This window comes from Streptomyces sp. NPDC053431 (assembly GCF_044544925.1).
In the GTDB taxonomy this organism is placed as follows: domain Bacteria; phylum Actinomycetota; class Actinomycetes; order Streptomycetales; family Streptomycetaceae; genus Streptomyces.
Map to the genome: position 1 here is coordinate 1 of NZ_JBITXX010000012.1, position 56,652 is coordinate 56,652.

A 56,652-nucleotide genomic window follows, 5' to 3' on the forward strand; every position below is an offset into this window, starting at 1 on the left:
GACTCGGCGATCGTGCACGCGTCGAAGATCCTGCCGATCGCCCGCTTCGACGAGGAGCAGGTGACCACGGCGCTCGACCTGATCTACGACCGGCGGACCGAGGGCTACGACCCGCTGCAGAAGCTGATGGCCCTGTTCGAGGGCGCCACGGCGAAGTCGCTGAAGGCGGGCAAGGCCGAGGAGCTGGCCGCGCTGCCGCTGGAGGAGCGGCTGAAGCGGCGGATCATCGACGGCGAGAAGAACGGCCTGGAGGCCGACCTCGACGAGGCGCTGACGACCACCCCCGCGCTGGACATCGTCAACAACACGCTGCTCGACGGCATGAAGGTGGTCGGCGAGCTGTTCGGCTCCGGCCAGATGCAGCTGCCGTTCGTGCTGCAGTCCGCCGAGGTCATGAAGACCGCGGTGGCCTACCTCGAGCCCCACATGGAGAAGTCCGACGCCGAGGGCAAGGGCACCATCGTGCTCGCCACCGTCCGAGGCGACGTCCACGACATCGGCAAGAACCTCGTCGACATCATCCTCTCCAACAACGGCTACAACGTCGTCAACCTGGGCATCAAGCAGCCCGTCTCCGCGATTCTGGAAGCCGCCGAGGAGCACCAGGCCGACGTCATCGGCATGTCCGGTCTCCTCGTGAAGTCGACCGTGATCATGAAGGAGAACCTGGAGGAGCTGAACCAGCGCGAGCTGGCCGCCAAGTACCCCGTGATCCTCGGTGGCGCGGCTCTGACCAGGGCGTATGTCGAGCAGGATCTGCACGAGATCTACCAGGGTGAGGTCCGCTACGCCCGCGACGCCTTCGAGGGCCTGCGCCTGATGGACGCGCTCATCGCGGTCAAGCGGGGCGTCCCCGGCGCGAGCCTGCCGGAGCTCAAGCAGCGCCGGGTCGCCAAGGGCGCCGCCACCCTGCAGGTCGACGAGCCGGAGCCCGGCGGCCGCTCGGACGTCGCCACCGACAACCCGGTGCCGACGCCGCCGTTCTGGGGCACCCGGGTCGTCAAGGGCATCCAGCTCAAGGAGTACGCGAGCTGGCTCGACGAGGGCGCGCTGTTCAAGGGCCAGTGGGGCCTCAAGCAGAACCGGGCCGGCGACGGACCGTCGTACGAGGAGCTCGTGGAGACCGAGGGCCGCCCGCGACTGCGCGGCTGGCTGGAGCGCCTGCACACGGAGAACCTGCTGGAGGCGGCCGTCGTGCACGGCTACTTCCCCTGCGTCTCCAAGGGCGACGACCTGATCATCCTCGACGAGGCCGGCAACGAGCGCACCCGCTTCACCTTCCCGCGCCAGCGCCGCGGCCGCCGGCTCTGCCTGGCGGACTTCTTCCGCCCGGAGGAGTCCGGAGAGACCGACGTCGTCGGCCTCCAGGTCGTCACCGTCGGCTCGCGGATCGGCGAGGCCACGGCCAAGCTCTTCGAGTCCGACTCCTACCGCGACTACCTGGAGCTGCACGGCCTCTCCGTGCAGCTGGCCGAGGCCCTGGCCGAGTACTGGCACGCCCGCGTCCGCGCCGAGCTCGGCTTCGGCGGCGAGGACCCCGCGGACGTCGAGGACATGTTCGCGCTCAAGTACCGCGGCGCGCGCTTCTCGCTCGGCTACGGGGCCTGCCCCGACCTGGAGGACCGGGCGAAGATCGCCGAGCTCCTGGAGCCCGAGCGGATCGGCGTCCACCTCTCCGAGGAGTTCCAGCTGCACCCCGAGCAGTCCACGGACGCCATCGTCATCCATCACCCGGAGGCGAAGTACTTCAACGCACGGTAACCGGGACGGGGGTAAATCCCTGCGCTTCGTGTGATCCGGACGTACACTGGTCGGTCCAGTGCAGGCCGGTCGCCCACCCCCGTACCGGGGAGGGGTGGCCGGCCTCTTCGTCCCTCCGTGGAGGTGTGCCGGATGACCAGTACGGTCCCCGCGTCCTTGTTCCGTGCCCCTGGCAGCTCCGCCCTGCAGGCGGTCTTCCTCGACATGGACGGCACCCTCGTCGACACCGAGGGCTTCTGGTGGGACGCGGAGGTCGAGGTCTTCGCCGACCTCGGACACCGCCTCGACGAGGCCTGGCGGGACGTCGTCGTCGGCGGGCCCATGACCCGCAGCGCCGGCTACCTGATCGAGGCCACGGGCGCGGACATCACGCTCGAAGAGCTCACCGTGCTGCTCAACGAGAAGTTCGAGCAGCGCATCGACCGCGGCGTGCCGCTGATGCCCGGCGCCGACCGGCTGCTCACCGAGCTGGCCCGGCACGACATCCCGACCGCCCTGGTCTCGGCCTCGCACCGCCGGATCATCGACCGGGTGCTCGCCTCCCTGGGGCGCGACCGCTTCTCGCTGACCGTGGCGGGCGACGAGGTCCTGCGGACGAAGCCGCACCCGGAGCCGTATCTGACCGCGGCCCGCGGGGTGGGCGCCGAGCCGGCGCTGTGCGCGGTCGTCGAGGACACGGCGACCGGGGTCGCGGCCGCCGAGGCGGCCGGCTGCCGGGTCGTCGCGGTGCCCTCCGTCGCGCCCATCGCCCCCTCGGCGGGGCGGGTCGTGGTGCGCTCCCTGGAGGAGGTCGACGTGCCCTTCCTGCGGACGCTCATCTCCTCGCCGACGGGTCTCTGAGCCCCCCTCGCCCACGGGTTTCCGAGCGCCTCGCCCAGGGGCCTCCGAGCCCCTCGCACGCGGCTCTCCGAGACCCGCTGGATTCGCTTCCGGAAACGTTCAGGCCATCCGCCGAAAAGAACCCTGAGTGAGCTTGGTCACCCAGAGTGCCGAACGGCGGGTGGCCTGTCTGCGTGCGGTGTCGGGATCATGGCGGTTCGGGGCCGACCTTGTGTCCCGATTCGCTCCCGCCCGTACGAATCATTCCCCCGCATGAGTATCGGACGCACCGTATTCAGGAGCGCGGCCTTCCGTTCGTGGAGGCCTTTGCCGTACGGCGGCACCGGCGGGGCGCACTAATCTTTCGCACGTACTCCGCCGCACCTTCCGCGTGCCCCGGCGGCCCACCCAAGTCGCCGTGTACACAGGACCGATCGCACCCCCGTACGGCCCGATCGACCGCCCCGACCGGGCGGCCGGCGGAGTGACCGAAGCCGCTGTAGAGATGCCGGCCGTCACCCCGCGCCGGCTGAGGAGAACGTTCCCCGATGAACCGCAAGACCCTGGTGCTGCCCGCCGTGGCCGCACTGCTCACCCCCCTGCTCGCCGGCTGCGGTGGAGGGGACAAGAGCAGAGCGATCGTCGTCGGCACCACGGACCAGTTCATCGCGACCGAGGACGCCCCCGCCCCGCTCGACCCGGCCTTCGCCTACGACACCGGCGCCTGGAACGTCCTGCGCCAGACCGTGCAGACCCTCATGCGCGTCCCGCGCGGCAGCGGTCAGCCGGTCCCCGAGGCCGCCCGGAGCTGCGGCTTCTCCGACAAGGAGAGCGAGAGCTACCGCTGCACCCTGCGCGAGGGCCTGACCTTCGCCGACGGCACCCCCGTCACCGCCGAGGACGTCAAGTTCTCCGTCGAGCGCGTGCTCGCGATCAAGTCGGACAACGGCACCGCCGCGCTCCTGTCGAACATCGACACCGTCGAGACCAAGGGCGACCTCGAGGTGATCTTCCACCTCAAGACCCCCGACGCGACCTTCCCGTACAAGATCTCCACGCCCGTCGCCGGCATCCTCAACAAGGCCAAGTACGACGGCAGGAAGCTGCGCGAGGGCTTCGACGTCGACGGCTCCGGCCCGTACACGATGAAGGCCGAGACCGACGGCGACAAGGTGACGAAGTTCGTCTTCACCAAGAACGCCAAGTACAAGGGCGACATCACCCTGCGCAACGACAAGGTCGAACTGCGCACCTTCGGCGACGCCGACGGCATGGACAAGGCGCTGCGCGACGACGCCATCGACGTCGCGGGCCGCGCCATGTCCCAGGCCCAGATCAGGGAACTCACCGAGAAGCCCCAGGAGGGCATCGACCTCACCGAGACCCCCGGCCTGGAGATCCGCTACCTCGGCTTCAACACCAAGGCCCCCGCCGTCGAGGAGAAGGCCGTCCGGCAGGCCATGGCCTCCGTCGTCGACCGCGGCCGGCTGGTCGACCAGGTCTACGGCCCCACCGCCGAGCCGCTCTACTCGCTGATCCCCTCCAGCATCACCGGCCACGCCACCTCGTTCATCGACACCTACGGCCAGCCGAACCCCGCCAAGGCCGCCAAGATCCTGCGCGACGCCGGTGTGCAGACCCCCGTCAAGGTCACCCTGCACTACACCACCGACCACTACGGCACCGAGACGGCCGAGGAGTTCGAGGCCCTGCGCGCCCAGCTCAACGCCACCAAGCTCTTCGACGCCCGGATCCAGGGCACCGAATGGTCCAAGTTCCGCCCGGCCCAGAAGCGCGGCGACTACGCCGTCTACGGCCTCGGCTGGTTCCCGGACTACCCGGACCCGGACAACTACGTCGCTCCGTTCCTCGACAGCGACAACTTCCTCAACACCCCCTACGTCAACCAGTCCGTCCGTGACCGGCTGATCCCGCAGTCGCGCCGCGAGGCCGACCGCAACGCCGCGACCCCCGTCTACGAGCAGATCCAGAAGATCGTCGCCAAGGACGTGCCCGTGCTGCCGCTGTGGCAGGGCAAGCAGTACGTCGCCGCCCGTGACGACGTCACCGGCGTCGAGTGGGCGCTCAACACCTCCTCGGACCTGCTCCTGTGGGAGCTCGGTCGCGGCACCGCCTGACCCCTTCGTCGTACCGGCCGCGCAGCCGTTGCGCGGCCGGCCTGGTAAGAGATCAAGAGGCAAGTTCTGTGAAGGCACACAACAAGTGGCTGACGGCCCCGCTCGCCGCGGGCCTGGCGGCCACCCTGCTCAGCGGCTGCGGCACCGAACAGGGCGGTGACGCCGGAGGCTCCGGGGGCACCGTGCGCGTCGGCATGTCGGACGAGATCCAGGCGACCGACCCCGCCGCCGGCTACGACCCCGGCTCGTGGCTGCTGTTCAACAACGTCTTCCAGTCCCTGCTCGCCTTCCCGAAGGGCGCCTCCGAGCCCGAGCCCGAGGCCGCCGACAAGTGCGGCTTCTCGGCCGGCAGCAAGGTGTACACCTGCACCCTGCGCGACGGCCTCACCTTCTCCAACGGCAACCCGCTCACCTCGGAGGACGTCAAGTTCTCCTTCGAGCGCGCCCTGAAGATCGCCGACCCCAACGGCCCCGCCCCGCTGCTCTCCTCCATCGAGTCCATCGAGGCCCCCGACGCGAAGACCGTCATCTTCACGCTGAAGGTCCCCGACGCCACCTTCCCCAGCAAGATCGCGTCGGGCGCCGGCTCCATCGTCGACCACCGCGAGTACGCGGCCGACGCGCTGCGCACCGACGGCAAGGCGGTCGGCTCCGGCCCGTACAAGCTCGACTCGTTCGGCCCGACCGAGGCCGTCTTCAGCGCCAACAGCTCCTACAAGGGCAACGCCAAGCGGAAGAACGGCGGCGTCACGCTCAAGCTCTACGGCGGAGACCGCGAGGCCCTCGCCAAGGCCCTCTCCTCCGGCGACGTCGACGTCGCCTACCGAGGCCTGTCCGCCGACGACATCGCCGCCCTGGAGAACGCCCAGGACGACAAGGGCATCCAGGTCGTCCAGGGCAGCAGCGCCGAGGTCCAGCACATGGTCTTCAACGTCAAGGACCCGGTCGTCGGCAAGCTCGGCGTCCGCAAGGCCATCGCCCACCTCGTCGACCGCGAGGCGCTCGTCCAGGACGTCTACAAGTCGACCGCGTCGCCGCTCTACTCCATCGTCCCGGCCGGCATCGCCGGACACTCCACCTCGTTCTTCGACACCTACGGCGAGCCCGACAAGGCCAAGGCGAAGAAGGCGCTGCGCGATGCCGGGATCACCGGCAAGGTCACGCTCACGCTCTGGTCCACCCCCAACCGCTTCGGCCCCTCCACCGACCAGATGATGGAGGCCATCGCGGGCCAGCTCAACGCCAGCGGCCTCTTCACCGCCAAGGTCGAGTCCGTGCCGTTCGAGCAGTACGAGAAGGACATCGCGGCCGGCAAGTACGGCGTGTACGTCCGCGGCTGGGTCCCCGACTACCCGGACGCCGACAACTTCACCTCCCCGTTCTTCGGCGACGAGAACGTCCTCGGCAACCGCTACAAGAACGCCCTGATCACCGGCGAGCTGCTGCCCGCGGTCGCCGCGTCCCCCGACCGGTCCTCGACCACCCCCACCTACAACAAGGTCCAGGACCTCGTCGCCGACGAGCTCCCGCTGCTGCCGCTGTGGCAGGGCAAGCAGTACGCCGTCGCCCGCGAGGGCGTCACCGGCCTGGAGTGGACCCTCGACGCGTCCACCGTCTTCCGCTTCTGGGAGATCAAGAAGGGCTGACCGGCACCCCGGTACGGCAAGGGCCCGGCACGCGACACGCGCGCCGGGCCCTCCCGCGTACGGTCACTGCGCGCCGGGGCGCACCAGACCGCTCTCGTACGCGTACACCGCCGCCTGCACCCGGTCGCGCAGACCCAGCTTCGTCAGCACATGGCCCACATGCGTCTTGACGGTCGTCTCGCTGACGAACAGGTCCGCCGCGATCTCCGCGTTCGACAGACCGCGCGCCACCAGCTTCAGCACCTCGACCTCACGGTCGGTCAGCGTGTTCAGCGTGTCCGGCACCTGCTCCTCGCCCGAGGGCAGATGCGCCGAGTACTTGTCGAGCAGCCGGCGCGTGATCGACGGCGCCAGCATCGCCTCGCCCGCCGCGACCACCCGGATCGCCTGCACCAGCTCGTGCGCCGGCGCGTCCTTCAGCAGGAAGCCGCTCGCTCCGGCCCGCAGCGCCTCCACCACGTACTCGTCCAGATCGAACGTGGTCAGCACCAGGACCTTCGCCGGACCGTCCCGGCCCGGACCGGTGATCTGCCGGGTGGCCTCCACCCCGTCCATCCGCGGCATCCGGATGTCCATCAGGACCACGTCGGGCTGCAGCGCCCGCACCTGGTCGAGGGCCTGCAGGCCGTCCCCGGCCTCACCCACCACCGCCAGGTCCTGCTCCGCCTCCAGAATCATCCGGAAACCGGTGCGCAGCAGCGGCTGGTCGTCGACCAGTAGGACGCGGATAGCCACGAACAACTCCTTCATCGGCCTGCGTGCGGCCCGGTCGGACCTCAGACGGCGGGCGGGACCTGATCCATTCTGCCCTGACCGGCACCGCCGGCCTCCCCCGACTCCGGCGGGCGCGGGGGCACCACCGGCAGCGGATACACCGGGGGAGTGCCGCCGAACTCCGGACACACCGCCCGGTGGTCGCACCAGCCGCACAGCTTCGTCGGCCGCGGACGCCAGTCACCCGTCTCCGTCGCCAGCCGGATCGCGTCCCACAGGGCCAGCAGCTTGCGCTCCACCCGCAGCAGATCGGCCTCCACCGGGTCGTACGTCAGCACGTCCCCGCTGCCCAGATAGACCAGCTGCAGCCGGCGCGGCACCACGTTCCTCAGCCGCCACACCACCAGCGCGTAGAACTTCATCTGGAACAGCGCGCCCTCGCTGTACTCCGGCCGGGGCGCCTTTCCCGTCTTGTAGTCCACGATCCGGACCTCGCCCGTCGGCGCCACGTCGACCCGGTCGATCACCCCGCGCAGCCGCAGCCCCGACGGCAGCTCCGTCTCGACGAACAGCTCACGCTCCGCCGGCTCCAGCCGCGTCGGATCCTCCAGCGTGAACCAGCGCTCCACCAGCGCCTCCGCCTCCGACAACCACCGCGCCAGCCGCTCCGCCCGCGGCTCCGAGGGATCCGCGGCGGCGTCGCCGCCCTCCTCGAACAGCTCACCGAGCTCCGGACGCGAGGCGAGCAGCCGGTCCCACTGGCCCGGCACCAGCGCCTTCGCCCGCGGCGCCGTGCGCTCCCCGGCCGGCGCGTCGAACAGACGCTCAAGGACCGCGTGCACCAGCGTTCCCCGGGTAGCCGCCGCACTGGGCTTCTCCGGCAGCCGGTCGATCACCCGGAACCGGTACAGCAGCGGGCACTGCATGAAGTCGCTCGCCCGCGAGGGCGACAACGACATGGGTGCCCGGGGCTCCACCGGCGGCTGCTCGCTCGTAGTCATGCCACAGACCCTACGACCCGCCACCGACAGCGACGGTCCACCGACCCTGATCCACTCGACGGGCCCGCGCGGAATACCATCGACGCAGGACCCCGTCGCGCTGCATGATCGAACCGTGACCGAGCGCGCGGACCGAGCAGCTCGGCGACGAAAGGAACCCGTGAACCAGGACGAGTCCAAGCCGCAGCGGACCGAGGAGCCGGGCGGCGGCATCCTCATGGGCCGGCCCTTCGGCGTGCCCGTCTACGTGGCGCCCAGCTGGTTCCTGGTCGCCGCACTGATCACCTGGGTCTTCGGCGGCCAGATCGAACGCGTCCTGCCCGAGCTCGGCGCCGCCCGCTACCTCGTCTCGCTCTTCTTCGCGATCGCCTTCTACGCCTCCGTGCTCGTGCACGAACTGGCCCACACCCTCGCCGCCCTCCGCTTCAAGCTCCCGGTGCGCCGCATCCAGCTCCAGTTCTTCGGCGGCGTCTCCGAGATCGACAAGGAGACCGAGACCCCCGGCCGCGAGTTCGTCCTCGCCTTCGTCGGCCCGCTGCTCTCCCTCGTCCTCGCCGGAATCTTCTACCTCACCCTCTACGCCGTCGAGCCCGGCACCGTCCCCGGTGTCCTCCTCGGCGGCCTGATGATCTCCAACCTGATCGTCGCGATCTTCAACCTGCTCCCCGGCCTGCCCCTCGACGGCGGCCGGATGCTCCGCGCCGTCGTCTGGAAGATCACCGGCAACGCCATGACCGGCACCGTCGCCGCCGCCTGGGTCGGCCGCGCGCTCGCCGTCACCGTCCTCATCGGACTCCCGCTGCTCACCCGCACCGGCCTCCTCGGCAACTCCACCGAGGACATCGACGGCTTCACCACCGTCACCGACGCCCTGCTCGCCGCCATCCTCGCCGCCATCATCTGGACCGGCGCCGGCAACAGCCTCCGCATGGCCCGGCTGCGCGAACACCTCCCCGAGCTGCGCGCCCGCAGCCTCACCCGCCGCGCCATCCCCGTCGAGACCACCACCCCGCTCTCCGAGGCCCTCCGCCGCGCCAACGAGGCCGGCGCCCGCGCCCTCGTCGTCGTCGACGGCCACGGCGTCCCCACCGGCATCGTCCGCGAGACCGCCATCGCCGGCATCCCCCAGCACCGCCGCCCCTGGGTCGCGGTCAGCGCCCTCTCCCAGGACCTCGTCGACGGCATGAAGGTCCCCGCCGACCTCACCGGCCAGCCGCTCCTCGACCACCTCCGCGCCAGCCCGGCCACCGAATACCTGGTCATGGAGGACACCGGCGAGATCTACGGGGTCCTCTCCACCACCGACGTCGAGAAGGCCTTCGTGAAGGCCATGGCGCGACCCGGTTCCTAGGCCCGGTACCCTGTTCACATGTCCGAACCGACCGGTGCCGCCCGCCGTCGCGGGCCCTTCAAGGTCGGGGACCAGGTCCAGCTCACCGACCCCAAGGGACGCCACTACACCTTCACGCTCGAGGCCGGGAAGAACTTCCACACCCACAAGGGTTCCTTCCCGCACGACGAGCTGATCGGTGCTCCCGAGGGCAGTGTTGTCCGTACCACGGGAAACGTCGCCTACCTCGCGCTGCGCCCCCTGCTCCCCGACTACGTCCTGTCCATGCCCCGCGGCGCCGCCGTGGTCTACCCCAAGGACGCGGGGCAGATCCTGGCCTTCGCCGACATCTTCCCCGGCGCCCGCGTCGTCGAGGCCGGTGTGGGCTCCGGCTCGCTCAGCTCCTTCCTGCTGCGCGCCATCGGCGACAGCGGCATGCTGCACTCCTACGAGCGCCGCGAGGACTTCGCCGAGATCGCCAAGGGCAACGTCGAGCGCTACTTCGGCGGCCCGCACCCCGCGTGGCAGCTGACCGTCGGCGACCTCCAGGACAACCTGTCCGACACCGAGGTCGACCGCGTCATCCTCGACATGCTCGCCCCCTGGGAGTGCCTGGAGGCCGTCTCCAAGGCGCTCGTCCCCGGCGGCATCCTCTGCTGCTACGTGGCCACCACCACGCAGCTCGCCCGCACCGTGGAGTCCATCCGCGAGTTCGGCTGCTACGCCGAGCCGCAGCCCTGGGAGTCCATGATCCGCAACTGGCACGTCGAGGGCCTGGCCGTCCGCCCGGACCACCGCATGATCGGCCACACCGGCTTCCTCGTCACCGCCCGCCGCCTCGCGGACGGCGTCGAGCCCCCGATGCGCCGCCGCCGGCCCGCCAAGGGCGCCTACGGCGAGGACTACGAGGGCCCCAACAAGGGCTGAGGCCCGCCGGCTGACGCCCCGACAACACGCGCGTGCCGCCGCCGAGTTCCCGCCCCCGGGCACGGAACTCGACGGCGGCACCCTCATGTTCGGACCCGCGACCCGCGCTGCCCCTCCGACCACCCCGGTGAAGCCGTACGACAAGGGCCGCCCCGCCTGTTCCACCGCCCTGTGACGTGTGGCACGATGCCCGCAACTCCTTCCGCACCACCTCACAGGAGACTTCTCGCGTGCAGACCTCCGCCGTCACGGACCTGGCGCACACCCACGCCCGGCCGGCGCACTGGCTGGCCACCGCCACCGCGATGGCCGGAGTCGTCGCCCTCGCCGGCCTCGTCCAGCCCGGACCGGCCGGAGCCGCCGCGGCACCCGCACCCCTGCCCGCACCCGACGCCGCCACCGCGCACTACCCGCTCGACTGCGGCGGAGCACCCAGCAAGATCGCCCAGCGGGCCAGCGGAGACCTCGACGGCGACGGAAACCCCGAGACCGTCGCAGTCGTACACTGCGAAGCCGGATCCGGAACGCCACCCAGCGGCATCTACGTGCTCACCCACGGCAAAGGCGCCGGCACCCCCGCCGCACGCGTCGTGGCCACCCTCGTCGAGCCCTCGCAGCTCAAGAACGTCAGCGACTTCGCCGTACGCGACGGCGCCGTCCAGGCCACCCTGCTCGGCTACTCGTCCCCCGACGTCCCCAGCTGCTGCCCCGACCAGCGTGAGCAGGCGAAATGGCGCTGGCGAGGCGGCAGGTTCGTCCGCACCGGCCAGGCCGACGCGCGCGCCGTCTGACCCGGCGCGCCCGTCACCGGACCGTCACTCGGCGTCGGGACCGTACACCTCGACGCCGTCCCTGACCCGCCGCACATGGATGCAGTCGCCCGGACACTCCTTCGCGGAGTCCACCACGTCCAGCAGCAGCGGCAGCGGCACCGGGGTCGTCGCCCCCGGCTCCTGCAGCAGCTCGTCGTCCGCGCTCTTCACATAAGCGAGCCCGTCGATGTCGAGCTCGAAGACCTCCGGAGCGTACTGCACGCAGATTCCGTCCCCGGTACACAGGTCCTGGTCGATCCAGACCTCGAGCGCCTCCTCGGCGCCCACGGCCGGGGCCTCCTGCTGCACGCTCATGTCTCCTGCCATTTCTGCGTCACGCGGGTAAGTCGGGCCAAGCCTGACGGGTGTTGACCACCCACGACGATACAACCGCGTGCTTTTGCGACGACCAGCGGTGGGTATTTCCCTGGCGTGAGGGGAAGCGCAAGGGTGAAGATCGGACACACCTCGGAGTCTTTTTGATCTAGGGGTTTCAATCATCACCCACCCAGGTAGGGTCAGGAAGCGTCCAGCTCCCCTTGGAGGAGGTGAGGACCGTGGCAGCCCACGACGACGACATCAACCGCGGCATCCGGCCGGGGCGGGGGTCTGAGGACCCCGCCGGTCAGGTTGCCTATCTCGAGCAGGAAATCGCCGTCCTGCGCCGCAAGCTCGCCGACTCTCCGCGTCACACGAGGATTCTCGAGGAGCGGATCGTCGAGCTGCAGACGAACCTGGCCGGCGTGTCCGCTCAGAACGAGCGACTCGCCAATACGCTCCGTGAGGCCCGGGACCAGATCGTGGCCCTCAAGGAGGAGGTCGACCGGCTCGCCCAGCCGCCGGCCGGCTTCGGTGTCTTCCTGCAGGCGAATGAGGACGGCACGTGCGACATCTTCACCGGGGGCCGCAAGCTCCGGGTGAACGTCAGCCCCGGCGTCGAGCTCGAGGAGCTCAGGCGGGGCCAGGAAGTCATGCTCAACGAGGCGCTCAACGTGGTCGAGGCCATGGAATTCGAGCGCGCCGGGGACATCGTCACCCTCAAGGAGATCCTCGAGGACGGCGAGCGCGCCCTGGTGATCGGGCACACCGACGAGGAACGGGTGGTGCGGCTCGCCGAGCCCCTGCTGGACATCACCATCCGCCCCGGCGACGCCCTGCTCCTCGAGCCCAGGTCCGGCTACGTCTACGAGGTCATCCCCAAGAGCGAGGTCGAGGAACTCGTCCTGGAGGAGGTCCCGGACGTCGACTACGACAAGATCGGCGGTCTGGGCAACCAGATCGAGCTGATCCGCGACGCGGTCGAGCTCCCGTACCTCTACCCCGACCTCTTCAAGGAGCACGAACTGCGGCCGCCCAAGGGCATCCTGCTCTACGGCCCGCCCGGCTGCGGCAAGACGCTGATCGCGAAGGCCGTCGCCAACTCCCTTGCCAAGAAGGTCGCCGAGGTGACCGGCCAGCCCGCCGGGAAGTCCTACTTCCTGAACATCAAGGGCCCCGAGCTCCTCAACAAGTACGTCGGCGAGACCGAGCGGCACATCCGCCTCGTCTTCCAGCGTGCCCGCGAGAAGGCGAGCGAGGGCACCCCTGTCATCGTCTTCTTCGACGAGATGGAATCCCTCTTCCGCACCCGCGGATCCGGCGTCAGCTCGGACGTGGAGAACACCATCGTCCCCCAGCTGCTCGCCGAGATCGACGGCGTGGAAGGCCTGGAGAACGTCATCGTCATCGGCGCCTCCAACCGCGAGGACATGATCGACCCCGCGATCCTGCGCCCCGGCCGGCTCGACGTCAAGATCAAGATCGAGCGCCCGGACGCGGAGGCCGCCAAGGACATCTTCGCCAAGTACCTGACCTCCTCCCTCCCGCTGCACGCCGACGACCTCGCCGAGCACAGCGGATCCAAGGAGGCCGCGGCCCACGGAATGATCCAGTCCGTGGTCGAGCAGATGTACGCGGAATCAGAGGAGAACCGCTTCCTCGAGGTCACGTACGCCAACGGCGACAAGGAAGTCCTCTACTTCAAGGACTTCAACTCCGGCGCGATGATCCAGAACATCGTCGACCGGGCCAAGAAGATGGCCATCAAGGCATTCCTCGACCACGACCAGAAGGGCATTCGCGTCTCCCACCTCCTCCAGGCCTGCGTGGACGAGTTCAAGGAGAACGAGGACCTGCCCAACACCACCAACCCCGACGACTGGGCCCGCATCTCCGGAAAGAAGGGCGAGCGGATCGTCTTCATCCGCACCCTCGTCACCGGAAAGCAGGGCGCCGACACCGGCCGCTCCATCGACACGGTGGCGAACACCGGCCAGTACCTGTAATGACCCGCAACCCGCAGTGACACGCACCGGCTGCGGATGTCCGGCGAAAGGACATCCGCAGCCGTCGCTTTCCACTCACGTATTCGCATTTGATCTCCCCGTACGCGCGCGGCCGCTCTAGGCTCGTGGGTACCGCCGAATCACGCACTGTGCGGGGAGCGGCGCCGGGCAAGGAGGGCCGCATGACCGTACGGCGAGTAATGGGCATCGAGACGGAGTACGGGATCTCCGTCCCGGGGCACCCCAACGCCAATGCCATGCTCACCTCGTCCCAGATCGTCAACGCCTACGCGGCGGCGATGCACCGGGCGCGCCGCGCCCGCTGGGACTTCGAGGAGGAGAACCCGCTGCGGGACGCCCGCGGCTTCGACCTCGCCCGCGAGGCCGCCGACTCCAGCCAGCTCACCGACGAGGACATCGGCCTCGCCAACGTCATCCTGACCAACGGCGCCCGGCTCTACGTGGACCACGCCCACCCCGAGTACAGCGCCCCCGAGGTCACCAACCCCCGCGACGCCGTCCTCTGGGACAAGGCCGGCGAACGGATCATGGCCGAGGCCGCCGAACGGGCCGCCCAGCTCCCCGGCGCCCAGCCCATCCACCTGTACAAGAACAACACCGACAACAAGGGCGCGTCCTACGGCACCCACGAGAACTACCTGATGAAGCGGGAGACCCCCTTCTCGGACATCGTGCGCCACCTGACGCCCTTCTTCGTCTCCCGCCAGGTCGTCACCGGCGCCGGCCGCGTCGGCATCGGCCAGGACGGACGGGAACACGGCTTCCAGATCAGCCAGCGCGCCGACTACTTCGAGGTCGAGGTCGGCCTCGAGACCACCCTCAAGCGCCCCATCATCAACACCCGCGACGAGCCGCACGCGGACGCCGAGAAGTACCGACGGCTGCACGTGATCATCGGAGACGCCAACCTCTCCGAGATCTCCACCTACCTCAAGCTGGGCACGACCTCCCTCGTCCTCTCGATGATCGAGGACGCCTTCATCACCGTCGACCTCGCCGTCGACCAGCCCGTCCGCACCCTCCACCACGTCTCCCACGACCCGTCCCTCCAGTACCTGATCACGCTGCGCAGCGGCCGGACACTCACCGCGGTGCAGCTCCAGATGGAGTACTTCGAGCTGGCCAGGAAGTACGTGGAGGAGCGCTACGGGGCGGACGCCGACGAACAGACCAAGGACGTCCTGGTCCGCTGGGAGGACACGCTCAACCGGCTGGAGAACGACCCCATGAGCCTGGCCGGCGAACTGGACTGGATCGCCAAGCGGGAGCTCATGGAGGGCTACCGCCGGCGCGACGGCCTGGACTGGGACGCCGCCCGGCTGCACCTGGTCGACCTCCAGTACGCGGACGTGCGCCCCGAGAAGGGCCTGTACAACCGCCTGGTGGCCCGGGGACGCATGAAGCGCCTCCTGGACGAGCCGACGGTCGAACGGGCCGAGACGAGCCCTCCGGAGGACACCAGGGCCTATTTCCGCGGCCGCTGCCTGGAGCAGTACGCGGACGACGTGGCCGCCGCCTCCTGGGACTCGGTCATCTTCGACCTGCCCGGCCGGGACTCCCTCCAGCGCGTTCCGACCCTGGAACCCCTCCGGGGCACCCGGAACCACGTGAAGGAGCTCCTGGACCGCTGCAGGACGGCGGAGGAACTCGTGCGCGTCCTTTCCGGCGGCTGAAAGACGCCGGGATTCGACGACCCGTTCCCGGGCACGGCTGAAATGCCCGGGGACTGGGAATCATGGAAGCAGTGCCCGGACGTTGGAGAAATGCGGGGCCGATGTCAGTCCCGGCTTGTAGGGTCGGATCTTGTAGAGACCCACACGAGCGGGCCGATTCGAGCGGGGTGAGGTTTATGGCGACCAAGGACACCGGCGGCGGACAGCAGAAGGCGACGCGTTCCACCGAGGAGGTCGAGGAGACCACGGCGGAGGCGAGCTCCGACCTCAAGGAACGCCAGGAGAAGCTGAGCGACGACGTCGACTCGGTACTGGACGAAATCGACGATGTGCTCGAGGAGAATGCGGAGGACTTCGTCCGAAGCTTCGTACAAAAAGGCGGCCAGTAGCCTTCGATTCGAAGGTGAAAGCGCAGGGGTGGGGGTATGTCGGAGGCTGTCAAGCACTGCCGTGGCTGTAGGCGGGACGTCCCGCTGACCGGATTCGCGCGGGACGGTAATCGCGCGGACGGATTGCAGCCGCGGTGCCGGGAATGCGTCGCCGCTTATGGGGCCGAACGTTTCCGGGCGAGACAGACGGCCACGGGCAAGGTCGTCCGAAGCAAGGCGGACGTGCCGGCAGGGCACAAGCTCTGCCGACAGTGCGGCGAGATCAAGCCGCACAGCGACCGCATCGCAACGCCACTGCGTCGGACGGCCTCGCCACCTGCTGCAAGAGATGCAAGAAGTCCCAAGGGCGAGCAGGTCATCTCAAGCGCCGGTACGGAATCACCGCAGGCGAGCGCGACGAGATGATCGCCTCTCAGAGGGGTCTTTGCGCGATCTGTCCCGCGGCTCCCGCCGTGCATGTGGATCACTGCCACGGGACGGGTAGGGTCCGTGGCGTACTGTGCTTCAACTGTAATTCGGCCATCGGCAAGTTGGGAGACGATCCCGACCGCATACGTCGGGCCGTCGCATACCTGGAGGGATCGCGTGGAAGCCAACACTCGTAGCATCGGGCGTCTCCCAGCAGCCTTCCTGACGCCGGGCTCGTCCTCCTTCATGGACTTCCTCGCCGACCACTCGCCGGAGATGCTCCCGGGCAACCGGAAGCTCCCCGAGGGGATCGTCGAGGCGCCGCACGGCACGACCATCGTCGCCGCGACGTTTCCCGGCGGGGTCGTGCTCGCCGGTGACCGGCGGGCGACCATGGGGAACATGATCGCCCAGCGGGACATCGAGAAGGTGTTCCCGGCCGACGAGTACTCCGCGGTGGGCATCGCCGGCACCGCCGGTCTGGCCGTGGAGATGGTGAAGCTGTTCCAGCTGGAGCTGGAGCACTTCGAGAAGGTGGAGGGCGCGACGCTCTCCCTGGAGGGCAAGGCCAACCGCCTGTCCACGATGATCCGCAGCAACCTCGGCATGGCCATGCAGGGCCTCGCCGTCGTCCCGCTCTTCGCGGGCTGGGACGAGGGCAAGGAGAAGGGCCGGATCTTCTCGTACGACGTCACCGGCGGCCGCTCCGAGGAGCACGGGTACGCCGCCACGGGCTCGGGCTCGATCTTCGCGCGCGGGTCGATGAAGAAGCTCTACCGGGACGACCTGACCGAGCAGCAGGCCACCACGCTGGTCGTCCAGGCGCTGTACGACGCGGCGGACGACGACTCGGCGACCGGCGGCCCGGACCTGGCGCGGCGGATCTTCCCGATCGTCACCGTCATCACCGACGAGGGCTTCCGCCGGCTCACCGAGGCGGAGTCCTCCGAGCTGGCCCGGTCGATCACGGAGCGGCGTCTGGAGCAGCCCGACGGGCCGCGTGCCGCCCTGCTGTGACCGCTCGTCGACCGTTGAAGCCCTTCAGAGCCTTTCAGACCGGAAGAAAGGGACGGTAGCCGGTGTCCACGCCGTTCTATGTCTCACCTCAGCAGGCCATGGCCGACCGGGCCGAGTACGCCCGCAAGGGCATCGCCCGCGGCCGCAGCCTGGTCGTCCTCCAGTACGCCGACGGCATCGTCTTCGTCGGCGAGAACCCGTCGCGTGCGCTGCACAAGTTCAGCGAGATCTACGACCGGATCGGCTTCGCCGCGGCCGGCAAGTACAACGAGTACGAGAACCTGCGGATCGGCGGGGTGCGCTACGCCGACCTGCGGGGTTACACCTACGACCGTGACGACGTCACGGCCCGTGGTCTGGCGAACGTGTACGCCCAGACGCTGGGCACGATCTTCTCCAGCGCGGGTGAGAAGCCGTACGAGGTGGAGCTGGTCGTCGCGGAGGTGGGTGCGGAGCCCGAGGGTGACCAGATCTACCGGCTGCCGCATGACGGCTCGATCGTCGACGAGCACGGCTCGGTGGCGGTCGGTGGCAACGCCGAGCAGATCAGTTCCTTCCTGGACCAGCGGCATCGTGACGGGATGTCGTTGGCCGAGGCGCTGAAGCTGGCCGTGCAGGCGCTGTCGCGGGACACCAACGGCACCGAGCGGGAGATCCCCGCGGAGCGGCTGGAGGTGGCGGTCCTGGACCGTACGCGTCCGCAGCAGCGGAAGTTCAAGCGGATCGTGGGCCGGCAGCTGAAGCGGCTGCTGGAGGCCGACGACGCGGCGGTGGCCAAGACGGACGATCCGTCGGACGAGGCCGCCGAGGAGTAGGCCGAGGGCGGGCCGCAGCTACGGCGGAGGGCCCCGGGACCACGTTCGCGTGGTTCCGGGGCCCTTGTCGTCGTGGGGGCGTCAGACGGTCGGTGCGGGGCCCGAGGAGGCGCGGGGGACCAGGGTGACGGGGAGGTCGCCGTGGTCGGGCTCGCGGCCGTCGAGGACGGCGAGCAGGGCGGTCATGCCTCGTTCGCCGATGCGTTCGGCGGGCAGTCCGACGGTGGTGAGCTCGGGTTCGACGGCGGTGGCGAGGGCGAGGTCGTCGAAGCCGGTGACGGAGAGGTCCTCGGGGATCCGGAGGCCGAGGCGTCGTGCGGCCTTGCAGGCGCCGGCGGCCAGGATGTCGTCGTCGCAGACGATGGCGGTGGGGCGGGGGCCGGGGCCGGTGAGGGCCTGCTCGGTGGCTTCGCGGGCGCTCTGGACGTCGAGGGGGGCTCGTACGGTCGTGACGTCGGTTTCGCGCAGGGCGTCGGCGAGGGCGGCGGCCCGGACGTCGAAGGTCCAGGACGGTACGGCCGAGGCGAGGTGCAGGAAGCGCCGGTGGCCGAGGGCGAGGAGGTGGCCGGTGACCTGGCGCATGCCGTCGGCGATGTCGAGGTTGACGTGGGCGGCGGCGCCGGTGTCGGACGGGTCGCTGTCGAGCATGACGAGGGGCAGGTCGGTGCCGCGGAAGGCCTTGAGGGCGTCGGAGGCCATGGAGGAGGCGATGACGCCGTCGAGGGCGGCCCGGGCGGAGGCGAAGGGGTCCCGGGCGGGGCCGACGCCGTCGGGGGAGGGGTAGAGCACGACGCCGAAGCCGTGGCGGGCGGCGACGGTGGCGGCGCCGGTGTAGACGCGGGCGAAGAATTCGTTGGTGAGGGCGGGGACGACGAGGAGTGCCGTCCGGGTGCGGCCGAGGCGGAGGTTGCGGGCGGCGAGGTTGGGGCGGTAGCCGAGGTCGGTGGCGGCCTGGCGTACGGCTGCGGCGGTGCGTTCGGAGACCCGGCCGCGCCATTTGTCGCCGAGGACGAGGGAGACCGTGGCCTGGGAGACCCCGGCCGCGCTTGCGACGTCGCGGCTGGTGGGGCGGCTTCCGCCGATGGGTTCCGGGTGGGGCACTCGTACCTCCGCGGCGGTGTGCTGCAGGACCGTTCCGGCGCACGGGGTGGACCGGCGCGCTGGGGTCATGGTACGTATGACGCAAGGAGTTATACGTAAAACCTCGGGCGCATGCCCCGGGAGGGGAGACGACATGGCCGGCGGGGCCACGCCCAAGGGCGGCTATCTGGACATTCTGCGCGCGCCCCATGCCGCGCGCCTGTTGACCGGCACCCTGGTCGGTCGCCTCCCGAACGGCACCGGGCCCGTCGCCATCACGGTCTTCACCCGCGCCGAGGGCGGCAGCTACAGCCTCGCGGGCGGCCTCATCGCCGTGTACGGCCTGGCCACCGCCGTCGGCCAGCCCCTGCTCGGCCGCGCCGTCGACCTCAAGGGCCAGCCCCGGGTCCAGCTCCCCGCCGCCGTGATCTCCGCGCTCGGCATGGCCGCCCTGGCCGTCACCGGCATCGGGAACCTCCTCCTCGCCTACGCGGCCGTCCTGGTCGCCGGCCTCTTCACCCCGCCCCTCGAGGGCGGCCTGCGCGCCCTGTGGCCGAGCGTGCTCGGCCGCGAGGACCGGGTGCACCGCGCGTACGCCCTGGACGCGGTCGCCCAGGAGGTCATGTTCACGGTCGGGCCGCTGCTGCTGACCCTGCTCGTCTCGCTCCGGTCGCCCGCCGCGGCGCTCGTCGTCATCAACGTGCTCGGGGTGCTGGGCGCCCTCTCCGTGGTCGTCTCCCAGCCCTCCCGGACCTGGCGCTCGGAGCCCCGGGAGGCCCACTGGCTCGGTGCGCTGCGCTCGCCCGGGCTGCTCGCCCTGCTCGCCTCGTTCTTCTTCGTCGGTCTCGCCCTCGGCTCCATCACCGTGGCCGCCGTCGCCTACGCCGACGACCGGGGCAACGAGGCCGTCTACGGCTGGCTGATGGCCGCCCTCGGCCTGGGCGCCCTCGTCGGCGGCGTCGCCTACGGGGCCCGCCAGTGGGCCGGTGCGCCGGAGCGGCGCCTGCGCGTCCTGGTGCTGCTGCTCGCGCTCGGCTACCTGCCGCTGCTGCTGGTGCCCGGTCCGGCCGCCATGACGGCCCTCGCGGCCCTCTCCGGCGTGTTCCTGGCCCCCGCCATCGCCTGCGCCTTCATCGTCGTCGACCGCCACGCCCCCAGCGGCACGGTCACCGAGGCCTTCTCCTGGCTGGTCACCACCTTCGGCGTCGGCGCCGCCCTCGGTTCCGCCGTCTCCGGCCCGGCCGTCGAACTCACCGGGACCCCCGCCGGTTTCGCCGTGGCCGGCGTCGGCGGCTTCGTCGCCTTCCTGGTGCTGCTCGGCACCGGCCGGGTCCTCGCCCCGCCCGCGCCGCGGGTGCGACACGCCGTCAGCGGGGGCACCGAAACCCCAGGGCCCGGTGCCGGGCGGACCGAAAAGAACCCGCACTCATCGGAAAATGATCGAAACGGGGCCGTCGAACCCGGTTTCAGCACAGGGCTTCAGGCGTAATGTTCAGACATGGACCGCCGCATTTTCGGGCTGGAGAACGAGTACGGCGTCACGTGCACGTTCAGGGGACAGCGCCGACTGTCTCCTGACGAAGTGGCGCGCTACCTCTTCCGCCGTGTCGTGTCATGGGGCCGCAGCAGCAATGTCTTCCTGCGGAACGGCGCCCGCCTGTACCTGGACGTGGGTTCGCATCCGGAATACGCAACTCCCGAATGTGACAACGTGGTCGAACTGGTCACCCACGACAAGGCGGGCGAGCGCATTCTCGAAGGACTGCTCGTCGACGCGGAACGCCGCCTGCACGAGGAGGGAATCGCGGGCGACGTCTATCTCTTCAAGAACAACACCGACTCCGCCGGAAACTCCTACGGTTGCCACGAGAACTATCTGGTGGCCCGCCACGGTGAGTTCTCCCGGCTCGCGGACATCCTGATTCCCTTCCTCGTCACCCGCCAGCTCATCTGCGGCGCCGGAAAGGTGCTGCAGACCCCGCGCGGCGCCGTCTACTGCGTCTCCCAGCGGGCCGAGCACATCTGGGAGGGCGTCAGCTCGGCCACGACCCGCTCCCGCCCCATCATCAACACCCGCGACGAGCCGCACGCGGACGCCGAGCGCTACCGTCGGCTCCACGTCATCGTCGGCGACTCCAACATGTCCGAGACGACCATGCTCCTCAAGGTCGGTGCCACCGACCTCGTGCTGCGCATGATCGAGGCGGGCACCGTGATGCGCGACCTCACCCTGGAGAACCCGATCCGGGCCATCCGCGAGGTCAGCCACGACATCACCGGCCAGCGCAAGGTCCGCCTCGCCAGCGGCCGCGAGGCCTCCGCCCTGGAGGTCCAGCGGGAGTACTACGAGAAGGCCGCCGACTTCGTCGACCGCCGGGGCATCCGCAGCGGCACCGTCGCCCAGGTCCTCGAACTGTGGGGCCGCACCCTCGACGCCATCGAGGAGGAGCAGCTCGACCGCATCGAGACCGAGATCGACTGGGTCATGAAGTACAAGCTCATCGAGCGGTACCGGGCCAAGCACAACATGACCATGTCGCACCCGCGGGTCGCCCAGATAGACCTCGCGTACCACGACATCCACCGCCGCCGCGGTCTGTACTACCTGCTCCAGAAGAACGGCCAGGCGGCCCGGGTGTGCAACGACGTGAAGATCTTCGAGGGCAAGTCCGTGCCTCCGCAGACCACCCGGGCCCGGCTCCGCGGCGACTTCATCCGCCGCGCCCAGGAGCAGCGCCGGGACTTCACGGTCGACTGGGTCCACCTCAAGCTCAACGACCAGGCGCAGCGCACGGTGTTGTGCAAGGACCCGTTCCGCTCGGTCGACGACCGGGTGGAAAAGCTGATCGCCGGAATGTAGGAACCGGCGCGGCGGCACAGAACGGCAGGTCGGCCCCGCACGTTTCACGTGCGGGGCCGACGGCGTCACGGTGTCGGTCCCCTAGAGTGTCCGGACAACTACTGTGCCGTCTGAGATCTGAGGAACTAGTGCGCCGACTTGCCGGCCTGCTCGTCGTCCCGCTGCTGCTGCTCACCACAGCGGCCTGTGGCAGCGACGACAAGGGCTCCGATTCCGGTTCGATGAAGAACGGTCTTCCCGCCATCACCGCAGGCGAGAAGTTCGGGGAGAAGCCGACCCTCTCGAAGGGCGTGGGCGACCCGCCGAAGGACCTCAAGGTCAACGTCATCAGCGAGGGCGACGGCGCGGTCACCAAGAAGGGCGACGCCCTCTCGGTGAACTACCTGGGTCAGGAGTGGGACGAGACCACCCCCTTCGACAACAGCTTCGACCGGAAGCAGCCCTTCTCGGTGACCCTCGGCGAGGGTCAGGTCATCCAGGGCTGGGAGAAGGGCCTGGAGGGCCAGAAGGTCGGCAGCCGCGTCGAGATCGGCATCCCGCCGGCGCTCGGTTACGGCGCGCAGGGCCAGGGCGACATCAAGGCCAACGCCACCCTGGTGTTCGTGGTCGACATCCTGAAGGCCGTCACCATTCCGAAGTCCGCCGAGGGCACTCCGGTCGCCCAGGAGAACAAGGACCTGCCGAAGGTCGGCACCAACACCGACGGCAAGCAGCCCTCGCTGACCGTTCCCAAGGTCGACCCGCCGGCCAAGCTGGTCTCCAACTACATCCTGGAGTCCAAGGGCGAGGTCGTAGCGGCCACCGACACCGTCGTCGTGAACTACGTCGCCGCCCTGTGGAAGGACGGCAAGGTCTTCGACTCGACCTACACCACCGGCAAGCCGGCCAACTTCCCGCTCAGCCAGCTGACCCTGAAGGGTCTCAAGGACGGTCTCGTCGGCAAGAAGGTCGGCAGCCGCGTCCTGATCGTCGCCCCGCCGTCCGAGGCCTTCGGCGACAAGGAGCAGCAGGGCATTCCGAAGAACTCGACCCTCGTGTTCTCCGTCGACATCCTGGCGAAGGTGTAAGACTGTCCTGGTCGCGCAGACCATCGTCTGGGCGGTTCATAGTTTTTGAGGAGCGCACTGCAGTGAGCATCGAGAAGCCCGAGGTCGACTTCCCGGGCGGCGAGCCGCCGGCCGACCTGGAGATCAAGGACATCTGGAAGGGCGACGGCGCGGTCGCCGAGGCCGGCGACATGGTCCAGGTCCACTACGTGGGTGTGTCCTTCGACTCCGGCGAGGAGTTCGACGCCTCCTGGAACCGCGGCGCGCCGCTGAGCTTCCAGCTCGGTGTCGGCATGGTCATCCCGGGCTGGGACAGGGGCGTCCAGGGCATGCAGGTCGGCGGTCGCCGTCAGCTGGTCATTCCCGCGCACCTCGCCTACGGCGACCAGGGTGCCGGTGACAAGATCAAGCCGGGCGAGACCCTGATCTTCGTCTGCGACCTGATGGGCGTCACCAAGCGCTGACCCGAGCCGTTCGCGGTCCCGAGGGCCCCCGCCTCTCCGGCGGGGGCCCTCGGCCTTGGTCCCGGCTTTTGTCCGGACACCCCGGGGCGGTACGGTCGGACGTCTCACGAAGTCAATCCGGCAGAAGAGGGTGCGGGGCGTCGATGGCGATTGCCAAGGCCGAGCGGCTGATGAATCTTGCGCTGTGCCTGCTCGGAACCCGCCGTCCGCTGAGCAAGCGAGAGCTCCGCGGCTCCATCGAGGCCTATATGGAGGCCACCGGCGAGGACGCCTTCAACCGCATGTTCGAGCGCGACAAGGACGATCTTCGCGAGCTCGGCCTCGTCATCGAGACCGTCGAGAACCTCGACGGCGAGACCGGCTACCTCGCCCGCCGCGACTCCAACCGTCTGCCGCCGATCACCCTGGACGCCGAGGAGGCCGCCGCCCTCGGTCTGGCCGCGAAGGTCTGGCAGCAGGCCCGCCTCGCCGGGGCCGCGAGCGGCGCCCTGCAGAAGCTGCGCGCCGCCGGGATGCCGGAGGCGGAGGACTCGTACGACGCGCCGCACAGCGCCCTGGAACCGCGCATCCCGGTGCACGAGACCGCCTTCGAGCCGCTGATGCTGGCCTGCCGCGACCGACGGCCGGTCGTCTTCGACTACCGCAAGGCCAACGCCGCCCGCCCCGAGACCCGGCACGTCGAGCCGTGGACCCTGGAGTGCTGGCGCGGCCACTGGTACCTGGCGGGCTGGGACCGGGACCGCGGCGCCGAGCGGGTCTTCCGGCTGTCCCGTATCACCGGCAAGGTGCGCTCCCGGGCCGGCGCCTTCACCGCGCCCGTGCCCGATGTCGTCACCGTCCGGGAGACCGTCGAGAGCTGGGCCGGCGAGACCGCCACCCGCTCGGCCCGGATCCGGCTGCGGGCGGGCTGCGGCTATCCGCTGCGCTCGCGCGCCCAGTCCGTGACCGAGGGCGCCGACGGCTGGGACGAGCTGGAGATCCCGTACGGGCACGGCCTGGACGCCTGGCTCGTGGAGTTCGGCCCCGACGTGGTCGTGCTCGAGCCCGCCGACCTGCGGGCCGACGTCGTGGAGCGGCTGCGCGCCGTGGCCAAGGGCTGAGGGGGAGAGGAACGACCATGGCTGCCAACGCCATCGACCAGACGAGGCGGATGCTCTCCCTCGTCACCTACCTCCGCGAGCGCCCGGGCGCGCACGTCGCCGACGTGGCCCGTGCCTTCGGGATCACCGAGGACGAGCTGATCTCGGACCTCGACGTGCTGCCGATGTGCGGCACCAGCTTCCGCGGCGGCGACCTGCTCGACATCGACACCGACGGCGACCGGATCTGGTGGCACAACCCGGACGACGTCGCGGCGCCGCTGCGGCTCGCCGCCGACGAGGCCACCGCCCTGCTGGTGGCGGCGCGCGCCGTGGCGACCCTGCCGGGACTGCGCGAGAGCGACCGCGAGGCGCTGCTGCGCGCGACCGCCAAGCTGGAGGCGGCGGCCGGCGAGGCGGCCGGGGCCAGCTCCCGCCTGTCGGTGACCTTCGAGTCCGAGGGCGGCGTCTTCGCCGAGGTCGACCGGGCGATCTCCGAGCGCCGGCGGCTGTGGCTGCGCTACTACTCGCCGGCCCGGGACGAGCTCACCGAGCGCGAGGTGGACCCGATCCGGCTGTTCGCCGTGGGGCACACGTACATGGAGGCGTGGTGCCGGCTCTCCGAGGCGCGCCGCACCTTCCGGCTCGACCGGGTCGCCGAGATCCGGATCCTCGACGCGCCCGCGGCGCCGCCGGAGATCGAGCTGCGGGACCTGTCGGAGGGGCTCGTGCAGCCCTCCGCCGAGGACCCGGAGGTCGTGGTGGAGGTCGGGCCCGGCGGCCGCTGGGTCGCCGAGTACTACCCGCACGACCGGGCGGACGAGCTGCCGGACGGGGGCCTGCGGATCACGCTGCGCACCCCGGCGCCCGCCTCGCTGCGGCGGCTCGCGCTGCGGCTCGGCAGTGACGGACGGATCGTCGCCCCGCAGGAGCTCGCGGACAGCGCACGGGACGCCGCGACCGCGGCCCTGGCCGCCTACGAGGGCTGAGCGGCGCACGCCGACGAGGGCCGGGCGGCGCGCGCCGACGAGGGCCCGAGCGGCGTCGCCCGGGAGGCCGGGCGGCGGTGCAGCAGGGGGGAACATGACGTTCCGGGTGGACCGGACGCCGTTCCCGGTGACGTACCCGAACCGCAGTGGGGAGAGTTGAGGGAAATGTCCGTGATGCCCGGTCTGACGGCGTCGGTCGCCCCGGTCCACTTCAAGGCCGCCTGCCCCGACTGCCGCTCCCGCTTCGAACTCTCCGCGGGCGCCCTCCGGCTCGCCATCGGAGCCAGCCGGCGCACCACCTTCTACTCCTTCACCTGCCCCGAGTGCGGCAGCGCCGTCCGCAAGCCCGCGGGGGAGCGGATCGTGGAGCTCCTCACCGGCGGCGGGGTCCGCACCCTGCGGCTGCACACCACCGGCTGACGGCCGCACCCCCGGCAACGTCTAGGCTCGGCACATGTTCTGGCCCATGCTCGCCATCGCCCTCGGCTTCCTCGGCATCGCCGTCCTCGGAGTCCTCGGCATCAAGGTCTTCCTGGAGGCCCAGCGCCTCGGCCGTCAAGTGGCCCACACCACACAGCGCATCAACCAGGCCGCCGAGGAGCTCGAACGAGCCGCCGTCGACCTGGCGCGAACGGGCGAGACGCTGCGCTGAATTCGTGCCGTACGCTGCGAGGAGGCCGGACGGCGCGGGCGTGCGGGAGGAAATCGTGCGTATGCACGGCCATTGCCGCCCGTTTACTCCTGCGGGTTACGATCGCTGCAAGCGCGGTGGCCGGACGCATGTCCGACCCGCCGGGCACGCACTCCAATGTCGCCTCGGTGAAGAAGGTAAACAGCTATGGGTAGGCTCGGCCCCACCGAGATCATTCTGATCCTCGTCGTGATCATCCTGCTGTTCGGCGCCAAGAAGCTCCCGGACATGGCCCGTTCGCTGGGCAAGTCCGCCCGCATCCTCAAGAGCGAGGCCAAGGCGATGAAGGCCGACGACCAGCAGAGCGCGCCCGCCGACCCGCCGCACGCCGGCCAGCAGGAGCAGGCCGCGCCGCGCACCATCCAGGCCGCCCCGGGCGACGTGACCAGCTCGCGCCCCGTGACCGAGCCCACCGACACCCCCAAGCGCTGACCCGGTCCGCCGCGGCCGCCGCACAGGGCGGCGGCCGCCGCACGAGATGAGGACGTGGGTTGCTCAAGTCTGCCCGCAAGCAGGAGAAGGATCCCGAGGGCCGGATGCCCCTCGTGGAGCACCTGCGTGAACTTCGCAACCGCCTCGCGAAGGGCCTCCTGGCCATCGCCGCGGTGACCGTCGTGGCCCTCGTGTACAGCGAGCAGCTGATGGTGTTCCTGACGAAGTCGGTGCCCAAGTGCGAGCCCGGTGTCACGAGCGACGGCGGCAACTGCGCCATCGTCTCCTTCAACACGCTGATGGCGCCCTTCAGCACGACCATCCAGCTGTCCCTGACGACGGGTCTGGTCGTCGCGAGCCCGGTCTGGCTGTACCAGCTCTGGGCCTTCATCGCGCCCGGACTGCACAAGCACGAGAAGAAGTACACGTACGCCTTCGTCGGCGCCGCGGTCCCGCTCTTCGCGGCCGGCGCCTACCTCGCGTACCTCATTCTTCCCGTCAGCGTGAAGGTGCTCATCAGCCTCACGCCCGACGGCTCCGCCAACATCCTCTCGCTGGGTGACGTCCTCGACTTCACCCTGCGCATGGTGCTCGTCTTCGGCCTCGCCTTCGAGCTCCCGCTCGTCCTGGTGATGCTGAACCTCACCGGCGTCCTCAGCGGCCGGCGGATGGCCCGCTGGTGGCGCGGCGTGATCATGGGCGTCTTCGTCTTCGGCGCCGTGATCACCCCCACCACCGACCCCGTCGGCATGCTCGCCCTGGCCGGACCGATCACCATCCTCTACCTGGCCGCCGTCGGCTTCGCGCTCCTCAACGACAAGCGGCGCCGGCGCCGGAACCCGGACGCCGAGCTGGCCGACGACGAGGCGTCGCACCTCGACCTCACCCCCGAGTCCGTCGGGCCGGTCGAGACCGTCAGTGCCGCCCGGGCCCTGCCCGAGCAGGCCACCGGAGAGGCGGACGACAGGTCGCACCGTCTCAACGGTTACGACGACATCACCTGATCTTGTAGGGTCCCCCCGCCGACCTTGTCCCGGGGGGACCGTCATGACCAGCGAGATCACCCTCTTCGTCAATCCCACCGCGGGACGCGGCCGGGGCGCGCACGCCGCGCTGCCGGCCGCTCGTGCTTTCCAGGACGCGCACGCCGCGCTGCCGGCCGCTCGTGCTTTCCAGGACGCCGGGTTCTCCGTCCGTACCGTCCGCGGCCACGGCGCCGACGACGCCCTGCGGTGCGCCCGCGAGGCCGTCGAGGACGGCACCGGGGCCCTCGTCGCCATCGGCGGCGACGGCATGGTCTCGCTCGCCCTCCAGGCCGTCGCCGGCACCGGGACCCCGCTCGGCGTGATCCCCGTCGGTACGGGAAACGACTTCGCGCGCTGCCTAGGGCTGCCCCTGCGCGACCCGGCGGCGGCCGGCCGGACCGCGGCCGAGGCGCTCAGCGAGGGCGGGGGAAGGCTCATCGACCTCGGGCGGGTCGAGGCGGGCGGCACGGAGGCGGGCAGGGGCGGGGCGCGCTGGTTCGGGACCGTGCTCGCCTCCGGCTTCGACTCGCGCGTCAACGACCGCGGCAACCGGATGCGCCTGCGCGCCGGACGCTTCACGTACGACCTCGCGCTCCTCTCCGAGCTCGCCGCCCTCCGGCCCATCCCGTACCGGCTCACCCTCGACGACGGCGCCGAGACCAGGATCGAGGCCACCCTCGTCGCCGTCGGCAACGGCACCTCGTACGGCGGCGGGATGCGGATCTGCGCCGGCGCCCGCCTCGACGACGGACTGCTCGACGTCACCGTCGTCGGCGCCTGCTCCCGCACCGAGCTGCTCAGGGTCTTCCCGAGGGTCTACCGGGGCACCCACCTCGACCACCCCAAGGTCACCGTCCACCGGGCCCGCTCCCTCACGATCGAAGCGCCCGGCATCACCGGCTACGCCGACGGCGAGCCGCTCGGCCCGCTGCCGCTCACCGTCCGCAGCGTGCCCGGCGCACTCCGGGTGCTCGCCCCGCAGACGTCGCTCCAGGCGCCTCGATAAAGATCGCGTCACTGTCAGAGGTGGCGGGTAGGCTCGAGAACAAGATGACAGAGGACCTCACACCAGCCGAAGCGTACGCCGCTGCCCGCGCCCGCAACGCGGAGCAGGCCACCGCGCTGGCCCCCTTCCGCGAGATGTACGACTTCGGTCTGGACCCCTTCCAGATCGAGGCATGCCAGGCCCTCGAAGCGGGCAAGGGCGTGCTCGTCGCCGCGCCCACGGGCTCCGGCAAGACGATCGTCGGCGAGTTCGCCGTCCACCTCGCCCTCCAGCAGGGCCGCAAGTGCTTCTACACCACGCCCATCAAGGCGCTCTCCAACCAGAAGTACGCCGACCTCGTCAAGCGGTACGGCAACGACAAGGTCGGCCTGCTCACCGGCGACAACAGCGTCAACGGCGACGCCCCCGTCGTCGTCATGACCACCGAGGTCCTCCGCAACATGCTGTACGCGGGGTCCCAGGCGCTCTCCGGCCTCGGCTACGTCGTCATGGACGAGGTGCACTACCTCTCCGACCGCTTCCGCGGCGCGGTCTGGGAGGAAGTGATCATCCACCTCCCCGAGTCCGTGACCCTGGTGTCGCTCTCCGCGACCGTGTCGAACGCCGAGGAGTTCGGCGACTGGCTGGACACCGTCCGCGGCGACACCGAGGTCATCGTCTCCGAGAGCCGGCCCGTGCCGCTCTGGCAGCACGTCCTGGCCGGCCGCCGGATGTACGACCTCTTCGAGGAGGAGACCGACCACGGCGGCCGCGCCGCCTCCCGCCGCGAGGTCAACCCCGACCTGCTGCGCCTCGCCCGCACCGAGAACACGCGCACGTACAACCCGCGCGACCGGCGCCGCGGCAAGATGGTCCGCGAGGCAGACCGCGAGCGCGAGCGCCGCCAGCGCTCCCGGATCTGGACCCCGGGACGGCCCGAGGTCATCGAGCGGCTCGACGCCGAGGGTCTACTGCCCGCCATCACCTTCATCTTCAGCCGCGCCGGCTGCGAGTCCGCCGTCCAGCAGTGCCTCTACGCCGGCCTCCGGCTCAACGACGACGAGGGGCGCCGCCGCGTCCGCGAGATCGTCGAGGAGCGCACCGCCGCGATCCCCACCGAGGACCTGCACGTCCTCGGCTACTACGAGTGGCTCGAAGGCCTGGAGCGGGGCATCGCCGCCCACCACGCCGGCATGCTGCCGACCTTCAAGGAGGTCGTCGAGGAGCTCTTCGTCCGCGGCCTCGTCAAGGCCGTCTTCGCCACCGAGACCCTCGCCCTCGGCATCAACATGCCGGCCCGGTCGGTGGTCCTGGAGAAGCTCGTCAAGTGGAACGGCGAGCAGCACGCCGACATCACCCCCGGCGAGTACACCCAGCTCACCGGCCGCGCCGGCCGCCGCAGCATCGACGTCGAGGGACACGCCGTCGTCCTGTGGCAGCGCGGCATGGACCCCGGTCACCTGGCCGGACTCGCGGGCACGCGCACGTATCCGCTGCGTTCCAGCTTCAAGCCCTCGTACAACATGGCGGTCAACCTCGTCGACCAGTTCGGCCGGCACCGCTCGCGCGAGCTCCTGGAGACCTCCTTCGCCCAGTTCCAGGCCGACCGCTCGGTCGTCGGGATCTCCCGCCAGGTCCAGCGGAACGAGGAGGGCCTGCAGGGCTACCGCGAGGGCATGACCTGCCATCTCGGCGACTTCGAGGAGTACGCGCGGCTCCGCCGCGAGCTCAAGGACCGCGAGACCGAGCTGGCCCGGCAGGGCGCCGCCCAGCGGCGTGCCCAGGCCGCCGCCTCCCTGGAGCGGCTCAAGCCCGGCGACGTCATCCACGTGCCGACGGGCAAGTTCGCCGGTCTCGCCCTTGTCCTCGACCCGGGCGTCCCGGCCGGGCGCACCAACGGCCACCGCGGCTTCGAGTACCACGACGGGCCGCGCCCGCTGGTGCTCACCGCCGAGCGGCAGGTCAAGCGGCTCGCCTCCATCGACTTCCCGGTCCCGGTCGAACCGCTGGAGCGGATGCGGATCCCGCGGTCCTTCAATCCGAAGTCCCCGCAGTCCCGCCGCGACCTCGCCTCCGCGCTGCGCAGCAAGGCCGGGCACATCAACCCGGAGCGGCACCGCAAGCAGCGCTCGGCGGCCGCCGACGACCGCGACATCGCCCGGCTGCGCACCGAGATCCGGGCCCACCCCTGCCACGGCTGCGACGAGCGCGAGGACCACGCCCGCTGGGCCGAGCGCTACCACCGCCTGCAGCGCGACACCAAGCAGCTGGAGCGGCGCATCGAGGGCCGGACGAACACCATCGCCCGCACCTTCGACCGGATCGTCGCGCTCCTCACCGAGCTCGACTACCTGCGCGGCAACGACGTCACCGACAACGGCAAGCGGCTCGCCCGGCTCTACGGCGAGCTCGACCTGCTCGCCAGCGAATGCCTGCGGGAAGGCGTGTGGGAGGGGCTGAACCCGGCCGAACTGGCCGCCTGCGTCTCGGCGCTCGTCTTCGAGGCGCGGCAGTCCGACGACGCCGTCGCGCCGAAGCTGCCCACGGGCCGCGCCAAGGCCGCGATGGGCGAGATGGTGCGGATCTGGGGCCGGCTCGACGCCCTGGAGGAGGAGTTCAAGCTCCACCAGACGGAAGGCGTGGGGCAGCGTGAGCCGGACCTCGGCTTCGCCTGGGCCGCCTACCAGTGGGCCTCCGACAAGGGGCTCGACGAGGTGCTGCGCGAGGCGGAGATGCCGGCCGGCGACTTCGTGCGCTGGTGCAAGCAGGTCATCGACGTCCTCGGCCAGATCGCGGCCGCCGCGCCCCGGGAGAACAGCACCGTCGCGAAGAACGCCCGCAAGGCGGTGGACGCGCTGCTGAGGGGCGTCGTGGCCTACAGCTCGGTGGGCTGACGCCCGAGGGGCGGCGCGGGCCCCGCAGGCCGACGCGCCGCCCTCGGGGGCTTTGTCCACAGGGGGTTTTCCACAGGGGTGGCGGAGTGTCGGTTCCTTCCGCTTCCATGAACTCGTACAGCAGAACGAGTACTTGGGGCACCGGGGCCATCACCACGCACCTCCTGCGGAAGGAAACGCACGTGACCACGCAAGCCGGTCCGTCCGCCGTCGCCACCACGACGGCGGACGGACGGAAGACCGTACCGGGACCTCGCGGCGTCCCGGGGCTGGGGAACCTGCCGGAGTTCGGCAAGGACCCGCTCGCCTTCTTCGAACGGCTGCGTGAGCGCGGGGACTTCGTCCGCTGGCGCTTCGGCCGCACCCCCGCGCTCTTCATCGCCCACCCCGAGACCATCGGCGAGCTCCTCACCGAGGTGGAGCGGACCTTCGACCAGCCCGACCTCGGCATCGCCTTCCGCACCCTGCTGGGCGACGGCGTCGTGGTCTCCAAGGGCGCCGACTGGCGGCGCAAGCGCTCCCTGGTCCAGCCCTCGGTCCGCCCCCGGCAGGTCAAGTCCTACGCCGCCACGATGGCCGAGTGCGCGGTCGACCTCGCGGAGCGATGGACCGACGGCGACCGGGTCGACGTCAAGAAGGAGATGGCCGCCCTCACCCAACTCATCGCCGTCCGCACCATCTTCGGAGTCGACACCGCCGCCGACGCCGAGGCCATCGGCCGCGCGATGGACGTCGCTCAGCACGAGATCGGCGCCGAGTTCAGCGGCATCGGCGCGATCCTTCCCGACTGGCTCCCCACGCCGGGACGGGCCCGCATCAAGCGGGCCACGGCCGTCATCGACGCCGAGGTGTCCCGGGTCGTCGCCCGGCACCGCGACGGCGACGGCGAGCGGCCCGACCTGCTCAGCCGGCTCCTCGCCGCCCAGGACGAGACCGGTACGCACCTCTCCGACCGCGAGATCCGCGACGAGACCGTCACGCTCTACATCGGCGGGCACGAGACCACCAGCTCCACGCTCGTCTGGGCTTGGTACCTCCTCTCCCGCAACCCCCGCGTCGCCGACGCCCTGGGTGCGGAGCTCGACAGGGTGCTCGGCGACCGAGACCCCGGCTTCGACGACTACGCCGAACTCGCCTACACCCAGGCCGTCGTGAAGGAGACCCTCCGCCTCTATCCGACGATCTGGCTGCTCACCGGCATAGCCAAGGAGGGCGCCACCCTCGGCGGCGCCCCGGTCCCGCCCGGCACGCGGGTCTGGAGCAGCCAGTGGGCGACCCACCGGGACGGGCGCTGGTACCGGGACCCGCTGGAGTTCCGCCCGGAGCGCTGGCTGTCGGCGAAGGACGGCGGGACGGAGGGGGAGACCGAGGAGATACCGGAGTACGCCTGGTATCCCTTCGGCGGCGGCCCCCGGGTGTGCCTGGGCACCCGCTTCGCCATGGTCGAGGCGGTCCTCATCCTGGCGGTCGTGGCCCGGCGCTTCCGCCTCGACCTCGACCCGGAGGAGATACGCCCGGTCCCGGGCCTGACCCTGCAGCCGGACCGGGACGTCCTGGCGACGGTGCGCGCACGGTAGCGGGCCGACCGGGAGCGAGGCACCTGGGGACGGCCGAGGGGCGGCCGGGTGGTGGCTGGGAGGCAGCTGCGGCAACCGGGCAGCGGGCGAGGGCGGCTGGGCAGCGGGGCGGGTAAGGCCGCGGCGGGCGCTGACTTGGTGGCCCTAGCCGCCCGCCGGCGGGGTATCGGCGGGGCCCAGGACCGCCTCCTGCGCGGCGAGTTCGCCCGGGGTGCCGAGGAAGGCGGCCCCGCAGTCGGGCGGAAGGTGATCGAGGACCATGGCGACGGCCTGCTCGGGGGTGTCGGCCGGACCCACGCTCTGCGCACGCGAGGGGCCGAGCACCCGGTAGCCGCCGCCCTGGGCGGGCGCGATGTAGGGGAGGTCCCAGGTCCAGCGCTTCTCGGTGCACCGGCTGAAGTGCAGCTCACCCATGCCGGTCCAGGGGAACAGGCGGCGGAGGCGGGGCTGGGCCCGGGCGGCGGCGAGGAGTTCGGGACGTACCCGTCCGTCGGCGCGGACCGCTCGCCAGCCCTCCACGACGGCGTCCTCGCTCGACCGCGCCAGCGAGCGTGCGAGCCGGCGCAGGTCGTCCGCTCGCAGCACCCGGTCGCCGGAGCCGGGCAGCGGCACGTGCAGGGCGCTCGTCCAGCGGTCCGGGATGGCGGCGGAGCCGTACACGGCGCCGGCGAGGATGCCCGTGACGGCGGCGACGGTGTCGGTGTCGCCGCCGAGGTCGATCGCGGCGGCGAGGGCCGCCTCGAAGGAGGAGGTGGTGCGCAGCGCCCACAGAGCGGAGCCGAGGCAGGGCCAGACGGCCCCGTTGAACTCGGTGGCGTCCTCGGGCCGCCAGTCCGGCGCGAGGACGGTGGCCCACCGCTCCCGCTGCGGCGGCGCCACTTCACCCAGGGCGGCGGGGACAGCGGCGAGCGGGTCCTCGCCGAGCAGTGCGACGCGTACGAGCTCGTGGAGCACCGCCGTGCCCTCCCAGGCGGCGGCGTCCCCGTGGGTGAGGGCGGCGATCCGCCGGGCCGCGGTCATGGTGCCGGCCCGTCCGGCGGAGGCGAAGTGGACGGCGGAGGTGGCGGCCCGCATCAGCGAACCGTTGCCCGCGCCGCGGCCGTTGACCTGGAAGTGCAGACCGGCGGCGAGGTCCCAGGGATCGCCGCCCAGCAGCACGGCCTCGGTCGTCAGCCCGATGTCCTTGGGCCCGGCCGCGGCCCAGCGCCGGAACCGGGCGAAGACGTCGGGCAGATCGAGCCCGCCGCGTTCGAGGAGCGACTCCCCGACGAGAACGGCCATCTGCGTGTCGTCCGTCGCCTCACCCGGGTCCCACCCGCCACCCCCGCACATCTCGCCGTCCCCGTCCGCGAACCGCTCCCGGAACACTCCCGGCAACCCGAACTCGAACGGCGCCCCGAGCGCGTCCCCGACGGCGGATCCCAGCACGGCCCCTATGGCGCGGTCTTCGTATCGCATCCGCAGAGGCTAGACGTTCTCAGGACTGGTCCGAGCCTGCTTCAGCGCGCGGATCGGGAGGAACAGGAGGAGGGCGAAGGGGGAGAGGAGGATGGTCAGGAGGAGGAGGGGGCCCGTCAGGAAGGGGGAGAGGGCCAGGCGGCGGGACTCGCGGTACATCCACTGGCCGAGCAGGAGGTCCCAGGCGAGGACCTGGGCCCAGACGGCGCCCGCTCCGTTCGCACGGGCGGTGAAGTCGCGGAAGGTGTCGATGTCGGGGGCGCTGACCGCCGCCCAGAGTTCCGGCAGGACCGGGACCGCGAAGACCAGGTAGAGCGCGAGGACCGGCAGGACGGTCAGGGGTGAGGCGGCCACGCGGTCCGTGAGCGGCTGGCCCGGCGCGAAGATCATCAGAAGCCAGACCGGCGCCACGAGGAAGAAGGTGACTTCGAAGAGGAAGCCGGTCATGCGGCGAGCTCCTGACGTGCGGCGGGCGTGGGGATGCGCAGGGCCGTGGCCGTGGCCGTGACGGTGAGGATCACGAGCGCACAGGCGGCGGAGAGGGTGAGGGCGTCGGGGGAGAGGAGCGCCTGGCCGCGCAGGGCCTGCCAGGCGACGAGGACGAACGTCGCGGCGTACGCGGCGGACGCGACCAGGACCAGGCGGAGCCGGACACGGTCGTCGGCGAGCCGGGCGTAGCGCGGGGCGAGGGCCGCGAGCACGAGCAGGACCAGCGGGACGAGCTGGAGCGCGTGCATGCCGAAGAAGTGCGCGATGCGCAGGTCGCCGCCGGTCGTCGACCAGCCCAGGAGCGGGATGCCGGGGCCACCGTCCGGGACCCCCACGCTGTGCGCGCCGACGACGGCCGGGTCCTCCACCGCGAGCTGCTCCGGGGTCGGCCGGACCATGGCGAAGCCGATCCCCGCCCCGGCCAGTGCGATGAACGAGGAGAGGCGTACCGCCCAGGCCGTCGCCCGGTCCAGGATGCGGGCCCGCAGCAGCAGGACCGCGATCACCAGGGCCGCCAGCCACAGGACGACGACCGTCGCGCCCATGATCTGGAAGACGGCGGCGTCGAAGGGGGTCGCGTTGTTGAAGTGGCTCCGCGTGCCGCGGACCACCTGCAGGGTGATCAGCACCATCTCGACGAGGCTGGCCACCGTGAGGACCGTGCCGGCCCACCAGCCGATCCGGCGGGCCCGGCCCGCCGGGAGCAGGGAGAGCATCCAGGCGAGCGTGAGCCCGTAGGCGATGAACGACAGCGAGAACTTGAAGGGCTTGGCCCAGATTGGCGCGCCGACCAGGACCCGGTCGTCGAGGACCAGCCCGCCGGCCGAGACCAGCGCCAGCAGGCCCATCGAGGCGACGAACCAGATCAGGGGCCGGTGGAGCGTGCGGAGCTGGGGTGCCGAGCGAGTCGAGGACATGGAGATCCCCCCGTGGGATGCGCCTCAGCGCAGAATGGATAGTGGCACTTGCTGCTATCTGATAGTCCCACTATCTATGATGGAGGGGCGGTCGGCAAGACCGGAGAGAGGTCGGATGGCGACCGGGAAGGTGAACACGCGGTGCGCATCGGAGAGTTGAGTCGCAGGACCGGAGTGTCCGTACCGACGATCAAGTACTACGTACGGGAAGGGCTGCTGCCGGCGGGCCAGTTGACGAGCCCGAACCAGGCCTCCTACGACGACGTGCACGTACGGCGGCTCCGCCTGATTCGCGCCCTGCTCGACGTCGGCGGGCTGTCCGTCGCGACGGTCCGCGAGGTCGTCGCGGCGGTCGACGACACCGACCGGCCGCTGCACGACATGCTCGGCGCGGTCGCCAACCACGCCGTTCCGCGCTACGAGGGTGCGGGCGACGAGCCGGGGGAGGCGCTCGTCGCCGCCCGCGAGACCGTCGTCGACCTGATCAACCGCCGCGGCTGGCACACCGATCCCGAGGGCCCGGCCGCGGAGGCCCTCGCCGTCGCCCTCGCCGCCCTCGAGAACGTCGGGCACGGCGGCTTCATCGAGGTCCTGGACGACTACGCCGAAGCGGCGGAACGGGTGGCCCGTACCGACCTGGACTACGTGGCCCGCAACGTCGTCCGCGAGGAACTCGTCGAGAGCGTGATCGTCGGCATCGTCCTCGGCGACGCGATGCTCGGCGCGCTCCGCCGCCTCGCCCACGCCGACGCCTCGGTCAAGATCTTCGGCGCGAACCGCTGACGCCGGCCGGCGGCCGCCACAGCCTCCGGTCGCGTCTGGCCGCTGACGCCGGGCTGTGGTCGCCGCTGACGTCAGGCGGCAGCGCTGTCCCCACTGGCCGCTGCGGCCCGCTGCTGGTGCTGGTGCTGGTGGCCGGCCGTTGATCTCCGCCGCGGCACCGGTTCGTGCTCCGGGAACGCCCGAGGGGCGGAGCCTGTCGGCTGCCGCCCCTCGGGTGTGGTCGTGTGTCGCGCGTCAGGACTCCTGCTCGCGCTCCACCTGCTCGTTCCACTCGCGCTTGATCGCGCGCCAGGCCTCGTCCGTCTTGCCCAGACGCCAGTAGCCGGAGATCGAGAGGCGCTCGCGCGGGATCGCGCGGTCCAGGCGGAGGTGGCGGCGGAGCTCCTTCACGAAGCCGGCCTCGCCGTGGACGAAGGCCTGCACGTCGCCGGCCGGGAAGTCGAGGGACCGGACGGCCTCGATCAGTGCCTCGCCCACCGGGCGGTCACCGCGGTGCAGCCACGTCACGTCCACCCCGGCCGCCGTCTCGAACTTCTGCTCCTCCGACGCGTCCGGGACCTCCAGGAAGGCGTGCACCCTGGTGCCCTCCGGCAGCCGCTCCAGCGCGGTCGCGACGGCCGGGAGCGCGCTCTCGTCGCCGACGAGGAGGTGCCAGTCCGCCGCCTCGTCCGGGGCGTAGCCGCCGCCCGGGCCGAGGAAGCGCACGGTGTCGCCCGCCTGGGCCCGCGCCGCCCACGGGCCGGCCAGGCCCTCGTCGCCGTGGACCACGAAGTCGACGGTCAGCTCGCGGAGCACCGGGTCCCAGGCCCGCACCGTGTAGGTCCGGGTCGTCGGCCACTGCTCGCGCGGGAACTCCGCCCGGATCCGCTCCATGTCGAAGGGCTCCGGGTAGCTCACGCCCTCCGCCGCGAAGAGCAGCTTCACGTAGTGGTCGGTGTACGCGCCGAGCTCGAAGGCGTCGAGCCCGGGTCCGCCGAGCACCAGGCGCACCATGTGCGGGGTGATCCGCTCCGTGCGGACCACCTGGGCCTCGTGGGCCCTCGGTGCCTTGCGTGCGGACTGTTCTGCCACGGCGGTCTCCCGTTCCGGGTGAGTACTTAGGTTTGCCTAAGTTAGCATCCCCGGCGGTCCCGGGCCCAAAGCCGGCGGTGGCGGCACAGCCCCTGCCGAAGGGGCCGTCGAGCGGCTCGCCTCAGCGCGCCAGCACCGGCAGCAGCCGGCCCACCGCCCCGCCGAGGCCCCACCGCTCCACCAGGCGCGCCAGTGCCTCCGGATCCCGGGGCGCCGCCGGCAGCGCGGCGGAGAACTCCGGCAGCGGCACGTCCCGGGCGACGCGCACCACGGTCGGCGCCACGTCCAGGTACTCCGCCGCCTCGATGATCCCGCGCCGCTTCGCCGGCGTCAGCCTCGACGTGCGGTCGCCCGCCGCCGCCCGCACACCCGCCAGGTCCCCGTACTCGGTGATCAGCTGGGCCGCCGTCTTCTCGCCGATGCCCTTCACGCCCGGCAGCCCGTCGCTGGTGTCCCCGCGCAGCGCCGCGAAGTCCGCGTATCGGTCCGCCCGCACCCCGTACTTCTCCAGGATGAGCTTCTCGTCCACCAGGTCGCAGTCGCCCACGCCCTTGCGCGGATACAGCACGCGCACCCCGCGCGCGTCGTCCACCAGCTGGAAGAGGTCGCGGTCGCCGGTGACGATGTCCACCGGCCCCTCCGCCCGCTCCGTCAGCGTGCCGATCACGTCGTCCGCCTCGAAGCCGGCCGCGCCGACCCGCGCCACGCCCAGCGCCTCCAGCACCTCCACGATCACCGGGACCTGCGGCGACAGCGTGTCCGGGACCTCCTCGACGTCCGGACCCACCGGGGTCTCCTCGGCCACCCGGTGCGCCTTGTACGAGGGGATCAGGTCCACCCGCCACTGCGGGCGCCAGTCGTCGTCCCAGCAGGCCACCAGGTCGTCCGGCCGGTGGTCCTGGACCAGTCGGCCGATGAAGTCGAGCAGCCCGCGCACGGCGTTCACCGGCGTCCCGTCCGGCGCCCGGACCGAGTCCGGCACGCCGAAGTACGCGCGGAAGTAGAGGCTGGCGGTGTCGAGGAGCATCAGGCGTCGCGTCACACCCCCGATCATGCCGCACCCCGCCGACAACGTCCCCCACCAGGCGTGACACCGGTCACCTTCGCGTTTGTGGTGCGGGGGCCCGGGCAGGCGCGAGCCCGGAGCGGACCCGGTACGGGATTCAACGATCCGGAGAACACCTCCGGACTCCGAGGATCACGTACACGACGGGCGCGCGGGCAGATCCCGCCCCGCTCCACGGCCCGGCTGCTGCGGGGGTGGCGGGCCGTTTTTCGTTGCTACCCGTGAGGTGTATGTGTCCAGGCTCCAGGCCGACCACCTGTACAAGGTGTTCGGCAGACGACCCGACGAAGCCGTCCGCGAACTCGCCGCGGAGGGCGAGAACGCCGTCGACCGCGAGGCTCTGCGCGCCGACGGGACCACGGCGGCCGTGATCGACGCGTCCTTCACCGTCGAACCCGGCCAGATCTTCGTCGTCATGGGTCTGTCCGGGTCGGGCAAGTCCACCCTGCTGCGGATGCTCAACGGCCTGCTCGCCCCCACCGCGGGCCGGGTCCTCTTCGACGGCCGCGACCTCACCGCCCTCGCCCCGCGCGAGCTGCGCGAGGTCCGGTCGAAGAAGATCAGCATGGTCTTCCAGCACTTCGCGCTCTTCCCGCACCGCAGCGTGCTCGAGAACGCCGCCTACGGCCTGGAGGTCCAGGGCGTCCCGCGGGCCGAGCGCGAGAAGCGCGCCGCCGAGGCCCTGGAGCTGTGCGGGCTCGCCGGCTGGGAGAAGTCCTGGCCCGACGAGCTGTCCGGCGGTATGCAGCAGCGCGTGGGCCTCGCCCGCGCGCTCGCCACCGACGCCGACCTGCTCCTCATGGACGAGTCCTTCAGCGCGCTCGACCCGCTGATCCGCCGCGACATGCAGGACCAGCTGCTCGTGCTGCAGCAGAAGCTGAAGAAGACGATCGTCTTCATCACCCACGATCTCAACGAGGCCATGCGCCTCGGCGACCGCGTCGCCGTCATGCGCGACGGCCGGATCGTCCAGCTCGGCACCGCCGAGGACATCCTGGTTCGCCCCGCCGACGACTACGTCGCGTCCTTCATCCAGGACGTCGACCGCACCCGGGTGCTCACCGCCGAGGCCGTCATGACCGACGGCATGGTCGCCCCCGAGGACTGCCCGCCCGGCTGCGGCTGCGAGACCGTCGCCCCGGAGATGCCGCTGGCCGAGCTGTGCGCCGTCTCCGCGCGCTCCCTCCACCCGGTGACCGTCGCCGACCCGGACGGCCGGGTCCTCGGCGTCGTCGCCCAGGACCGCCTCCTCGGCGTCATGGGCGGACTAGACGCCGACGTCAGGCCGAGCGAGAAGGCCGGGTCCACGGGCCGGGTCGAGAAGGCCGGGACCGTGGGTCCGGTCGAGAACGCCGCGAGCGAGAAGGCCGGGGCCGTCGCGGTCATCGGGGGTCGGCGTTCCGGTGCCGAGGAGGTGACCACCCATGCCTAGGCTTCCCCTCGGCCAGTGGGTCGACCACGGCGTCGACTGGCTGCAGAGCCAGATGTCCTGGCTGTTCGACGCGATCAGCACCGTCGTCACCGGCCTCTACGACGGCATCGACGCCGTGCTGTCCGCGCCCCAGCCGCTGCTCTTCGCCGGCATCCTCGCCGTGCTCGCGTGGTGGCTGCGCGGCCTCGCCACCGGCGTCCTCGCCTTCGCCGCGTTCGCGCTCGTCGACTCCGTCGAGCTGTGGGACGAGGCCATGGCGACCCTGTCGCTGGTGCTCGTCGCCACCCTCGTCACCCTCGTGATCGCCGTACCCCTCGGCATCTGGGCGGCCCGTTCCCGGACCGTCAGCGCCGTGCTGCGCCCGGTCCTGGACTTCATGCAGACCATGCCGGCGATGGTCTACCTCATCCCCGGCATCATCTTCTTCGGCGTCGGCGTGGTCCCCGGCATCATCGCGACCATCGTCTTCGCCCTGCCGCCCGGCGTGCGGATGACCGAGCTCGGCATCCGCCAGGTCGACGGCGAACTCGTCGAGGCCGCCGAGGCCTTCGGCACCACCCCGCGCAACACCCTGCTGCGCGTCCAGCTGCCGCTCGCCCTGCCCACGATCATGGCCGGCGTCAACCAGGTGATCATGCTCGGCCTGTCCATGGTCGTCATCGCCGGCATGGTCGGCGGCGGCGGGCTCGGCGGCGCCGTCTACCGCGCCATCGGCAACGTCGACATCGGCCTCGGCTTCGAGGCGGGCATCTCCATCGTCATTCTGGCCATGTACCTCGACCGGATGACCGGCGCCCTCGGCCGGCAGGTCTCGCCGCTCGGCCGGCGCGCCGCCGCCAAGGCGCGCGCCGCGAGCGTCGCCCGCGCCGGCGCGAAGCTCTGGGGCCACCGCCCCCAGCCCGTCACCGCTCTCGTCGGCGTCGTCGTCCTGGCGCTGGCCGCCGGCGGCATGGGCTTCCTCGGCGGCACCGGCGGTGCCGCCACGACCGCGGCCGGGCCGAACACCGGCCACGGCAAGAAGATCAGCCTCGGCTACATCCCGTGGGACGAGGGCATCGCCTCCACCTTCCTCTGGAAGGAGCTCCTGGAGCGCCGTGGCTACGAGGTCGACACCAAGCAGCTGGAGGCCGGCGCGCTCTACACCGGCCTGGCCGGCGGCCAGATCGACTTCCAGACGGATTCCTGGCTGCCCGTCACCCATGCCCAGTACTGGGAGAAGTACCGCAACAAGCTGGAGGACCTCGGCTCCTGGTACGGCCCCACCTCCCTGGAGCTCACCGTCCCCTCGTACATGAAGGACGTGAACACCCTCGCCGACCTCAAGGGCAAGGCGGGGCAGTTCAAGGGCCGCATCGTCGGCATCGAGCCCAGCGCCGGAATGATGGGCATCCTCAAGGACAAGGTCCTCAAGGACTACGGCCTGGAGGGCGAGTACCAGGTCGTCGACGGCTCCACCCCCGGCATGCTGGCCGAACTCAAGCGCGCGTACGACAAGAAGGAGCCGATCGCCGTCACCCTCTGGTCGCCGCACTGGGCCTACTCCACGTACGACCTCAAGAAGCTCCAGGACCCGAAGGGCAGCTGGGGCAAGGGCGACGGCGTGCACACCCTGGCCCGCAAGGGCTTCGCCGCCGAGAACCCCGAGGTCGGCCGCTGGCTGAAGAACTTCAAGCTCGACGAGAAGGAGCTCACCGGCCTGGAGGCGGTGATCCAGGAGACCGGCAAGGGCAAGGAGCAGGAGGCCGTCCGCACCTGGCTCGACCGGAACCCGGGCGTCGCGGAGCGGCTCGCCCCGCAGTAGAACCGCAGGAGAACCGCAGGAGACCCGCAGCCGTGGTGGACCGGCAGGAGGCCCAGGAGGCCCCGCCGTATCGCGGGTGCGACATCCCGAATATCGACTCCTGTCCGAAAAGGGGTGGTCGCCGAACGTGTTCGGCGACCACCCCTTTTCGCCACGACGCGAAACCCCGGCCCAAAGCTGCGTAAGGTTCAGGTAACCGACCGGTACGAGACCACGAGTGACACGAGGGAGGGGGCCGACATGGACGACAAGGAGTCGCTGCGCGTGGGCGCGGCCGTCAAGAGGCGCCGCCGGGCGCTCCAGCTCACCCTGGCCGTCGTCGCGCAGCGCAGCGGCCTGTCCGTGCCCTTCCTCAGCCAGGTCGAGAACGAGCGGGCCCGCCCCAGCGACCGCTCCCTCCAGCTCGTCGCCGGGGCCCTGGAGACCACCGCGGCCGAGCTGCTCGCCGCGGCCGAGGCGGCGCGGACCGTCGACGTCGTCCGCTCCGACGAGGAGCTGTGGGACATGCCCCCGGGCGTCCGGCCGCTGGTCCGCGGCCGGCACCAGCTGCAGGCCCTGGAGTTCACCGGCGAGCAGGACGCCGGGCGTGAATTCCTGCACCGCAACGACGAGTTGATGTACGTCGCCGACGGCTCCGCCGAGGTCGAGGCCGAGGGACGGGCCTACCGTCTCGAACGCGGCGACACGCTCTACCTGTCCGGCGGGGTGCGGCACCGCTGGCGGGCCACCGCGGCCGGGACCCGCCTGGTGTTCGTGTCCGTCGCGGACCACATCGAGGCCGCCGAGACGTGAGCGGGAAGGGCGTGCGGGTCGTCTCGCTGGTGCCGTCGCTGACGGAGGCCGTCGCCGTCTCGGCACCCGGCGCCCTCGTCGGCGTCACCGACTGGTGCACCCACCCCGCCGACCTCGGCGTGGCCGTACGCGTCGGCGGCACCAAGAACCCCGACGTCGAGGCCGTCGTCGACCTGCGGCCCGACCTGGTGATCGCCAACGAGGAGGAGAACCGGGGGCCCGACCTGGACGCGCTGCGGGCCGCCGGCCTCGACGTGCTCGTCACCGGCATCCGCACCCTCGACCAGGCCTTCGCCGAGCTCGACCGGGTCCTCGCGGCCTGTGGGGTACGGAGCCGGCCGGCGTGGCTCGACGCGGCCGAGGCCGCGTGGGAGGCGGTGATCCCCGACGAGCCGCCGCGCACCGCCGTCGTCCCGATCTGGCGCCGCCCCTGGATGGTGCTCGGGAGCGACACCTTCGCCGGAGACCTGCTCGCCCGGCTCGGGGTGCGGAACGTGTACGCCGGCCACGCCGAGCGCTACCCGCGCGTCCCCCTCGACGAACTGCGCGCCGCCGCGCCCGACCTGGTCGTGCTGCCGGACGAGCCGTACCGCTTCACGCACGACGACGGCCCCGAGGCGTTCCCCGGGGCCGCGGTGGCGCTCGTCGACGGACGTCACCTCACGTGGTACGGGCCGTCACTGGCCGAGGCGCCCCGGGTGCTGCGAGCAGCGCTCCGCTGAGCAGGCCGCGCAGCGTGTGCCCGGCCGCCACCAGCCAGGCCGCGAGCAGCAGCCCGTACAGCCCGGTCGCCAGCCAGCGGAAGGCCGTGAGACCGGTGTGCCCGGCCAGGCCCTCGGCCGCGGTGACGCAGGTGCCCACGGGGAAGGTGAAGGCCCAGAAGGTCATCGAGAAGCCCATGCCCCGGCGGCGGGCCCGGACGACGAGGGCACCGGCGAAGGCCAGCCACAGGAGCGCGAAGCCGATGACGGGGACCCCGTAGAGCACCGCGAAGGCGGCGAAGGCGTGGGCGTACGGGGCTGGCAGCACGCCCCGCGCGGCGTCGGCGAACTTGTTGGCGGCGGTGGTCGACTGGCCCAGCGGGCCCAGGACCAGGAACAGGGTGGGGGTGAGGGCCAGGGGGAGCGGACCGTGGGTGACCAGGCGGCCGAAGACGAGGGGCAGCATCACCAGGGTCGCGAGCAGGCTGACGCCGAACATCGCGTAGCAGGCGATCAGCAGGGTCTCCTGGGCCTGCCCCGCGGGCAGGTGGGGCACGAGCAGCGGGCCGAGGGCGGCCGAGACCATCGGGGCCACGACCGGCAGCAGCCAGACCGGGGTGGCGCCCTCGACCCGGTGGCGGGCCACCATCAGGTACGGGATCGCCACCGCGGCCGCCAGACCGAGCACCGTCCCGGCGACGTACAGGACGGTGTCGAGGGCGAGCGCCGCGGGCAGGCCGATCCAGTCCTGGCCGACCACCATCGCGCCGCCGCCCACGGCGAGCAGGGCCATGGCCAGACAGCCGTAGAAGGGGGCGACCGCGGGGTCGAGGAGGTGGGCGCGGGCCTGGTCGCGGTGGTGCGTCCAGTGCAGGGCGCGGGCGGTGACCAGCGTCAGCAGCATCGCGAGGGAGAGGACCCAGATGACGGTGCAGGCGGCGCGCAGACCCGGGACGTGCACCGGGAGCGTGGCACCCGCGGTGCCGACGATCGCCGTGCCCATCACCGAGGCGTACCAGTTGGGTCCGAGGTGTCGGACCGGGGTCCACCGGGCGTCGGGGGTGGTGACGCCGGGAACCGACCGAGAGGAAGCGATGGTTGCCATGGCCTCAGCGTCCCGCGGGATCACCGCCCCCACCAGGGACGATGTTGCTATGAGGTCATAAGCTGGCGTTATGAGTTCTCCTGCGAGCGACCTCCCCGGCCTGCTCTCCCACCGGGTCCCCGACCTCGGCGCGCTCGAACTGCTCCTCGCCGTCGCCCGGCACGGCAGCCTCGGCCGCGCCGCGCGGGAGGTCGGGATCACCCAGCCCGCCGCGAGCAGCCGCATTCGCTCCATGGAGCGGCAGCTGGGGGTCGCCCTGCTGGACCGGTCCCCGCGCGGGTCCCGGCTCACCGACGCGGGAGCGCTCGTCACCGACTGGGCGCGGCGGATCGTGGAGGCGGCCGAGGCCTTCGACGCCGGCGTGCAGGCCCTGCGCGGGCGGCGGGACTCGCGGCTGCGGGTGGCCGCGTCCATGACCATCGCCGAGTACCTGCTGCCGGGGTGGCTCATCGCGCTGCGCGCGGAACGTCCCGACACCGCCGTCTCGCTCCAGGCCGGCAACTCCGCGGCCGTCGCCGAGCGCCTCCTGGCGGGCGAGGCGGACCTCGGCTTCGTGGAGGGGCTCGCCGTCCCGGACGGGCTGGAGGGAGCGGTCGTCGCCCACGACCGCCTCGCGGTCGTCACCGCCCCCTCGCACCCGTGGGCCCGGCGCCGCCGTCCGATCGACCCGGCGGAACTCGCCGCCACCCCGCTGGTCCTGCGCGAGCGCGGCTCGGGCACCCGCCAGGTCCTCGACGCGGCCCTGGCGGGCTTCGGCGGCCTGGCGCTCCCCCTCCTCGAACTCGCCTCCACCACCGCCGTGAAGGCGGCGGCGGTCAGCGGCGCCGGCCCGGCCGTCCTGAGCGAACTCGCCGTCGCCGAGGAACTCGCCTCACGGCGGCTGGTCGCCGTCCCGGTGGCCGGCGTCCTGCTCCGCCGGGACCTCCGGGCGGTCTGGCCGACGGGCCACCGCCCGACCGGCCCGGCGCGGGACCTGCTCACACTGACCCGCGCGCGGCCCGCCGGCTGAGGCGGGCCCGGTTCGCGGCGGGCTACTGCGCCGGGCGTCTGCCGGGCCTCGCGCCGGGCGTCTGCCGGGCCTCGGGCCGAGCGTCTGCGCCGGGCCTCGCGCCGGGCCGAGTGCGTCGTACCGTCAGCCGGTCTCCGCAGCCCGGAAGGTGACGCGGCCGTCGACCGCCGTCAGGACGACCGGCAGGTCGGGGAGGTCCGTCGCGGGGGTCGTGAGCGGGTCGTCCGCCAGGACGGTCAGGTCCGCGCGACAGCCGATCGCGAGGCGCCCCGCCCGGTGTTCCTCGCCCGCCGCCCAGGCCGCGTTGACCGTCATGCCGCGCAGCGCCTCCAGCGCCGTCAGGGCCTGCTCGGGGCCGTGCGGGGGCTGGGTCAGGTCGCGGGTGGGCCGGCGGTGGCGGGCGCCCGCCATCACCCCGAGCGGCGGGAACGGGGCGATCGGCCAGTCGGAGCCCAGCACCACGGTGGCGCCCGAGTCCCACAGGTCGCGGCAGCGCCAGGCCCGCGCGGCGCGCTCCTCGCCGAGGCGGCGGGACCAGTTGTCGGTGTGGTCGGCGCGGGTGAAGTCGCAGCAGTGGGTGGGCTGCATGGAGGCGACGACGCCGAGCTCCGCGAAGCGGTGCAGGGTGTCGTCCGGGACCGTCTCGAGGTGCTCGATCCGGTGGCGGACCCCGCGGCCCGCCTGCTCGATCGCGTCCAGGGCGTGCCGCACCGCCGCGTCGCCGATCGCGTGCGTGGCGGTGGGCACCCCGGCCCGGTGCAGTGTGCCGACGATGTCGGTGTAGGCCGCCGGGTCGGGCCAGAAGGCATGGGTGGACTCGCCGTGGCAGTCGGGCCGTTCCAGCCACGCCGTGCCGTTGTCGATGGTCCCGTCCATGAAGAGCTTCACGCCGTCGACGCGCCACAGGGCGCCGCCCCTGCTCTGCAGCTCGACGAGCTCGCGGACGCCGTCGGCGTCGGTGCCCGGCTGGCACCAGGGCGCGACCCGCAGGCGGAGGGGCAGCTCGCCGGCCCCGTCCAGCTCGGCGAGCAGGTCGAGGCTCTCGCCGTTGGCGTCCATGACGTGTCCGCCGGTCAGGCCGGCCGCGGCCATGGAGCGCAGCGCGGCGGCGAGGCGGTCACGGCGTTCGGCGTGGGTGGGCCGGGGCGCGACGCGCTCGACCAGTTCGCAGGCGGCGTCCTCCTGGAGCAGCCCGGTGGGGCGCCCCTGCGCGTCGCAGACGACCTCGGCCGAGGCCTGGTCGAAGGTGCGCGGGCCGTCGACGCCGGCCAGTTCGAGGGCCCGGCGGCTGGCCAGCGCCGAGTGGGCGTCGAAGAGCAGCAGGAAGGCCGGGACGTCGGCGAGGACCGCGTCGAAGGGGGCGATGCCCACGGGCTCGGAGCCGAAGACGTTCGGGTCGAGGCCCCAGCCGAACAGCCAGTCGCCGCGGCCGAGTTCCCGGACGGCGCCGGCGAGCGCCGCGCGGACGTCCGCGAGGTCGGCGCAGTGCGAGAGGTCGAGGCCGTGGGTGAGCTCGGCGCCGGTGACGGGGTGGAGGTGTCCGTCGACCAGGCCCGAGGTCACCACGGTGCCCTTGAGGTCGATCACCTCGGTCCCGGCACCGGCCAGGGCGCGGATCTCCCGGTCGTCGCCGAGCGCGGAGATCCGCCCGTCGTCGGACACGGCGAGCGCGGTCTCCGGCAGGAACGAGCCGGTGCCGGGGTCGAGCAGCCGGGCGGAGGAAAGGACGAGACGGGTACGCACACGAGCTCCAGGAAGGAACGGGGACCAGGACGGGGATCACGACGGGGATGACGGGGATGACGGGGGAGGGAAGAGGCACATCGGGGCGGAGGGAGGCCCCGGTGCCGAGGTCAGGACTGCGGATGGGCCGCCGCCCGGGGCTGAGGCCGGCGCCGGGCTCAGTGCCGGGGCTGGGCCCCCGAGCCTCGGCGCCGGCGCTCAGGCGCGGAGCCCCACGCCGACGCTCGGCCCGGAAGCTCGGCGCCGGCGCCCGTGGGCCGAGGCCCGGCGCCGACGCTCGGCCCAGAGCCTCGACGCCGACGCTCGGCCCGAAGCCCCACGCCCACGCTCGGCCCGGAGCCTCGGCGCCGGCGCCCGTGGGCCGAGGCCCGGCGCCGACGCTCGGCCCAGAGCCTCGACGCCGACGCTCGGCCCGAAGTCCCACGCCACCGCTCGGCCCGAAACCTCGACCCCGACGCTCAAGGGCCGAGGCTCGGCGTCGGCGCTCGACCGGCAGCCTCAGCGTCGGCACTCGGCCCCCGGCCTCGGCGCCGGCGCCCATGGCCCGAAGCCCCACGCCGACGCCAGGCCGGAAGCTTCGGCGCCGGGCGCCCGGCGCCGAGGCCGCACGCTGTCAGGGAGCCGTGCTCCCGGCCCGCGGCGCGGCCGCCGCTGCGGCCGGTAGCACCGCGGGCAGCGCGTCCGCCTCGCGTTCGAGCGTGCCCGGCGCCAGGCCGAGCTCGCGTTCGGCCGTGGTGACGGCCATCCGCAGGATCGGCTCCGGGCGGTTCTCGCGGTCGCTGTTGGCGTGGGCGCCGAGGCCGTCGAGGACGACGAGGATCTGGATCGCGGTGACGTGCGGGTCCGCGGTCCGGAACTCCCCGCGGGCGACGCCGTCGCGGATCACGCCTTCGAGGCGTGCGTCGGAGGCGAGCTCCTGCTCCGCGACCCGGTCGCGCAGGAGGGGCCGGTAGCGGCTGAGGTGGCGGGCGTTGATCCAGAGGCGGCTGATGTCGTCGTACGCGTCCCCGGAGGAGAGCGCGAAGTAGCGCGCCAGGTACTGGGTGGGGGTCCCGTCGGGGCGCTCGGCGGGCAGCAGGGCGTCGAGCTCGCCGGTGGCGGCGGTGCCGAAGGCCTCGGCGACCAGGTTCTCCGCCGAGGGGAAGTAGTGGCTGATCAGGCCCGGGCGGACGTCGAGCTCCTCGGCGATCCGCCGAAGGGTCACGCACTCCAGGCCTTCGGACAGGGCGACGGCCGCGGCCGCGTCGACGATCTCCGCGCGCCGGGCCTCGGGGGACTTGCGAACTCGCTTGCGCTGGACGCTTGACGACATGGGAGTGATGCTATTGAGTGTGCGACCAATAAGCAACCGGCTGGGCACGACACGTACCGGAGGGTCGCCCCATGGCTTCCAGCACCCCCGCCCCGAGCACGTCGGGGCACCCCGCCACCGATCGGCCCACGCGGATCGAGTCGCACGGCATCGACCACATCCCCGACGAGGAGCGGCACGGCCGGCCGAGCGAGCTGTTCTCGATCTGGGCGGCCGCCAACGTCAACTACCTGAGCCTCGTCGTCGGCGGCGCCCTGGTGCTCATGGGCCTCGGGCTCGCGCAGGCGATCGCGGTGATCGTCGTCGGCAATCTGTTCTGGCTGCTCACGGGCGTGCTCGCGGTGTCCGGACCCGCGGCGGGAGCACCGAGCGAGGTCATCACCCGGACCATGTACGGGGTGCGCGGGAACCGGGTGAACAACGCGGTGACCGGCTGGGTCATCTCGGTCTGCTACTTCGCCCTCAATCTCGCGGCGGCGGCCGGCGCCGCCTTCACCCTGGTGGAGAAGACCGGCCTGACCGTCTCCACCGGGGTGAAGGTCGTCGTCGTCCTCCTCATCGCCGGGATCACGCTCACCATCGGCGTGTACGGGCACGCCCTGATCGTCCGCCTCTACCTGCCGATCACCATCGCGCTGACCGCGGCCTTCGGCGTCGTCGCGTACACGGTCCTGCTCCACGCGGACTTCGGTTACGTCCCGGACGGGCCGCTCACCGGCACCGGTCTGTGGGCGACCCTGCTCGCGGGCGTCACCCTGATCGCGGCCGGCCCCCTCTCGTACACGACCAGCGCCGACTTCTCCCGCTACCTGCCCGCGACGGCCTCCCCGAAGGCGGTCGTCGGGTGGACCGCCCTGGGCGGTTTCCTGCCGAGCGTCGCGGTGTGCTCGCTGGGCGCCCTCGCCGCCACCGTCGTCGACATGACCGATCCGCAGGCCGCCCTGGAGTCGATGCTGCCGGGCTGGTTCTCGCCCGTCTTCCTGCTGGCCCTCGTCCTCGGCACGATCGCGAACAACGCGATGACCGCGTACAGCGCGGGCCTGGCCCTGCAGGCCGTCGGCATCCGGATCCGCCGCTCGCGCAGCGTCCTCGTCGACGGCACGGTCGCGGTCGCCCTGACCCTCTACGCGCTGCTCGTCTCCAACTTCCTGGACACCGTGAGCAACGTCCTCCAGCTCACCGTCGTCCTGCTCGGCCCCGCCATGACCGTGTACGCGGTCGACATCCTGCTGCGCCGCAACGCCTACGACGGCCGGGCCCTCATGGACGAGAGCCCGGCAAGCCCGTTCTGGTACACCGCCGGCGTCAACCCGGCCGGCGCCGCGGCCGTCCTCGTCGGCGGCGTCCTGGCCGCCCTGTGCGTCGACACCGCCTACACCGGCCCCGTCGCCCACGCCCTCGGCGGAATCGACCTCGCGCTTCCCGTCGGCATGAGCGTCTCGGGCCTGCTCTACGCCCTCCTGATGCGCGGCCGGATCACCCGCTGACGCGCCCCGCCGCCGCCTCCACCAGGCCCCGCATCACCCTCGGGTCCTCGCCCATCTCCGGGTGCCACTGGACACCGAGGGCCCAGGCGGGGGAGGGGAGTTCGACGGCCTCGATCGTGCCGTCGTCCGCGTGGGCCGAGACCTGGAGGTTCTTGCCGAGGATGTCGACGCACTGGTGGTGGTAGGTGGGGACCTGGGTGCGTTCCGGGACCAGGCCGGCGTACCGGGTGCCCGGGACCGGCGTGACCGGGTGGCGGCCGATGACCCCGACCGCCTCCGTGTGGCCGTCGAGGTGCTGGACGAGGGTGCCGCCGAGGGCCACGTTCAGGAGCTGCATCCCGCGGCAGATGCCGAGGAGCGGGGTGCCGGTGTCGAGGGCCGCCTCGATCAGGGCCAGTTCCCAGCCGTCCCGGGCCCGGGCGGGCGGGCCGGTACGCGGGTCGGGCTCGGCGCCGTACCGTACCGGCTCGACGTCCGCGCCGCCCGCGACCACCAGGCCGTCCAGCCGGGCGACCGTCTCCGCCGCGGCGGCCGGATCGTCCGGGGGGAGCATGACCGCGAGCCCGCCGCTCTCCCGGACCAGGCGCGGGTAAGCGGCCGGGAGCAGCGCCGCGGGGAGGTCCCACACTCCCCAGCGGGCCTGGTCCAGGTAGGTCGTCACACCGATGAGCGGCTTGGGCACGGGGTCCTCCGGGGTCGTGAATCAGGGGTCGGTCAGCGCTCGAGTTCCGCCTCGGCCGCGGCCAGCGCCGCGAACTCCTCCTCGGGCGCCTTCGCCACCAGATGGTGGCGACTGTAGAACGCGAAGTAGGCCAGCGCGATCGCGTACACCCCGAGCGCGATGAACGCCGCGTTCTTGTCCACCAGGAAGGTCGCCACCAGGGCCGAGAGGGCGAGGACGAAGGCGATCGAGGAGGTGACCACGCCGCCGGGGGTGCGGTACGGGCGGGCCAGGCCGGGTTCCCGGCGGCGCAGGACGATGTGGGAGAGCGCCATCAGCGCGTAGGAGATGGTGGCGCCGAACACCGCGATGTTCAGCATCCGGGCGCCGTCTCCGGTTCCGGCGGCGAGCGCGAAGCCGAGCGCGCCCGGGATCAGCAGGCCGAGGTACGGCGACTTGCGGCGGCTGGTGAGGGAGAGGAAGCGCGGCAGGTAGCCGGCCCGGGACAGGGCGAAGAGCTGGCGCGAGCCCGCGTAGATCAGCGAGAAGAACGAGGCCACCAGGCCCGCGAGGCCCGCGTAGTTCACGAAGCGGCTGAGCGCGGTCGGCTCCCCGTCGCCCTGGAGGGCGACCACCAGCGGGTTGCCGGCCTCCTGGATGGCCGCCGAGCCGCGGGCGCCGGTCGCCGCGAAGAAGGTCACCACCGCGAGCACCACCAGGATGCCCATGGACAGCGCGAGCGCCCGCGGCATCGAGCGCACCGGGTCCTTCGCCTCCTCGGCCGCGAGCGGCACGCCCTCGACGCCCAGGAAGAACCACATGCCGAAGGGGAAGGCCGCCCAGATGCCGAGCAGCCCGAAGGGCAGCCACGAGCCGGAGCCGAACGCGGTCGTGTCGACCGGGATGTCGTCCAGGCCGTTCACGTGGAAGTCGCTGAGCGCGCCGAGCGCGAAGACCAGCAGGGCCGCCACCGCGACCGCGGTGACGATCAGGCTGAAGCGCAGCGCCTCGCCCACGCCCCACAGGTGGATGCCGATGAAGAGCGCGAAACAGACCAGGTAGACCGGCCAGCCGGACTCCAGGCCGAAGAGCCCGAGCGACTCGACGTAGTCGCCGATGAAGATCGAGATCGCGGCGGGCGCCAGCACGTACTCGATCAGGATGGCGGTGCCGGTGAGGAAGCCGCCCCAGGTGCCGAGCGCCCGGCGGGCGAAGCCGTAGCCGCCGCCCGCCGTGGGCAGGATCGCGGACAGCTCGGCCAGCGAGAAGACCAGGCACGCGTACATCGCGCCCATGAGGACCGTCGCGATGGCCAGGCCGCCGAAGCCGCCCTTGGACAGGCCGATGTTCCAGCCCGAGAAGTCGCCGGAGACGACGTACGCGACGCCGAGCCCGGTGAGCAGCAGCCAGCCGGCGCTGCCCCGGCGCAGGGTGCGCCGTTCCAGATAGTCGTCGGACGTGACCGTGTTTCCTGTGGTGCCTGAGGTGTCTTCCAGCGTCATGCCAGCGCTCAGCTCCCCGCAACGGGCCCAATGGATCGGTGCCATACCTTTGCGTCGGGCGTACGGGGAGCGCAAGTCCCCTGCGTTACTTTCGGGTTACGCCGTCGCGCCGCCCCCTCAGGTCAGGAAGCCGCGCAGCAGGGCCGCCGTCCCCGCGCAGTGCTCGCGCATCACCTCGCGCGCCGCGTCCGCGTCCCCGTCCAGGACCGCCTCCACCAGCGCGGTGTGCTGGTGCTGCGAGTGCTCCAGGTTGCGCACGAGCAGCGGGATGCAGTCCAGCAGGTCGTTGACGGTGGCCCGGACGGCCGCGTACTGCGCGGTCAGCGTCGGCGAACCGGACAGCTCCGCCAGCGTGAGGTGCAGCAGGGTGTCCTGGCGCCGGTAGTCGCCGAGCGGCGCGTCGTGCGTCGCCGCGAGCGCCGCCCGCAGCCGCTCCGCACCCTCCTCGTCCAGCCCGTGCGCCGCGCACAGACCGGCCGCGCCGACCTCCAGGACCTCGCGGAAGCGCAGCGTGTCCTCCATGTCGACGGCCGCGATCCGGCGCCGCAGCTCCGCCTCGTCGGCGGTCTGCGGGCGCTGCAGCACGAAGGTCCCGCCGTACCGCCCGCGCCGGCTCTCCACCAGGCCCTGTTCCTGCAGCACCTTCAGGACCTCGCGCAGCGTGACCCGGCTGATCCCCATCCGGTCGGCGAGCTCGCGCTCGGCCGGCAGGCGCTCCCCGCCGGGCACCAGCCCGAGCCGTACGACCTGCAGGATCTGCTCCAGGGCCTCCTCGAAACCGTTGCCCGCGCGCACCGGCCGCAGCACGGGCGTCAGCCGGTCCGCCGATTCACTCGTACTGGCCACCTCGTCGTTTCCCCTTCCCAAGCAATGGTCCTGAGCAATACCTTATGGCTCCCGGCAGGCCGAAGGAGGAGTAATCCCGTGGCAGACCGCACACCCCCGCTCTCCGTCGACGAGCTCCGCGCGCTCGTCGCGAGCGGCGAGATCGACACCGTCGTCCTGGCCTTCCCCGACATGCAGGGCCGGCTCCAGGGCAAGCGGTTCGCCGCCCCGTTCTTCCTGGACGACGTGCTCGACCACGGCACCGAGGGCTGCAACTATCTTCTGGCCGTCGACACCGAGATGAACACCGTCGGCGGCTACGAAATGTCCTCCTGGGACCGCGGCTACGGCGACTTCGCCATGCTCCCCGACCTCTCCACCCTGCGCCGCGTCCCCTGGAACGAGGCCACCGCCATGGTGATGGCCGACCTCGCGTGGAACGACCGCACCCCCGTCGTCGCCGCGCCCCGGCAGATCCTCCGCCGCCAGCTCGACCGGCTCGCCGCCCACGGCTTCACCGCCCACGTCGGCACCGAGCTGGAGTTCATCGTCTTCAAGGACACCTACGAGCAGGCGTGGGACGCCAACTACCGGGGGCTGACCCCGGCCAACCAGTACAACATCGACTACTCGGTCCTCGGCACCGGCCGGATCGAGCCCCTGCTGCGCCGCATCCGCAACGAGATGGCCGGCGCCGGGCTCACCGTCGAGTCCGCCAAGGGCGAGTGCAACCCCGGCCAGCACGAGATCGCCTTCAAGTACGACGAGGCCCTCGTCACCTGCGACCAGCACGCCGTCTACAAGACCGGCGCCAAGGAGATCGCCGCCCAGGAGGGCTGCTCGCTCACCTTCATGGCGAAGTACAACGAGCGCGAGGGCAACTCCTGTCACATCCACCTCTCGCTCCAGGACGCCGACGGCCGCAACGTCATGGCCGGTGACGGGGCCGACGGCATGTCGGACGTCATGCGGCACTTCCTCGCCGGACAGCTCGCCGCGATGAGGGACTTCTCCCTGCTCTACGCCCCCAACATCAACTCGTACAAGCGCTTCCAGCCCGGCTCCTTCGCCCCCACGGCCGTCGCCTGGGGCCACGACAACCGCACCTGCGCCCTGCGGGTCGTCGGCCACGGGCGCTCCACCCGCTTCGAGAACCGGCTGCCGGGCGGCGACGTGAACCCCTACCTCGCCGTCGCCGGACTCGTCGCCGCCGGCCTCCACGGCATCGAGCAGGGCCTCGAACTGCCGCCCGCCTGCACCGGCAACGCGTACGCCGCCGAGTACGAGCACGTCCCCACCACCCTCCGCGAGGCCGCCGAGCTGTGGGAGAACAGCGAGATCGCCAAGGCCGCCTTCGGCCCCGAGGTCGTCGCCCACTACCGCAACATGGCCCGCGTCGAACTCGACGCCTACGACGCCGCCGTCACCGACTGGGAACTGCGCCGCTCCTTCGAACGCATGTGAGGAACGACTTGCCGCACGAACTGCACGTCCTGAACCCGGCGACCGAGGAGGTCGTCGCCACCGTCCCCGCCGCCACCCCGGCCGACGTCGACGCCGCCGTCGCACGGGCCGCCGCCGCCCAGCGCCACTGGGCCGCCGCCGCACCCGCCGACCGGGCCCGGATCCTGCGCCGCTTCGCCGCCGTCGTCGACGCCCACGTCGAGGAACTGGCCCTCCTGGAGGTCCGCGAGGCCGGCCACACCATCGGCAACGCCCGCTGGGAGGCCGGAAACGTCCGCGACCTGCTCGACTACGCCGCCGGCGGCGTCGAGCGCCTCAACGGACGCCAGATCCCCGTCCCCGGCGGACTCGACATCACCCTCCTGGAACCCCTCGGCGTGGTCGGCGTCATCGCGCCCTGGAACTTCCCCATGCCGATCGCCGCCTGGGCCACCGCCCCCGCGCTCGCCGCCGGCAACGCCGTCGTCCTGAAGCCCGCCGAGACCACCCCGCTCACCGCCCTGCGGCTCGCCGAGCTCGCCCTGGAGGCCGGCCTCCCCGAAGGGCTGTTCCAGGTGCTCCCCGGCGAAGGACCCGTCGCCGGCAACGCGCTCGTCGAACACCCCGGCGTCGCCAAGGTCGTCTTCACCGGCTCCACCCGGGTCGGCAAGCAGATCATGGCCAAGGCCGCCGACCAGGTGAAGCGGGTCACCCTCGAACTCGGCGGCAAGAGCCCCAACATCGTCTTCGCCGACGCGGACCTCGAAGCCGCGGCCGCCGCGGCGCCGATGGCCTTCCTCGACAACAGCGGCCAGGACTGCTGCGCCCGCACCCGCATCCTGGTGCAGCGCGAGGTGTACGACCGCTTCCTGGAGCTCCTCACCCCCGCGATCGAGGAGATCGTCGTGGGCGACCCCCTCGACGAGCGCACCCAGATGGGCCCCCTCATCTCCCGCGCCCAGCTCGACCGCGTCCGCTCCTACGTCACCGAGGACCTCACCGCCGTCCGCGGCAAGGCCCCCGAGGGGCCCGGCTTCTGGTACCCGCCGACCCTCCTCACCGGCGTCCCGGAGGACGCCCCCTGCGCCGTCGAGGAGATCTTCGGCCCGGTCGCCGTCGTACTGCCCTTCGACGACGAGGCCGACGCGATCCGGCTCGCCAACGCCACCCCGTACGGCCTGTCCGGCTCCCTGTGGACCCGCGACATCGGCCGCGCCCTGCGCGCCTCCCGCGCCGTCCGGGCCGGCAACCTCTCCGTCAACTCCCACTCCAGCGTCCGCTACTGGACCCCGTTCGGCGGCTTCGGCCAGTCCGGCCTCGGCCGGGAGCTGGGCCCCGACGCCCTGACCGCCTTCACCGAAACCAAGAACGTCTTCATCAGCACGGAGGCCTGACCCGCATGAGCAACGAGACCACCGAAGAGAGCATCTGCCGCCGGCTCGTCGGCCGTACCGCCGTCATCACCGGCGCCGGCAGCGGCATCGGCCTCGCCACCGCCCGCCGCCTCGCCTCCGAGGGCGCCCACGTGGTGTGCGGCGACATCGACGAGCGGGCCGGCAAGGCCGCCGCCGAGGAGGTCGGCGGCACCTTCGTGAAGGTCGACGTCACGGACCCGGAGGAGGTCGAGAACCTCTTCAAGGTCGCCTACGACACCTACGGCTCCGTCGACATCGCCTTCAACAACGCGGGCATCTCGCCGCCGGACGACGACTCCATCCTGGAGACCGGCCTGGAGGCCTGGAAGCGCGTCCAGGACGTCAACCTGACCTCCGTCTACCTGTGCTGCAAGGCCGCCCTGCCGTACATGCGGCGCCAGGGCCGGGGCTCCATCATCAACACCGCCTCCTTCGTCGCCGTCATGGGCGCGGCCACCAGCCAGATCTCGTACACCGCCTCCAAGGGCGGCGTGCTCGCCATGTCCCGCGAGCTCGGCGTCCAGTTCGCCCGCGAGGGCATCCGCGTCAACGCGCTCTGCCCCGGGCCCGTCAACACGCCGCTCCTCCAGGAGCTGTTCGCCAAGGACCCCGAGCGGGCCGCGCGCCGCCTGGTGCACATCCCGGTCGGCCGGTTCGCCGAGGCCGAGGAGATCGCCGCCGCGGTCGCCTTCCTCGCCAGCGACGACTCCTCGTTCATCAACG

The 56,652-nt window shown here is 71.8% G+C and carries 51 protein-coding genes and 1 pseudogene (1 of these 52 only partly in view); 36 read left to right on the forward strand and 16 right to left on the reverse strand.

Annotation, left to right across the window (positions count from 1 at the left end):
- From ACIGXE_RS25245 to ACIGXE_RS25260, 4 genes are all read left to right on the forward strand, one after another.
- The coding region (locus ACIGXE_RS25245; RefSeq protein WP_399751096.1) for a vitamin B12 dependent-methionine synthase activation domain-containing protein at positions 1-1,761 on the forward strand (1,761 nt) is incomplete at its 5' end.
- Between the two features lie 132 nt (positions 1,762-1,893).
- Positions 1,894-2,601: an HAD family hydrolase gene (locus ACIGXE_RS25250; RefSeq protein ID WP_399751098.1), complete on the forward strand. Its 708-nt coding sequence runs from the start codon at positions 1,894-1,896 to the stop codon at positions 2,599-2,601.
- A 527-nt stretch (positions 2,602-3,128) separates the two neighbouring features.
- Positions 3,129-4,718 (forward strand): ABC transporter substrate-binding protein, encoded by a 1,590-nt coding sequence (locus ACIGXE_RS25255; protein ID WP_399751100.1) that lies wholly within the window; start codon positions 3,129-3,131, stop codon positions 4,716-4,718.
- 68 nt (positions 4,719-4,786) lie between these two features.
- Positions 4,787-6,364: an ABC transporter substrate-binding protein gene (locus ACIGXE_RS25260; RefSeq protein ID WP_399751102.1), complete on the forward strand. Its 1,578-nt coding sequence runs from the start codon at positions 4,787-4,789 to the stop codon at positions 6,362-6,364.
- 63 nt (positions 6,365-6,427) lie between these two features.
- Here ACIGXE_RS25260 and ACIGXE_RS25265 read toward each other — a convergent pair whose 3' ends face one another.
- Together ACIGXE_RS25265 and ACIGXE_RS25270 are read right to left on the reverse strand one after the other, a co-directional pair.
- On the reverse strand, positions 6,428-7,099 hold the full coding sequence (locus tag ACIGXE_RS25265) for a response regulator (protein ID WP_384414555.1): 672 nt from the start codon (positions 7,097-7,099) through the stop codon (positions 6,428-6,430).
- Positions 7,100-7,140: 41 nt separating this feature from the next.
- Entirely contained in the window at positions 7,141-8,079 is a 939-nt protein-coding gene (locus ACIGXE_RS25270) for a RecB family exonuclease (protein ID WP_399751105.1), read from the reverse strand.
- A gap of 217 nt (positions 8,080-8,296) precedes the next feature.
- Here ACIGXE_RS25270 and ACIGXE_RS25275 point away from each other — a divergent pair, with 217 nt between their 5' ends.
- From ACIGXE_RS25275 to ACIGXE_RS25285, 3 genes are all read left to right on the forward strand, one after another.
- On the forward strand, positions 8,297-9,430 hold the full coding sequence (locus ACIGXE_RS25275; protein ID WP_399751379.1) for a site-2 protease family protein: 1,134 nt from the start codon (positions 8,297-8,299) through the stop codon (positions 9,428-9,430).
- A gap of 18 nt (positions 9,431-9,448) precedes the next feature.
- Positions 9,449-10,336 carry a tRNA (adenine-N1)-methyltransferase gene (locus ACIGXE_RS25280; protein WP_351792286.1) on the forward strand — a complete coding sequence of 296 codons (888 nt, stop codon included), beginning with the start codon at positions 9,449-9,451 and terminating at the stop codon, positions 10,334-10,336.
- Between the two features lie 230 nt (positions 10,337-10,566).
- Positions 10,567-11,127, forward strand: coding sequence for a hypothetical protein (locus ACIGXE_RS25285; RefSeq protein ID WP_399751107.1), 561 nt, complete (start codon positions 10,567-10,569; stop codon positions 11,125-11,127).
- Positions 11,128-11,151: 24 nt separating this feature from the next.
- Here the strand turns inward: ACIGXE_RS25285 and ACIGXE_RS25290 are convergent, their stop codons facing one another.
- Positions 11,152-11,463, reverse strand: coding sequence for a ferredoxin (locus tag ACIGXE_RS25290; protein WP_399751109.1), 312 nt, complete (start codon positions 11,461-11,463; stop codon positions 11,152-11,154).
- A 242-nt stretch (positions 11,464-11,705) separates the two neighbouring features.
- Here ACIGXE_RS25290 and arc point away from each other — a divergent pair, with 242 nt between their 5' ends.
- The 6 genes from arc (at position 11,706) to prcA (ending at position 17,795) form a co-directional block, all read left to right on the forward strand.
- The gene (gene arc / locus ACIGXE_RS25295) at positions 11,706-13,472 is read left to right on the forward strand and encodes a proteasome ATPase (RefSeq protein ID WP_399751112.1); all 1,767 of its coding nucleotides are present in this window, start codon (positions 11,706-11,708) and stop codon (positions 13,470-13,472) included.
- Positions 13,473-13,654: 182 nt separating this feature from the next.
- Positions 13,655-15,166: a depupylase/deamidase Dop gene (gene dop, locus ACIGXE_RS25300; RefSeq protein ID WP_399751114.1), complete on the forward strand. Its 1,512-nt coding sequence runs from the start codon at positions 13,655-13,657 to the stop codon at positions 15,164-15,166.
- Positions 15,167-15,342: 176 nt separating this feature from the next.
- Entirely contained in the window at positions 15,343-15,555 is a 213-nt protein-coding gene (locus tag ACIGXE_RS25305; RefSeq protein ID WP_175439096.1) for a ubiquitin-like protein Pup, read from the forward strand.
- A gap of 401 nt (positions 15,556-15,956) precedes the next feature.
- A complete protein-coding gene (locus tag ACIGXE_RS25310; protein ID WP_399751117.1) occupies positions 15,957-16,160 on the forward strand; it encodes an endonuclease VII domain-containing protein in 204 nt (67 codons plus the stop codon).
- Complete coding sequence (gene prcB, locus ACIGXE_RS25315; RefSeq protein ID WP_399751119.1) at positions 16,141-16,980, forward strand: proteasome subunit beta; 840 nt, start codon at positions 16,141-16,143, stop codon at positions 16,978-16,980. The genes ACIGXE_RS25310 and prcB overlap by 20 nt, the downstream gene beginning before the upstream one ends.
- Positions 16,981-17,042: 62 nt before the next feature.
- Positions 17,043-17,795: a proteasome subunit alpha gene (gene prcA, locus ACIGXE_RS25320; protein ID WP_399751121.1), complete on the forward strand. Its 753-nt coding sequence runs from the start codon at positions 17,043-17,045 to the stop codon at positions 17,793-17,795.
- 81 nt (positions 17,796-17,876) lie between these two features.
- Here the strand turns inward: prcA and ACIGXE_RS25325 are convergent, their stop codons facing one another.
- Positions 17,877-18,965: a LacI family DNA-binding transcriptional regulator gene (locus ACIGXE_RS25325; RefSeq protein WP_399751123.1), complete on the reverse strand. Its 1,089-nt coding sequence runs from the start codon at positions 18,963-18,965 to the stop codon at positions 17,877-17,879.
- 64 nt (positions 18,966-19,029) lie between these two features.
- On the opposite strand from ACIGXE_RS25325, the gene ACIGXE_RS25330 reads away from it, so the two are divergent.
- From ACIGXE_RS25330 to ACIGXE_RS25390, 13 genes are all read left to right on the forward strand, one after another.
- Positions 19,030-20,364, forward strand: a complete 1,335-nt coding sequence (locus tag ACIGXE_RS25330) for an MFS transporter (protein ID WP_399751126.1) — start codon at positions 19,030-19,032, stop codon at positions 20,362-20,364.
- Positions 20,365-20,373: 9 nt separating this feature from the next.
- Positions 20,374-21,735 (forward strand): Pup--protein ligase, encoded by a 1,362-nt coding sequence (pafA, locus tag ACIGXE_RS25335; protein ID WP_391112927.1) that lies wholly within the window; start codon positions 20,374-20,376, stop codon positions 21,733-21,735.
- A 128-nt stretch (positions 21,736-21,863) separates the two neighbouring features.
- Positions 21,864-22,802 (forward strand): FKBP-type peptidyl-prolyl cis-trans isomerase, encoded by a 939-nt coding sequence (locus ACIGXE_RS25340; protein WP_399751128.1) that lies wholly within the window; start codon positions 21,864-21,866, stop codon positions 22,800-22,802.
- 62 nt (positions 22,803-22,864) lie between these two features.
- Complete coding sequence (locus ACIGXE_RS25345; protein ID WP_399751130.1) at positions 22,865-23,245, forward strand: FKBP-type peptidyl-prolyl cis-trans isomerase; 381 nt, start codon at positions 22,865-22,867, stop codon at positions 23,243-23,245.
- Between the two features lie 143 nt (positions 23,246-23,388).
- Complete coding sequence (locus tag ACIGXE_RS25350) at positions 23,389-24,345, forward strand: helix-turn-helix transcriptional regulator (RefSeq protein WP_399751132.1); 957 nt, start codon at positions 23,389-23,391, stop codon at positions 24,343-24,345.
- A gap of 17 nt (positions 24,346-24,362) precedes the next feature.
- Positions 24,363-25,313 carry a helix-turn-helix transcriptional regulator gene (locus ACIGXE_RS25355; RefSeq protein WP_399751134.1) on the forward strand — a complete coding sequence of 317 codons (951 nt, stop codon included), beginning with the start codon at positions 24,363-24,365 and terminating at the stop codon, positions 25,311-25,313.
- 174 nt (positions 25,314-25,487) lie between these two features.
- Positions 25,488-25,733 carry a hypothetical protein gene (locus tag ACIGXE_RS25360; RefSeq protein ID WP_376638238.1) on the forward strand — a complete coding sequence of 82 codons (246 nt, stop codon included), beginning with the start codon at positions 25,488-25,490 and terminating at the stop codon, positions 25,731-25,733.
- A 34-nt stretch (positions 25,734-25,767) separates the two neighbouring features.
- Complete coding sequence (locus tag ACIGXE_RS25365; protein ID WP_399751136.1) at positions 25,768-25,965, forward strand: hypothetical protein; 198 nt, start codon at positions 25,768-25,770, stop codon at positions 25,963-25,965.
- Between the two features lie 186 nt (positions 25,966-26,151).
- Positions 26,152-26,436 carry a Sec-independent protein translocase subunit TatA gene (gene tatA, locus ACIGXE_RS25370; protein ID WP_399751138.1) on the forward strand — a complete coding sequence of 95 codons (285 nt, stop codon included), beginning with the start codon at positions 26,152-26,154 and terminating at the stop codon, positions 26,434-26,436.
- A gap of 104 nt (positions 26,437-26,540) precedes the next feature.
- Positions 26,541-27,440 (forward strand): twin-arginine translocase subunit TatC, encoded by a 900-nt coding sequence (tatC, locus tag ACIGXE_RS25375; RefSeq protein WP_399751380.1) that lies wholly within the window; start codon positions 26,541-26,543, stop codon positions 27,438-27,440.
- Positions 27,441-27,483: 43 nt separating this feature from the next.
- Positions 27,484-28,467 carry a diacylglycerol kinase gene (locus ACIGXE_RS25380; RefSeq protein WP_399751140.1) on the forward strand — a complete coding sequence of 328 codons (984 nt, stop codon included), beginning with the start codon at positions 27,484-27,486 and terminating at the stop codon, positions 28,465-28,467.
- A 44-nt stretch (positions 28,468-28,511) separates the two neighbouring features.
- A complete protein-coding gene (locus ACIGXE_RS25385; protein ID WP_399751142.1) occupies positions 28,512-31,340 on the forward strand; it encodes a DEAD/DEAH box helicase in 2,829 nt (942 codons plus the stop codon).
- A gap of 182 nt (positions 31,341-31,522) precedes the next feature.
- Entirely contained in the window at positions 31,523-32,917 is a 1,395-nt protein-coding gene (locus ACIGXE_RS25390) for a cytochrome P450 (protein WP_399751144.1), read from the forward strand.
- Between the two features lie 144 nt (positions 32,918-33,061).
- Here ACIGXE_RS25390 and ACIGXE_RS25395 read toward each other — a convergent pair whose 3' ends face one another.
- From ACIGXE_RS25395 to ACIGXE_RS25410, 4 genes and pseudogenes are all read right to left on the reverse strand, one after another.
- Positions 33,062-33,436 (reverse strand): DUF6193 family natural product biosynthesis protein, encoded by a 375-nt coding sequence (locus ACIGXE_RS25395; protein WP_399751381.1) that lies wholly within the window; start codon positions 33,434-33,436, stop codon positions 33,062-33,064.
- Between the two features lie 21 nt (positions 33,437-33,457).
- Positions 33,458-34,375: pseudogene (locus ACIGXE_RS25400) on the reverse strand (ADP-ribosylglycohydrolase family protein); the annotation flags it as partial.
- A gap of 9 nt (positions 34,376-34,384) precedes the next feature.
- The gene (locus ACIGXE_RS25405) at positions 34,385-34,822 is read right to left on the reverse strand and encodes an ABA4-like family protein (RefSeq protein WP_399751146.1); all 438 of its coding nucleotides are present in this window, start codon (positions 34,820-34,822) and stop codon (positions 34,385-34,387) included.
- Entirely contained in the window at positions 34,819-35,712 is an 894-nt protein-coding gene (locus tag ACIGXE_RS25410; protein ID WP_399751382.1) for a hypothetical protein, read from the reverse strand. The genes ACIGXE_RS25405 and ACIGXE_RS25410 overlap by 4 nt, the downstream gene beginning before the upstream one ends.
- A gap of 210 nt (positions 35,713-35,922) precedes the next feature.
- Here ACIGXE_RS25410 and ACIGXE_RS25415 point away from each other — a divergent pair, with 210 nt between their 5' ends.
- Positions 35,923-36,564, forward strand: coding sequence for a MerR family transcriptional regulator (locus tag ACIGXE_RS25415; RefSeq protein ID WP_399751148.1), 642 nt, complete (start codon positions 35,923-35,925; stop codon positions 36,562-36,564).
- A gap of 234 nt (positions 36,565-36,798) precedes the next feature.
- On the opposite strand, the gene ACIGXE_RS25420 is transcribed toward ACIGXE_RS25415, so the two are convergent.
- Both ACIGXE_RS25420 and ACIGXE_RS25425 read right to left on the reverse strand, forming a co-directional pair.
- Positions 36,799-37,635 (reverse strand): siderophore-interacting protein, encoded by an 837-nt coding sequence (locus ACIGXE_RS25420; protein ID WP_399751150.1) that lies wholly within the window; start codon positions 37,633-37,635, stop codon positions 36,799-36,801.
- Between the two features lie 121 nt (positions 37,636-37,756).
- Positions 37,757-38,662: a 5'-3' exonuclease H3TH domain-containing protein gene (locus tag ACIGXE_RS25425; protein ID WP_399751383.1), complete on the reverse strand. Its 906-nt coding sequence runs from the start codon at positions 38,660-38,662 to the stop codon at positions 37,757-37,759.
- A 271-nt stretch (positions 38,663-38,933) separates the two neighbouring features.
- On the opposite strand from ACIGXE_RS25425, the gene ACIGXE_RS25430 reads away from it, so the two are divergent.
- The 4 genes from ACIGXE_RS25430 to ACIGXE_RS25445 all read left to right on the forward strand — a co-directional run bounded on the left by ACIGXE_RS25430 (position 38,934) and on the right by ACIGXE_RS25445 (position 43,448).
- Positions 38,934-40,133: a glycine betaine/L-proline ABC transporter ATP-binding protein gene (locus ACIGXE_RS25430; RefSeq protein ID WP_399751152.1), complete on the forward strand. Its 1,200-nt coding sequence runs from the start codon at positions 38,934-38,936 to the stop codon at positions 40,131-40,133.
- Positions 40,126-41,934 (forward strand): ABC transporter permease/substrate binding protein, encoded by a 1,809-nt coding sequence (locus ACIGXE_RS25435; protein WP_399751154.1) that lies wholly within the window; start codon positions 40,126-40,128, stop codon positions 41,932-41,934. Before ACIGXE_RS25430 ends, ACIGXE_RS25435 begins: the two co-directional genes overlap by 8 nt.
- A 240-nt stretch (positions 41,935-42,174) precedes the next feature.
- Entirely contained in the window at positions 42,175-42,726 is a 552-nt protein-coding gene (locus ACIGXE_RS25440; protein ID WP_399751156.1) for a helix-turn-helix domain-containing protein, read from the forward strand.
- Entirely contained in the window at positions 42,723-43,448 is a 726-nt protein-coding gene (locus tag ACIGXE_RS25445) for a helical backbone metal receptor (RefSeq protein ID WP_399751158.1), read from the forward strand. The genes ACIGXE_RS25440 and ACIGXE_RS25445 overlap by 4 nt, the downstream gene beginning before the upstream one ends.
- Here ACIGXE_RS25445 and ACIGXE_RS25450 read toward each other — a convergent pair.
- Positions 43,387-44,532 carry a TDT family transporter gene (locus ACIGXE_RS25450; RefSeq protein ID WP_399751160.1) on the reverse strand — a complete coding sequence of 382 codons (1,146 nt, stop codon included), beginning with the start codon at positions 44,530-44,532 and terminating at the stop codon, positions 43,387-43,389. The genes ACIGXE_RS25445 and ACIGXE_RS25450 overlap by 62 nt on opposite strands.
- A 70-nt stretch (positions 44,533-44,602) precedes the next feature.
- On the opposite strand from ACIGXE_RS25450, the gene ACIGXE_RS25455 reads away from it, so the two are divergent.
- Positions 44,603-45,541: a LysR family transcriptional regulator gene (locus ACIGXE_RS25455; protein WP_399751162.1), complete on the forward strand. Its 939-nt coding sequence runs from the start codon at positions 44,603-44,605 to the stop codon at positions 45,539-45,541.
- Positions 45,542-45,664: 123 nt separating this feature from the next.
- Here ACIGXE_RS25455 and ACIGXE_RS25460 read toward each other — a convergent pair whose 3' ends face one another.
- Positions 45,665-47,284: an amidohydrolase gene (locus ACIGXE_RS25460; protein ID WP_399751164.1), complete on the reverse strand. Its 1,620-nt coding sequence runs from the start codon at positions 47,282-47,284 to the stop codon at positions 45,665-45,667.
- 613 nt (positions 47,285-47,897) lie between these two features.
- Complete coding sequence (locus ACIGXE_RS25465; RefSeq protein ID WP_399751166.1) at positions 47,898-48,596, reverse strand: TetR/AcrR family transcriptional regulator; 699 nt, start codon at positions 48,594-48,596, stop codon at positions 47,898-47,900.
- 71 nt (positions 48,597-48,667) lie between these two features.
- On the opposite strand from ACIGXE_RS25465, the gene ACIGXE_RS25470 reads away from it, so the two are divergent.
- On the forward strand, positions 48,668-50,083 hold the full coding sequence (locus tag ACIGXE_RS25470; RefSeq protein WP_399751168.1) for a purine-cytosine permease family protein: 1,416 nt from the start codon (positions 48,668-48,670) through the stop codon (positions 50,081-50,083).
- Here the strand turns inward: ACIGXE_RS25470 and ACIGXE_RS25475 are convergent.
- The 3 genes from ACIGXE_RS25475 to ACIGXE_RS25485 form a co-directional block, all read right to left on the reverse strand.
- Positions 50,073-50,765 carry a gamma-glutamyl-gamma-aminobutyrate hydrolase family protein gene (locus ACIGXE_RS25475; protein WP_399751170.1) on the reverse strand — a complete coding sequence of 231 codons (693 nt, stop codon included), beginning with the start codon at positions 50,763-50,765 and terminating at the stop codon, positions 50,073-50,075. The two genes, ACIGXE_RS25470 and ACIGXE_RS25475, sit on opposite strands and share 11 nt — an antisense overlap.
- Before the next feature lie 32 nt (positions 50,766-50,797).
- A complete protein-coding gene (eat, locus tag ACIGXE_RS25480) occupies positions 50,798-52,246 on the reverse strand; it encodes an ethanolamine permease (RefSeq protein ID WP_399751171.1) in 1,449 nt (482 codons plus the stop codon).
- Between the two features lie 117 nt (positions 52,247-52,363).
- Positions 52,364-53,092: a FadR/GntR family transcriptional regulator gene (locus ACIGXE_RS25485; protein WP_128976505.1), complete on the reverse strand. Its 729-nt coding sequence runs from the start codon at positions 53,090-53,092 to the stop codon at positions 52,364-52,366.
- Positions 53,093-53,170: 78 nt separating this feature from the next.
- On the opposite strand from ACIGXE_RS25485, the gene ACIGXE_RS25490 reads away from it, so the two are divergent.
- The 3 genes in view from ACIGXE_RS25490 to ACIGXE_RS25500 are tightly spaced (at most 8 nt apart) and all read left to right on the forward strand, a layout consistent with a single transcriptional unit that may run on beyond the window.
- Complete coding sequence (locus ACIGXE_RS25490; RefSeq protein WP_399751173.1) at positions 53,171-54,535, forward strand: glutamine synthetase family protein; 1,365 nt, start codon at positions 53,171-53,173, stop codon at positions 54,533-54,535.
- Between the two features lie 8 nt (positions 54,536-54,543).
- A complete protein-coding gene (locus ACIGXE_RS25495) occupies positions 54,544-55,908 on the forward strand; it encodes an aldehyde dehydrogenase family protein (protein ID WP_399751175.1) in 1,365 nt (454 codons plus the stop codon).
- Between the two features lie 5 nt (positions 55,909-55,913).
- On the forward strand, positions 55,914-56,652 hold the 5' portion of the coding sequence (locus ACIGXE_RS25500) for a 3-oxoacyl-ACP reductase (RefSeq protein WP_399751177.1). The gene runs 56 nt beyond the window's last position; 739 of the gene's 795 nt are visible here — the first part of the coding sequence; it begins with the start codon at positions 55,914-55,916; its stop codon lies beyond the right edge, outside the window.

Bases quoted from the DNA above. Each gene is read 5' to 3' on its own strand.
- ACIGXE_RS25310 (WP_399751117.1), top strand. From the start codon at position 15,957: ATGATCGCCTCTCAGAGGGGTCTTTGCGCGATCTGTCCCGCGGCTCCC.
- ACIGXE_RS25290 (WP_399751109.1), bottom strand. From the start codon at position 11,463: ATGAGCGTGCAGCAGGAGGCCCCGGCCGTGGGCGCCGAGGAGGCGCTC.
- ACIGXE_RS25440 (WP_399751156.1), top strand. From the start codon at position 42,175: ATGGACGACAAGGAGTCGCTGCGCGTGGGCGCGGCCGTCAAGAGGCGC.
- ACIGXE_RS25360 (WP_376638238.1), top strand. From the start codon at position 25,488: ATGCCCGGTCTGACGGCGTCGGTCGCCCCGGTCCACTTCAAGGCCGCC.
- ACIGXE_RS25455 (WP_399751162.1), top strand. From the start codon at position 44,603: ATGAGTTCTCCTGCGAGCGACCTCCCCGGCCTGCTCTCCCACCGGGTC.
- ACIGXE_RS25275 (WP_399751379.1), top strand. From the start codon at position 8,297: ATGGGCCGGCCCTTCGGCGTGCCCGTCTACGTGGCGCCCAGCTGGTTC.
- ACIGXE_RS25405 (WP_399751146.1), bottom strand. From the start codon at position 34,822: ATGACCGGCTTCCTCTTCGAAGTCACCTTCTTCCTCGTGGCGCCGGTC.
- ACIGXE_RS25355 (WP_399751134.1), top strand. From the start codon at position 24,363: ATGGCTGCCAACGCCATCGACCAGACGAGGCGGATGCTCTCCCTCGTC.
- ACIGXE_RS25465 (WP_399751166.1), bottom strand. From the start codon at position 48,596: ATGTCGTCAAGCGTCCAGCGCAAGCGAGTTCGCAAGTCCCCCGAGGCC.
- ACIGXE_RS25435 (WP_399751154.1), top strand. From the start codon at position 40,126: ATGCCTAGGCTTCCCCTCGGCCAGTGGGTCGACCACGGCGTCGACTGG.
- ACIGXE_RS25365 (WP_399751136.1), top strand. From the start codon at position 25,768: ATGTTCTGGCCCATGCTCGCCATCGCCCTCGGCTTCCTCGGCATCGCC.
- ACIGXE_RS25250 (WP_399751098.1), top strand. From the start codon at position 1,894: ATGACCAGTACGGTCCCCGCGTCCTTGTTCCGTGCCCCTGGCAGCTCC.
- tatC (WP_399751380.1), top strand. From the start codon at position 26,541: ATGCCCCTCGTGGAGCACCTGCGTGAACTTCGCAACCGCCTCGCGAAG.
- ACIGXE_RS25270 (WP_399751105.1), bottom strand. From the start codon at position 8,079: ATGACTACGAGCGAGCAGCCGCCGGTGGAGCCCCGGGCACCCATGTCG.
- ACIGXE_RS25325 (WP_399751123.1), bottom strand. From the start codon at position 18,965: ATGACCCCAGCGCGCCGGTCCACCCCGTGCGCCGGAACGGTCCTGCAG.
- ACIGXE_RS25350 (WP_399751132.1), top strand. From the start codon at position 23,389: ATGGCGATTGCCAAGGCCGAGCGGCTGATGAATCTTGCGCTGTGCCTG.
- ACIGXE_RS25280 (WP_351792286.1), top strand. From the start codon at position 9,449: ATGTCCGAACCGACCGGTGCCGCCCGCCGTCGCGGGCCCTTCAAGGTC.
- dop (WP_399751114.1), top strand. From the start codon at position 13,655: ATGACCGTACGGCGAGTAATGGGCATCGAGACGGAGTACGGGATCTCC.
- ACIGXE_RS25385 (WP_399751142.1), top strand. From the start codon at position 28,512: ATGACAGAGGACCTCACACCAGCCGAAGCGTACGCCGCTGCCCGCGCC.
- tatA (WP_399751138.1), top strand. From the start codon at position 26,152: ATGGGTAGGCTCGGCCCCACCGAGATCATTCTGATCCTCGTCGTGATC.
- ACIGXE_RS25380 (WP_399751140.1), top strand. From the start codon at position 27,484: ATGACCAGCGAGATCACCCTCTTCGTCAATCCCACCGCGGGACGCGGC.
- ACIGXE_RS25450 (WP_399751160.1), bottom strand. From the start codon at position 44,532: ATGGCAACCATCGCTTCCTCTCGGTCGGTTCCCGGCGTCACCACCCCC.
- ACIGXE_RS25410 (WP_399751382.1), bottom strand. From the start codon at position 35,712: ATGGGCCTGCTGGCGCTGGTCTCGGCCGGCGGGCTGGTCCTCGACGAC.
- ACIGXE_RS25425 (WP_399751383.1), bottom strand. From the start codon at position 38,662: ATGCTCCTCGACACCGCCAGCCTCTACTTCCGCGCGTACTTCGGCGTG.
- ACIGXE_RS25330 (WP_399751126.1), top strand. From the start codon at position 19,030: ATGGCCGGCGGGGCCACGCCCAAGGGCGGCTATCTGGACATTCTGCGC.
- pafA (WP_391112927.1), top strand. From the start codon at position 20,374: ATGGACCGCCGCATTTTCGGGCTGGAGAACGAGTACGGCGTCACGTGC.
- ACIGXE_RS25255 (WP_399751100.1), top strand. From the start codon at position 3,129: ATGAACCGCAAGACCCTGGTGCTGCCCGCCGTGGCCGCACTGCTCACC.
- ACIGXE_RS25470 (WP_399751168.1), top strand. From the start codon at position 48,668: ATGGCTTCCAGCACCCCCGCCCCGAGCACGTCGGGGCACCCCGCCACC.
- ACIGXE_RS25305 (WP_175439096.1), top strand. From the start codon at position 15,343: ATGGCGACCAAGGACACCGGCGGCGGACAGCAGAAGGCGACGCGTTCC.
- eat (WP_399751171.1), bottom strand. From the start codon at position 52,246: ATGACGCTGGAAGACACCTCAGGCACCACAGGAAACACGGTCACGTCC.